General features: G+C 61.0%; 44 protein-coding genes and 5 pseudogenes (2 of these 49 cut by a window edge). 33 read left to right on the top strand and 16 right to left on the bottom strand.

The features are described from left to right. Together RW095_RS06510 and RW095_RS06505 are read left to right on the top strand one after the other, a co-directional pair. Positions 1–553 carry the 3' portion of a c-type cytochrome gene (locus RW095_RS06510; protein ID WP_317015236.1) on the top strand. It extends 191 nt beyond the left edge of the window, so 553 of the gene's 744 nt are visible here — the last part of the coding sequence; its start codon lies beyond the left edge, outside the window; it ends in the stop codon at positions 551–553. Positions 554–599: 46 nt separating this feature from the next. Next, a complete protein-coding gene (locus RW095_RS06505; RefSeq protein WP_317015234.1) occupies positions 600–830 on the top strand; it encodes a hypothetical protein in 231 nt (76 codons plus the stop codon). 219 nt (positions 831–1,049) lie between these two features. Here RW095_RS06505 and RW095_RS06500 read toward each other — a convergent pair whose 3' ends face one another. Further along, on the bottom strand, positions 1,050–1,334 hold the full coding sequence (locus tag RW095_RS06500; protein ID WP_317015233.1) for a DUF4148 domain-containing protein: 285 nt from the start codon (positions 1,332–1,334) through the stop codon (positions 1,050–1,052). A 289-nt stretch (positions 1,335–1,623) separates the two neighbouring features. Here RW095_RS06500 and RW095_RS06495 point away from each other — a divergent pair. Beyond that, positions 1,624–1,900, top strand: a pseudogene (locus tag RW095_RS06495) (efflux RND transporter permease subunit); the annotation flags it as partial. A 63-nt stretch (positions 1,901–1,963) separates the two neighbouring features. Here the strand turns inward: RW095_RS06495 and RW095_RS06490 are convergent. The 5 genes from RW095_RS06490 to RW095_RS06470 all read right to left on the bottom strand — a co-directional run bounded on the left by RW095_RS06490 (position 1,964) and on the right by RW095_RS06470 (position 9,385). Further along, positions 1,964–3,463, bottom strand: coding sequence for a heavy metal sensor histidine kinase (locus tag RW095_RS06490; protein WP_317015231.1), 1,500 nt, complete (start codon positions 3,461–3,463; stop codon positions 1,964–1,966). Then, entirely contained in the window at positions 3,463–4,140 is a 678-nt protein-coding gene (locus tag RW095_RS06485) for a heavy metal response regulator transcription factor (protein ID WP_317015230.1), read from the bottom strand. The genes RW095_RS06490 and RW095_RS06485 overlap by 1 nt, the downstream gene beginning before the upstream one ends. A 1,618-nt stretch (positions 4,141–5,758) precedes the next feature. Then, a complete protein-coding gene (locus RW095_RS06480) occupies positions 5,759–7,918 on the bottom strand; it encodes a malate synthase G (RefSeq protein ID WP_394365004.1) in 2,160 nt (719 codons plus the stop codon). 37 nt (positions 7,919–7,955) lie between these two features. Then, entirely contained in the window at positions 7,956–8,360 is a 405-nt protein-coding gene (locus RW095_RS06475) for a heme-binding protein (protein WP_317015228.1), read from the bottom strand. Positions 8,361–8,446: 86 nt separating this feature from the next. Beyond that, on the bottom strand, positions 8,447–9,385 hold the full coding sequence (locus RW095_RS06470; RefSeq protein WP_317015227.1) for an SMP-30/gluconolactonase/LRE family protein: 939 nt from the start codon (positions 9,383–9,385) through the stop codon (positions 8,447–8,449). Between the two features lie 236 nt (positions 9,386–9,621). Between RW095_RS06470 and RW095_RS06465 the strand changes: the two genes are divergently transcribed. The 4 genes from RW095_RS06465 to RW095_RS06450 all read left to right on the top strand — a co-directional run bounded on the left by RW095_RS06465 (position 9,622) and on the right by RW095_RS06450 (position 15,232). Continuing rightward, complete coding sequence (locus RW095_RS06465) at positions 9,622–11,169, top strand: UxaA family hydrolase (RefSeq protein WP_317015225.1); 1,548 nt, start codon at positions 9,622–9,624, stop codon at positions 11,167–11,169. Positions 11,170–11,269: 100 nt separating this feature from the next. After that, the gene (locus RW095_RS06460) at positions 11,270–12,577 is read left to right on the top strand and encodes an MFS transporter (RefSeq protein WP_317015224.1); all 1,308 of its coding nucleotides are present in this window, start codon (positions 11,270–11,272) and stop codon (positions 12,575–12,577) included. A gap of 73 nt (positions 12,578–12,650) precedes the next feature. Next, complete coding sequence (locus RW095_RS06455; RefSeq protein ID WP_317015222.1) at positions 12,651–13,943, top strand: MFS transporter; 1,293 nt, start codon at positions 12,651–12,653, stop codon at positions 13,941–13,943. A 122-nt stretch (positions 13,944–14,065) separates the two neighbouring features. Then, complete coding sequence (locus RW095_RS06450; protein WP_317015221.1) at positions 14,066–15,232, top strand: mandelate racemase/muconate lactonizing enzyme family protein; 1,167 nt, start codon at positions 14,066–14,068, stop codon at positions 15,230–15,232. Between the two features lie 71 nt (positions 15,233–15,303). Here the strand turns inward: RW095_RS06450 and RW095_RS06445 are convergent, their stop codons facing one another. Both RW095_RS06445 and RW095_RS06440 read right to left on the bottom strand, forming a co-directional pair. Next, complete coding sequence (locus RW095_RS06445; protein WP_317015219.1) at positions 15,304–16,233, bottom strand: dihydrodipicolinate synthase family protein; 930 nt, start codon at positions 16,231–16,233, stop codon at positions 15,304–15,306. A gap of 42 nt (positions 16,234–16,275) precedes the next feature. Then, positions 16,276–17,274, bottom strand: coding sequence for a 2-hydroxyacid dehydrogenase (locus RW095_RS06440; protein WP_317015217.1), 999 nt, complete (start codon positions 17,272–17,274; stop codon positions 16,276–16,278). Positions 17,275–17,418: 144 nt separating this feature from the next. Here RW095_RS06440 and RW095_RS06435 point away from each other — a divergent pair, with 144 nt between their 5' ends. Genes RW095_RS06435 through RW095_RS06425 form a run of 3 tightly spaced genes read left to right on the top strand, consistent with a single transcriptional unit; the run spans position 17,419 to position 20,794 of the window. After that, on the top strand, positions 17,419–19,158 hold the full coding sequence (locus RW095_RS06435) for an IlvD/Edd family dehydratase (RefSeq protein WP_317015216.1): 1,740 nt from the start codon (positions 17,419–17,421) through the stop codon (positions 19,156–19,158). Between the two features lie 52 nt (positions 19,159–19,210). Next, positions 19,211–19,954 (top strand): GntR family transcriptional regulator, encoded by a 744-nt coding sequence (locus RW095_RS06430; RefSeq protein ID WP_317015214.1) that lies wholly within the window; start codon positions 19,211–19,213, stop codon positions 19,952–19,954. A gap of 33 nt (positions 19,955–19,987) precedes the next feature. Further along, a complete protein-coding gene (locus tag RW095_RS06425; RefSeq protein WP_317015213.1) occupies positions 19,988–20,794 on the top strand; it encodes an NAD-dependent epimerase/dehydratase family protein in 807 nt (268 codons plus the stop codon). 617 nt (positions 20,795–21,411) lie between these two features. On the opposite strand, the gene RW095_RS06420 is transcribed toward RW095_RS06425, so the two are convergent. The 3 genes from RW095_RS06420 to RW095_RS06410 all read right to left on the bottom strand — a co-directional run bounded on the left by RW095_RS06420 (position 21,412) and on the right by RW095_RS06410 (position 28,493). Then, positions 21,412–21,927 carry a hypothetical protein gene (locus RW095_RS06420; RefSeq protein WP_317015211.1) on the bottom strand — a complete coding sequence of 172 codons (516 nt, stop codon included), beginning with the start codon at positions 21,925–21,927 and terminating at the stop codon, positions 21,412–21,414. A 385-nt stretch (positions 21,928–22,312) separates the two neighbouring features. Then, positions 22,313–22,675 (bottom strand): response regulator transcription factor, encoded by a 363-nt coding sequence (locus RW095_RS06415; protein WP_317015209.1) that lies wholly within the window; start codon positions 22,673–22,675, stop codon positions 22,313–22,315. A gap of 220 nt (positions 22,676–22,895) precedes the next feature. Further along, on the bottom strand, positions 22,896–28,493 hold the full coding sequence (locus RW095_RS06410) for a trifunctional serine/threonine-protein kinase/ATP-binding protein/sensor histidine kinase (RefSeq protein ID WP_317015208.1): 5,598 nt from the start codon (positions 28,491–28,493) through the stop codon (positions 22,896–22,898). Positions 28,494–28,893: 400 nt separating this feature from the next. On the opposite strand from RW095_RS06410, the gene RW095_RS06405 reads away from it, so the two are divergent. From RW095_RS06405 to RW095_RS06330, 15 genes are all read left to right on the top strand, one after another. Continuing rightward, positions 28,894–29,550, top strand: a complete 657-nt coding sequence (locus RW095_RS06405) for a response regulator transcription factor (RefSeq protein ID WP_317015206.1) — start codon at positions 28,894–28,896, stop codon at positions 29,548–29,550. A gap of 886 nt (positions 29,551–30,436) precedes the next feature. After that, positions 30,437–30,832, top strand: a complete 396-nt coding sequence (locus RW095_RS06400; RefSeq protein WP_317015205.1) for a DUF3331 domain-containing protein — start codon at positions 30,437–30,439, stop codon at positions 30,830–30,832. A 517-nt stretch (positions 30,833–31,349) separates the two neighbouring features. Continuing rightward, the gene (locus RW095_RS06395; RefSeq protein ID WP_317015203.1) at positions 31,350–31,505 is read left to right on the top strand and encodes a hypothetical protein; all 156 of its coding nucleotides are present in this window, start codon (positions 31,350–31,352) and stop codon (positions 31,503–31,505) included. Beyond that, positions 31,502–31,921, top strand: a complete 420-nt coding sequence (locus tag RW095_RS06390) for an ABC transporter permease subunit (RefSeq protein WP_317015202.1) — start codon at positions 31,502–31,504, stop codon at positions 31,919–31,921. The genes RW095_RS06395 and RW095_RS06390 overlap by 4 nt, the downstream gene beginning before the upstream one ends. Positions 31,922–32,042: 121 nt before the next feature. Beyond that, positions 32,043–32,306, top strand: a complete 264-nt coding sequence (locus RW095_RS06385) for a hypothetical protein (RefSeq protein WP_317015200.1) — start codon at positions 32,043–32,045, stop codon at positions 32,304–32,306. After that, the gene (locus tag RW095_RS06380) at positions 32,303–33,178 is read left to right on the top strand and encodes an FAD binding domain-containing protein (RefSeq protein WP_317015199.1); all 876 of its coding nucleotides are present in this window, start codon (positions 32,303–32,305) and stop codon (positions 33,176–33,178) included. Before RW095_RS06385 ends, RW095_RS06380 begins: the two co-directional genes overlap by 4 nt. Positions 33,179–33,181: 3 nt before the next feature. After that, positions 33,182–33,670 (top strand): (2Fe-2S)-binding protein, encoded by a 489-nt coding sequence (locus tag RW095_RS06375; protein WP_317015197.1) that lies wholly within the window; start codon positions 33,182–33,184, stop codon positions 33,668–33,670. Next, positions 33,663–36,017: a xanthine dehydrogenase family protein molybdopterin-binding subunit gene (locus RW095_RS06370; protein ID WP_317015196.1), complete on the top strand. Its 2,355-nt coding sequence runs from the start codon at positions 33,663–33,665 to the stop codon at positions 36,015–36,017. The genes RW095_RS06375 and RW095_RS06370 overlap by 8 nt, the downstream gene beginning before the upstream one ends. A gap of 15 nt (positions 36,018–36,032) precedes the next feature. Next, entirely contained in the window at positions 36,033–36,914 is an 882-nt protein-coding gene (locus RW095_RS06365; protein WP_317015194.1) for an NAD(P)-dependent oxidoreductase, read from the top strand. A 9-nt stretch (positions 36,915–36,923) separates the two neighbouring features. Continuing rightward, positions 36,924–37,589 carry a CoxG family protein gene (locus tag RW095_RS06360; protein ID WP_317015192.1) on the top strand — a complete coding sequence of 222 codons (666 nt, stop codon included), beginning with the start codon at positions 36,924–36,926 and terminating at the stop codon, positions 37,587–37,589. Between the two features lie 147 nt (positions 37,590–37,736). Next, complete coding sequence (locus tag RW095_RS06355; protein ID WP_317015191.1) at positions 37,737–38,048, top strand: NIPSNAP family protein; 312 nt, start codon at positions 37,737–37,739, stop codon at positions 38,046–38,048. Positions 38,049–38,128: 80 nt separating this feature from the next. Continuing rightward, positions 38,129–39,337, top strand: a complete 1,209-nt coding sequence (locus RW095_RS41700) for an amidohydrolase (RefSeq protein ID WP_449406525.1) — start codon at positions 38,129–38,131, stop codon at positions 39,335–39,337. Between the two features lie 99 nt (positions 39,338–39,436). After that, positions 39,437–40,591 carry an alcohol dehydrogenase gene (gene yqhD, locus RW095_RS06340; protein WP_317015190.1) on the top strand — a complete coding sequence of 385 codons (1,155 nt, stop codon included), beginning with the start codon at positions 39,437–39,439 and terminating at the stop codon, positions 40,589–40,591. Positions 40,592–40,632: 41 nt separating this feature from the next. Next, positions 40,633–41,535, top strand: a complete 903-nt coding sequence (locus RW095_RS06335; RefSeq protein ID WP_317015189.1) for an NAD(P)-dependent oxidoreductase — start codon at positions 40,633–40,635, stop codon at positions 41,533–41,535. Between the two features lie 82 nt (positions 41,536–41,617). Beyond that, positions 41,618–41,788 carry a hypothetical protein gene (locus RW095_RS06330; protein WP_317015188.1) on the top strand — a complete coding sequence of 57 codons (171 nt, stop codon included), beginning with the start codon at positions 41,618–41,620 and terminating at the stop codon, positions 41,786–41,788. Between the two features lie 117 nt (positions 41,789–41,905). Here the strand turns inward: RW095_RS06330 and RW095_RS06325 are convergent, their stop codons facing one another. Together RW095_RS06325 and RW095_RS06320 are read right to left on the bottom strand one after the other, a co-directional pair. Next, positions 41,906–42,328 carry a hypothetical protein gene (locus tag RW095_RS06325; protein WP_317015187.1) on the bottom strand — a complete coding sequence of 141 codons (423 nt, stop codon included), beginning with the start codon at positions 42,326–42,328 and terminating at the stop codon, positions 41,906–41,908. A 155-nt stretch (positions 42,329–42,483) separates the two neighbouring features. Beyond that, complete coding sequence (locus RW095_RS06320) at positions 42,484–43,776, bottom strand: MFS transporter (protein ID WP_317015186.1); 1,293 nt, start codon at positions 43,774–43,776, stop codon at positions 42,484–42,486. A gap of 1,112 nt (positions 43,777–44,888) precedes the next feature. Between RW095_RS06320 and RW095_RS06315 the strand changes: the two genes are divergently transcribed. The 5 genes and pseudogenes from RW095_RS06315 to RW095_RS06295 all read left to right on the top strand — a co-directional run. After that, the gene (locus RW095_RS06315) at positions 44,889–45,104 is read left to right on the top strand and encodes a hypothetical protein (RefSeq protein WP_317015185.1); all 216 of its coding nucleotides are present in this window, start codon (positions 44,889–44,891) and stop codon (positions 45,102–45,104) included. A 193-nt stretch (positions 45,105–45,297) separates the two neighbouring features. Then, positions 45,298–45,678, top strand: coding sequence for a hypothetical protein (locus RW095_RS06310; protein ID WP_317015184.1), 381 nt, complete (start codon positions 45,298–45,300; stop codon positions 45,676–45,678). Positions 45,679–45,796: 118 nt separating this feature from the next. After that, positions 45,797–46,792, top strand: a complete 996-nt coding sequence (gene fliG, locus RW095_RS06305) for a flagellar motor switch protein FliG (protein WP_317015182.1) — start codon at positions 45,797–45,799, stop codon at positions 46,790–46,792. A gap of 137 nt (positions 46,793–46,929) precedes the next feature. Continuing rightward, entirely contained in the window at positions 46,930–48,525 is a 1,596-nt protein-coding gene (locus tag RW095_RS06300; RefSeq protein WP_317015180.1) for an EAL domain-containing protein, read from the top strand. Between the two features lie 316 nt (positions 48,526–48,841). After that, positions 48,842–49,045 (top strand): annotated as a pseudogene (locus RW095_RS06295) (transposase domain-containing protein); the annotation flags it as partial. Positions 49,046–49,100: 55 nt separating this feature from the next. Here the strand turns inward: RW095_RS06295 and RW095_RS06290 are convergent. Together RW095_RS06290 and RW095_RS06285 are read right to left on the bottom strand one after the other, a co-directional pair. After that, positions 49,101–52,211, bottom strand: coding sequence for a bifunctional diguanylate cyclase/phosphodiesterase (locus RW095_RS06290; protein WP_317015179.1), 3,111 nt, complete (start codon positions 52,209–52,211; stop codon positions 49,101–49,103). Next, positions 52,208–53,002: a substrate-binding periplasmic protein gene (locus RW095_RS06285; protein WP_317016773.1), complete on the bottom strand. Its 795-nt coding sequence runs from the start codon at positions 53,000–53,002 to the stop codon at positions 52,208–52,210. Before RW095_RS06285 ends, RW095_RS06290 begins: the two co-directional genes overlap by 4 nt. A gap of 727 nt (positions 53,003–53,729) precedes the next feature. Here RW095_RS06285 and RW095_RS06280 point away from each other — a divergent pair. Further along, positions 53,730–54,472, top strand: a pseudogene (locus tag RW095_RS06280) (IS6 family transposase). A gap of 569 nt (positions 54,473–55,041) precedes the next feature. Here RW095_RS06280 and RW095_RS06275 read toward each other — a convergent pair. Next, entirely contained in the window at positions 55,042–55,518 is a 477-nt protein-coding gene (locus RW095_RS06275) for an IS110 family transposase (protein ID WP_317015177.1), read from the bottom strand. Between the two features lie 182 nt (positions 55,519–55,700). Here RW095_RS06275 and RW095_RS06270 point away from each other — a divergent pair. Beyond that, positions 55,701–56,935, top strand: a pseudogene (locus RW095_RS06270) (IS3 family transposase). Positions 56,936–57,364: 429 nt separating this feature from the next. After that, positions 57,365–57,671 (top strand): annotated as a pseudogene (locus RW095_RS06265) (IS110 family transposase); its annotated part runs 527 nt beyond the window's last position; the annotation flags it as partial.

The raw sequence follows: 57,671 nt of genomic DNA, 5'->3' as shown, positions 1-57,671 counted from the left end.
CGCGAGCGCGTCTGCAAAGGGGCCATCCATTACGACGTGCGTGGCATGTCATGGTGCGCTGGGTGCTGGGAGTGAAGCGGGTGTGCCGCGGTTGGCAGGGAACAATCCGGATTACCTTGCACACGCGCTTTCGATGTTCAAGGCCGGCACCCGGGCAAGCGCCCCCATGCAGGCCGTGGCACAGACTCTCTCGAATAGCGACATGCACGCGCTCGCAGTGTTCTTCTCGAATCAACATCCGCCGCTTGTCCAAGCTTCACCGCCGCCATTGCCGACGCTCGTCATGGCCGGCAAGCAACTCGCGGAAACCGGGGCGGGCAGGAGCGTTCAGGCATGTTTCAGTTGCCATGCCGCCGGTGGCAAAGGCAATGGCGTCCGTTTCCCGAGTATCGCGGGTGAGCCGGCTGCTTTTACCATTGCCCGCTTGCACGAATTCCAGGCGCGCGCAAAAGCCGCTCCCGTGAAGCCAGGAACGATGACCGCCGTAGCGGCTACGCTTGACGACACCCAGATCGAGCAGGTCGCCGCGTATCTGTCCGTTACCGAGCGCTGAGCTTCGTTCACCGGGTGATCTTGTGACTGAAGCTGCCGAGATGCTCATGCAAGCGCGGAAACGCATTTCGCCGTGTTCCGAGTGCGTCAATCATGGCGATCGTCCGCTCGTCCGCGATCTGCTCAATGATGTCACGAGCGAAGGCCTGCCCATCGCGGGCCGCGAGCGGGTGAGGGGAGCAGGCATGAACTACACGATCGGCTCGATAGTACTCGGCTTCGTGTACAGCAACGCAACACTTAATGATGCAATCGTATCGGCCTATGTTGCAATTTGAAAAATACCGCTAGCAGCGTGACGTTCGGCGATTTTGAAGTGAACGCGAAGGTGCCGATGCACCGTGACCGACGGCAAACCAGGTCATCGCGCGTGTCGCGATTGACATCAATTCTGACGCCGTTACGGCCACCGGGAGCCTAGCCCATATGCGGCATCCCGCGCTCGCGCACATGAAGAAAACCGTTCATGCGCGCGGGCGCCGCCGCCTTCGTATGCATCACTCGGACGTCCCGCCTGAGTCGGCCGGAGTCGCGGCGGACGCCATCGCACGGCTGGGGCTGTTCTTGTGCTGGATCGCGTAAATCTCCTGATTACGGGCGATGGTCGTAGCGGAAGGCGGATAGTCGTTCTTGTGCGTCGGCACGAGTCCATCGGCCTCCGCCTGCGCCAGTTGCGCACGTACTTCGGCGCGCGTGAGCTCGGGGGCGGTGGTTTGCGCGAAGGCGTTGGCGCCGAAAACCAGGCCAAGTGCAGTGACTGCAATAGAGGTCAGCAATTTCATGGGGTCTCTCCAGAAGATTTATATAAAGGTGGATGTGTCCACGTGCTCTATTCTGGCGATTTGACCTGTCTCGACTCTGACCAGCGAATTACGGTTCTGTTATCTCTATACGGCGGCCGTTCGGCACACGACGAGCGTCGTCTGTCGTGATAGCAGACTTGTAATGTCCGGGACTGGAACCGGCAAGCACACACTTTTTCCATGCTCCCGACAGGCCCGAACCATGCCGCGCGGCACGACCGCGCGGCTTGCATTTGGCACTTCCTTGCCTCTCTATCAGGAATTCGGTATGTGGATTGTCAGGCTCGCCGTGCGCCGCCTGTACACGTTCGTAGTGCTCGCTTTGCTGATATGCATCGTCGGCCCGCTTTTCGATTCTGCGTACACCGACCGACATCTTTCCGAACATCAACATTCCGGTAGTCAGCATCGTCTGGACATATAACGGCTTTTCCGCGCAGGATATGGCGAACCGGATCACGCGGAGCTATGAGCGCGCATTGACTTCCGCCGTCGACGACATCGAGCACATCGAGTCGCAATCGCTGAATGGTGTATCAGTGGTGGGATTTACCGAGCGCCGGGGAGACCGTGCAGATTGCGTCAGCGAAACAAGGCTCATAGCGCTGTCATCGATAGGAAGTACCGATGTTTCGAGCAATCTTCTCTTCTTCGCTTATCGCCCCCGGTGCGCTGCGCCGCTCCTGGCGCTTCGCAAACGTCAGAATGAAACGCGTGCTGGTCGTATCGCTTTCCGCATGCGCGCTGCCGCCGTGCAATTCCATGATGGTGCGCACGATAGCGAGGCCCAGCCCCGTCGTGCCGGTCGAATTCGGTTCGTTCTTGCGCGACGGGTCGACGCGATAGAAGCGATCGAAAACCCTTTCGAGCAGTGAGGGATCGATCTGCCCGCCCTCGTTCGCCACGGTCACACGCAACGTGTCGGCGGCAGCGGCCGGCGTCTGCGCGCTGAGGGTGATGGCGCCGCCTTGCGGCGTGTAGCGGATCGCGTTCGCGAGCAGGTTATTAACTGCGCGGCGGAACAGTTCGACGTCGGCGTGCAGTTCCCCGCCGCCCGCCACGCGGATCTGCACACCTGCATCGTCGGCAACGCCTTCGAAGTAGTCGGCGATGCGCTTTAGCTCTCTGGCAGCGTCGACCTCTGTCAGCGTCCTGACGAACTGCGGGTGTTCGGCGCGCGCGAGAAACAGCACGTTTTCGATCATGCGCGACATGCGGTCGCACTCTTCCAGGTTCGACGCGAGCACCGACTGATATTCGTCGGCTGAACGCGGCCGCGAGAGCGCCACCTCCGTCGATCCGCGCAAGTTACCGAGCGGCGTGCGCATATCGTGCGCGAGGTCGGCCGTATATTGCGACATTCGCTGAAAGCCACCGTCCAGGCGGTTCAACATCGCATTCAGCGAGACCACCAGCGTGATCAACTCGCTCGGCGCGTTATCCACTTCGATACGGGTGTCCAGCCTGTCGACGGTGATCGTCGCCGCGCTGTGCGCCATTACGCGCAACGGCCGCAGCGATTCGCGCAGCAACATCCAACTCAGCATGAACGCCAGCAGCATGCCGGCAAAACACGCGGCGTACAGGCGATCGCGATACCAGTCGAGCAAACGCCACCGGTCCGTCATGTTGCGGGCGACGATCACCGCGACGAGCGTTCCGTCGCGCAGCACGGCATAGGTGGCGAGCCCGCGCACCGGCGCGCCTTGCGCGGCGTGCCATTCCCCGATGTCGCTCTGGGTGATGCGATGCGACGCACCGAGGGGGTTCGTCAGTGCGGGCGACGGCGTTGCCGGGTCGGCGATGCCTGCCGCGTTGTGTTGGAACAGCACGTTGCGTTGAGCATCGCGTACTTCCATCGACAAAGCGCTGTTGCCGAGCACCTGGCCTGTCAGGCGGTCGGAATGACCGCGCAACTCCTCAAGCGTGCCGAATTCCTGCGCGAGGCGGCGCGCATGCCGTGCGATGAGCACGATGTCGAGGTCGTCCTGCTGCTTCACCTGGCGGTCGAGCGCATAGTACAGCACGCTGCTGACGACCACGAACACCAGCACAGTCGTTCCTGCGAACGCGAGTGCAAGCGTGGCAGTCAGCGAGCGCCGGGCCATCAGTCGGCCTCTTTGGCTTCGATTACGTAGCCGACGCCGCGCACGGTTTGAATCAACTTGACTGGAAAGCCGTCGTCAATTTTTGCGCGCAACCGGCGGATCGCGACTTCGACCACGTTCGTGTCGCTGTCGAAGTTCATGTCCCACACATACGACGCGATCTGCGTGCGGCTCAAGACTTCACCTTGACGGCGCGCGAGCAGCTGTAATAGCGAGAATTCGCGCGGTGTTAGATCGATGCGTGTCGCACCGCGTTTGACGCGTCGCCGGTTCACGTCAATTTCGAGGTCGCCCGCTTTGAGCAACTCGCTTTCTCGCGGCGGACCGCGCCGTGCGAGCGTACGCACGCGCGCCAGCAATTCGACGAATGCAAAAGGCTTGATGAGATAGTCGTCGCCGCCAAGTTCCAGACCGCGCACACGGTCGTTCACATCGTCGCGCGCGGTGAGAAACAGCACGGGCGTAGTACGGGTGTTGCGCAACACCTTCAGCACGGCCCAGCCGTCCATTGTCGGCAGCATCACGTCGAGCACGATCACATCGTAGTCCTGCTCCTGCGCCAGCAGCAGGCCGTCGGCGCCGTCGTTGGCGACGTCGACGGAATAGTCCGACTCTTCCAGGCCTTTTTTCAGGTAAGCACCTGTTTTCGGTTCATCTTCGATGACCAGGATACGCATGTCCTTCTCCAGCGGTATTGGATCAATGACGCGATTCTTGGGGCTCGGCGAGTGTAGCGCGGGCTTGGGGGCTGAAAAACGCCTTCACCGCGAGATGTCCACGCGAAGTGGAAGCCTCGCCGCCGGTGGCGCCCTATCCAGGCGGGCAGTTCATCGCCTTAACGTGCAGGCTCTGACAGGGGTACCACTCCGGCAGCTGCGGGCTGCGCTCTGCACTCAAATTCGAGTCGTCGCGAGGCGCAGCGCAGCCCGCAAGCATCATGACCCCGCCCAATATGACGGCGACTTTACTCCACACAATTAATCGCATATGGACTTGAAAAATGGGTGACGATACCGGGATTGGCGAAGGCCGTGGTCCTCGCGATACGCTTCGAAGAAGCGTCAGGTGAACGACGCTATGAGGCGATTTTGCTGGAATGATGCTGACCGGCGAGCGTCAAACGAATTACGGATTTGTTATCCAACGCGAACACCAATCTGTGTGCCGCCTGCGAGACGCCCACGTGTTAGTACTTGGCAATCCGCCTTGCGGTTCACGCCGCCCTCGCGCAACCGTGTCAACGCATGCTTGCCTCGCGAAGATGCGCCGGACGTGAGCCCAAGATCCGTCCGCTTTCTGAGCAATTGCTTGCCCCTGCGGTAATGCGTCGCGTACGCTTTAACCCGACAGCGCCCACACATTCGGCGCGGGCTGTGGTTACCGGGTAAAAACGGCGCGCCGCGCTCGGAGACCGTGCGCACGATCCAGTGTGCGGAGCCATCCGCTGGCTTTGTGTGCAGGGTCTTGTGAATCAGTTGAGCCAGCCGCTCATCGTCAATCGTGCGCTTGTCTTCAGTCAACGCCAGTTCGGCCTTTGGTCGTCCCATGGGCTTGAACACTAGCCGGATACTGACGAATTATCGGTCGACGAGCGGCCGAATCGTATGGCGTCTGGACAACTAATTCAAGCTGCGAGGCGCTCCGGCATGGAGCGCACGTCACGCTTTCCAGGTCTCAACGGCCTGGCGTAGCGCCCGCTTTGGCCATGCGTCGGTGTGGTAACTACAATGCATGAAGAGAGGGGGACCTGGCTGCGCACCGAAGCGAGAGGTTGCAAGTGACGCGCTGATTTCAAGCGGCGCATCACCTTCTCCCGCGCCCGCGTCAGCTGGTCTGAGCAGCCCGCCTCGTTGTCCAGCACCTTGTGCTGGCGTTCAGACGATTCGCGCCCCCGCGCGATCGGTCGCGCGCGGCACCGGCAGCGCATCGAGCATTGTCACCCGTACAAAGTCGGCACGCAGACCGGGCGTTATCACGCCGTTAGGTGAAGGTATCTGAACGTCGAGACGACTATATCTTTCAATACGTGTTTGTGCCGGAAAGCGAGGCCTTGAATGGAGTCAAAGTCCGAATCGTGAGAAATCTGCCGGCAAGATCCTGAAAATTCCATAAGGATTCCCGATCAAGCAGCGTGCGCAGATAGACGTTGCCACGCAGGCGGGCTGATATGTCTCAGCCCGCGTCCTGCCGCCGGAGCTATGCTCCTGGCGTCGTCGATCGCTTGGGTGCCCGGGACGACGGTGGCCGCCCGAGATGCATGCTGAATCAGCCCACGGTTTCGACTGCGATCTACGCCTACCGCTTCGCGCCAAGTCGGAACTTGTGCAGCAATGGCTCCGTATACCCGCCAGGCTGCGTCGACCCTTCGAAAACCAGCGCCTTCGCCGCCTTGAACGCGAGCGATGTGTCCAGGTGACCGGTCATTGGCTGGTACTGCGGGTCGTTGGCGTTCTGCGCATCCACCACCTTCGCCATACGCTTGAACGTTTCGTTCACCAGCGCTTCCGAGACCACCCCGTGATGCAGCCAGTTCGCAATGTGCTGGCTTGAAATGCGCAGCGTCGCGCGGTCTTCCATCAGACCTATATCGTTAATATCCGGCACCTTCGAGCATCCGACGCCCTGATCGATCCAGCGCACTACGTAACCCAGAATTCCTTGCGCATTGTTCTCGATTTCATTGCGGATTTCCTCATCCGACCACTGCGCCTTTTCGACGACAGGAATCGTCAGCAAGCCATCGAGCAGTTCGTCACGTACGCTGTCGTAGGAAGTCTTTTCCAACTCTTGCTGCACGGCCTGAACGTCAACTTGATGGTAGTGCAGCGCGTGCAGCGTCGCGGCAGTCGGTGACGGCACCCAAGCCGTGTTCGCGCCCGCTTTCGGATGCGCGATCTTCTGTTCGAGCATCGCGTGCATCAGGTCGGGCATCGCCCACATGCCCTTGCCGATCTGCGCGCGTCCGCGCAATCCCGCGCTCAAGCCGGCCAGCACGTTATTACGTTCGTAAGCCGCGATCCACGCCGACGATTTCATGTCCCCCTTGCGCATCATCGGACCGGCTTCCATTGCGCTGTGCATCTCGTCGCCAGTGCGATCGAGGAAGCCCGTATTGATGAACGCCACGCGCGCCGATGCGGCCGCAATGCACGCCGGCAGATTGACGCTCGTGCGGCGCTCCTCGTCCATGATGCCCATCTTGATGGTATGGCGCGGCAGCCGCAGAAGATCTTCCACGCGGCCAAACAGCTCATTGGAAAACGCGACTTCGGCCGGGCCGTGCATCTTCGGCTTGACGATGTAAATGGATCCGGTCCGCGAATTGAGCTTGTTTTGCAGGTCGTGCATCGCGCCCAGCGATGTCATCACGGCATCCAGAATGCCTTCGGGAATCTCATGGCCGTCGCGATCGACGATCGCCGGATTCGTCATCAAATGCCCGACATTGCGGATGAACAACAACGAGCGGCCATGCAGCTTCACGGTCGAGCCATCGGGCGCGGTATATTTACGATCGGCGTTCAGGCGACGCGTAAAGGTCTTGCCGTTCTTAGTGACTTGCTCGGTCAGATCGCCTTTCGCGAGGCCGGTCCAGTTGCGGTAAAGCTGCACCTTGTCGGCGGCATCGACGGCGGCAACCGAGTCTTCGCAATCGATAATCGTCGAGACGGCCGCTTCCATCAGCACGTCTTTCACGCGCGCTGCGTCAGTCTTGCCGATGGCGTCCGTTGCGTCGATCTGGATCTCGAAGTGCAGGCCGTGATGCTTCAACAGGACGGCGGAAGGAAAGTCTGCGTCGCCCTGATAGCCGATGAACTGCGCGGGAACCTTCAATGCCGACGAGCCGTTCTTGAGCGTGACGGCGAGCTTGCCGCATTCCACGCGGTACGCTATGGCGTCGACGTGCGAACCGTTGGCGAGCGGCGCCGCTTCATCGAGGAACGCGCGGGCGCGCGCGATCACGCGTGCACCGCGGACTGGGTTGAAGTAAGCGGTGCGCTCCGCGCCGACCGTTTCGGGGATAGCGTCGGTGCCGTAGAGCGCGTCGTACAGGCTGCCCCAGCGCGCATTCGCGGCGTTGAGCGCGTAGCGCTGGTTCGAGAGCGGTACAACTAGTTGCGGGCCGGCTTGCCCGGCGATTTCGGCGTCGACGTTCTGGGTCGTCGCCTGAACGGCTGCGCTCGCCGGGACGATATAGCCGATGCCTTCGAGAAAGCCGCGGTATGCCTTCAGATCGCGCACCGGCCCCGGATTTGCGCGGTGCCACCGGTCCAGCTCCGTTTGCAGACGATCGCGTTCGGCGAGCAGCGCGCGGTTCTTCGGGGCGAGGTCGTGGACGAGGGCATCGAAGCCTTTCCAGAAGGCTTCGCTGTCTATGCCGGTCCCGCTCAACGCCTCATCGTCTACAAATTTGCTCAGAACAGCCGCGACACGCAGACCGTTTCGCTCGATCATTTCACCCATCATGTGCTCCAACAGTTTCAAGTATCAATCAGCCGTTCAGGCTGTTTGCTGCGGCTCGGGCCACTTGCGAGTCCTGATCCGGCTTGACACCGGACACGCCCACTGCGCCCACAACGTGCCCGTCGGCCATGACGGGCACGCCTCCTTCCAGTGTGCCGGCCAGCGGTGCGCTCAGGAACGCGGTCCGGCCGCCGTTGATCATGTCTTCGTACTGCTTCGATTCACGTCGGCCGAGCGCTGAGGTACGCGCCTTTTCGGTCGCGATGTAAGCGCCTATCGGCGCACAGCCGTCGAGGCGCAGCAGGGCAAGCAGATGGCCTCCGTCATCCACGACCGCGATGGTTACTGCCCACTGGTTTCTCTCTGCTTCCGCGCGCGCGGCTTCGAGAATTCGCGTAGCTTCTGCAACGGTCAATACGGGTTTGCTTTGCATGTCAGGGTTATCAAGTCAGAGTTTGGAAGTGAAGTGTCGCCACCGGCGCATGCCGGTGGCTGGGACACGTTTTGCGGGGAACCGGGCTATCCGCCCAGCGCGCCCTGCGTGTTGACGTGCACCGCATAAATCGACTGCGACGACGCCATGAACAGCCGGTTACGCGCACGTCCGCCAAAACACAAATTCGCGCAGCGCTCGGGCAGGGCGATTCTGCCGATCATCTTTCCTTGTGGCGAAATGACCATGACGCCATCGAGTTCGTCATTGCCCATGCCCCAGCCGCACCACAAATTGCCGTCGATGTCCGCGCGCATTCCGTCGATCGTGCCGGCGCCCGCGTCGTAGAACATCCGGCCTTTGCCAATTCGGCGGCCGTCCGCGTCCATTTCATAAACGTGAATCATCCGGTTGGGTACACCGCGCGATTCGATGATGTAAAGCAGCTTCTCGTCGGGTGAAAAGCACAAGCCGTTCGGCCCTTTCAGGTCGCGCGTGACCACGGACGCTTCGCCCGTCACGCCATCAATCCGATATACGGAGTGCGGGAGTTCCTGCTCCGCCTTGATGCCTTCGTAGTGCCCGGAAATGCCCATCGGCGGATCGGTGAACCAGATCGAGCCGTCCGACTTCACTACCAGATCGTTGGGAGAATTGAGCGGCTTGCCTTCGAACGAATCGAGCAGGACCGTGATGCTGCCGTCGTACTCGGTGCGTGTGACGCGGCGGCCGTGCTCGCACGTCACGAGCCGCCCCTGCCTGTCGCGGGTGTTGCCGTTCGCGTAGTTGGAAGGTTTCCGGAACACGCTGACGACACCCGTTTCCTCCTCCCATTTCAGCATCTGGTTGTTTGGAATGTCGCTCCAGAGCAGGTAGCGGCCATCGCCGAACCATACTGGACCTTCGGTCCAACGGTAGCCGGTGGCCAGCCGTTCGACAGCCGAAAAGGCCACGCGGTACTTATCAAAGGAAGGGTCTAGCGAAATCACCCGGGGGTCGGGGTATCGCTCAGCTTGTTGCCACATCTCAATCTCCTGTTCGGGTGCCCGGCATTTCCGCCTATGCGGCGGCACGACGGTAGTATAAAGGCAAATGAGTAAGCGCTTTCTCTTGAACTTGCGATTGAAGTGCCATAAGATGCCTGAAATTCTCGAGTTTCGAGCAGCGGCGCATCAAACGTAGCCGGTTATGTAGAAAGCGATTACTCGCTTCCGCACCTTTTTGACCGCCCGGCGCAAAATTTTTAGAAGGGCAATGCCTGATGACAGAGACGACGAGCAAGAACGTAACCGGGCCAGTGATCCGGTTGCATCCCGCTGACAATGTGGTAATCGCGCGCATCGACGTCGCAATCGGTACGCCGGTTCAGTCGGAAGATTTTGTTTGTCGCAGCCAGGTGACCGCAGGTTACAAGATCGCGGCGACGCCCATCAAAAAAGGCGAGGCCGTTCGCAAATACAACGTGGTGATCGGTTTCGCCGCGACGGACATTGCGCCAGGCACGATGGTCCATAGCCATAACGTCGAGTTCCGCGAGTTCGACCGGGACTATGCATTCGGCGCGGACTACCGGCCCGTCGAGATGGTGCCCGAAGCCGGGCGCGCCACGTTCCAGGGCATCGTGCGAGATAACGGCGAGGTCGCTACGCGCAACTACATCGGCGTGCTGTCGACAGTCAATTGTTCGGCCACGGTCGCACACAAGATCGCCGAATGGTTCACGCCGGAACGGCTAGCGGACTACCCGAACGTAGACGGGGTGGTCGCCTTTACGCACTCGATCGGTTGCGGCATGGAAATGAGCGGCGAGCCGATGGCGCTGCTGCGCCGGACGATGGCGGGTTATGCGCGCCATCCCAATCTCGCCGCGGCGCTGATTGTCGGGCTGGGATGCGAGCGTAACCAGCTGGCCGGACTGATGGATCAGGAAGGTCTGAAGGCCGATTCGCGGCTGCACACGTTCATCATGCAGGAGAACGGCGGCACCCGCCGGACCATCGAGGCCGGCGTGGCCGCGGTCCAGGCGCTGTTATCCGAGGCTAATCGCGTGAAGCGCACGACGGTTCCCGCCAGCCACCTGAAGATCGGTCTGCAATGCGGCGGCTCGGACGGCTTTTCGTCGATCACCGCCAATCCTTCGCTTGGCGCGGCGATGGACTTGCTGGTCCGTCACGGCGGCACGGCCATCCTCTCCGAAACACCCGAAATCTACGGGGTGGAACATACGCTTACGCGGCGTGCGGTCAGCCGCGAAGTCGGCGAAAAGCTGGTTGAGCGGATCCGCTGGTGGAAAGACGAGTATTCAGTCGGCCGGGACGTTCAGATCAACGGCCAGGTCAGCCCTGGCAATCAGGTGGGCGGACTGGCGAACATCTTCGAAAAGTCGATTGGATCGGCGATGAAAGGCGGCACCGGTCCGCTGATGGAAGTGTATCGATACGCCGAGCTGGTGAAGCAGCCTGGACTCGTATTCATGGACACGCCCGGTTTCGACCCCGTCTCCGCGACGGGTCAGATTGCAGGCGGCGCAAATCTCATTGCGTTCACTACGGGGCGCGGTTCGATGTTCGGCGCCAAGCCCGTGCCATCGCTGAAGCTCGCCACCAACACGCCGATGTACAGCCGTCTGACCGAAGACATGGATTTGAACTGCGGCGGGATCCTGGATGGCGTTGCGTCGATTCAGAGCACGGGCCAGAAAATCTTCAACGCTATTCTTGCGGCCGCGTCGGGCGAGCGCACAAAGAGCGAAATGCTCGGGCTAGGTGATCACGAATTCGTGCCGTGGCAGATCGGCATCATGAGTTGAGTCAGCAGTGGCTCAGCGTGTCGCGAGGGCGAGCGGGTATTTACACCCATAAGTAAACCGCCGCCCTGTAGCCAGTCAAATCCAATAGCGGAGACAGCCCTTGAGTACCCAGACCCCGGCAATACAAATACCTGACAGCGCGGCAAGCAACTCCATCTACACGCGAGTGACCTGGCGCTTCATGCCCTTGCTGTTCGTCTGCTACGTGGTGGCGTATCTGGATCGGGTCAACGTGGGCTTCGCCAAGCTCCAGATGCTCAGCGATCTGAACTTCAGCGAGGCGATGTACGGCTTCGGCGCCGGGATCTTTTTCATCGGGTATTTCTTCTTCGAGGTGCCGAGCAACCTGCTGCTGCACCGGCTCGGCGCGCGCCGCTGGATCGCCCGGATCATGCTCACCTGGGCCGTGCTCTCGGCCGCGACCGCGTGGGTCACGACGCCCACGATGTTTTACATATTGCGTTTCTTTCTGGGCGTGGCCGAAGCGGGCTTTTTCCCGGGGCTGGTGCTGTATCTCACCTACTGGTATCCATCGCACCGGCGCGGCAAGATGATCGCTTTCCTGATGGCGGGCAATCCGGTGGCGGGCATTGTCGGCGGTCCGATATCGGGCTTCATCATGCAGCGCCTGGCGGGGAACGCGGGGCTTGCCGGGTGGCAGTGGCTGTTCATTCTGGAGGCCGTCCCCGCGCTGATCCTGGGAGCCGTCATTTTCTGGTTCCTCGACGACCGGGTGAAGGACGCAAAGTGGCTGTCGGTTGAGGAGCGCGACTTCATTGCATCGGAAATCGATGCGGAAGCACGCACCAAAAGCCACGGTTCCGTGCGCCAGGTCTTCACGTCGCTCAAAGTCTGGACCTTGTGCACGATTCTCTTCGGTATCGTGATGGGCTCTTATGCCGTTGGCTTCTGGCAGCCAACCATCATCAAGAGTTCCGGCATCACGGACGCCTTCACGATCGGCCTGCTCACTGTCGTGCCTTATCTTGCCGCGTTGATTCTGATGATTGTGGTCGGCCGCCACGCGGACCGCACGCGTGAACGCCGCTGGCACGTCGTGTTGCCGCAATGCATGGCGGCTGTGGGATTCGTGATGTGCGCCTACGCGGGCAACAATACGTATATTGCGTTGCTGGGTCTGACGCTTGCCGCTTCGGGCGTGATTACGGCCTTACCTATGTTCTGGGCGTTGCCCACGTCCTTTCTCGGCGGCACCGGTGCGGCCGCCGGCATTGCCTTGATCAACTCGACGGGCAATCTCGCAGGGTTCGTCAGCCCTGCGCTTGTGGGATGGCTAAAGACGGTCACGCATTCACTTGATTCGAGCCTGTTCCTGATTGCCGGGTGTCTGATCATCTCCGCATGTCTGATCTTGACGCAGCTTCCGGCCAGGCTTGTCAACAAGTAGTTCCTTCATGGTACTCGAAAGAAGTGCCAGATAATATGATTCGGCATCCTTAATTAAATGGAATAGAGACAACATGAAGACAGGCAAATATCGCTACGTCGTCGCCTTGCTGCTGTTTATCGCGGGCGCGATCAATTACATGGACCGCGCGGCGCTTGGCGTCGTCGCGCCTGTCCTCAACAAGGAGCTGAATCTTTCGCCGGCGCAACTCGGCGTGGTGTTCAGCAGTTTCTTCTTCGGCTATTCCATCTTTGCATTCGTCGGCGGGCAACTCGCCGACAAGTACGGACCGCGCAGGGTCTTTTCCTGGGCGATGGGGACGTGGTCCGTTCTCTGCGGGTTGACTGCGGCCGCGACCGGATTCGGCTCGCTGCTGATCTTCCGGGCGCTGTTCGGCTTCGGCGAAGGCCCGATGAATTCGACGACTAACCGGACCATCACCAACTGGTTTCCCCGCCATGAAACCGCGACCATGGTCGGCTTTACGTTTTCGGGGCAGACGGTAGGCAGCGCGATCGCTGGGCCGGTGGTCGGACTGATTGCCATTGCCTACGGCTGGCGCACGTCGTTTGTGATCATCGCGGCGTTCGGGCTGGCGTGGATCGTCGCCTGGCGTATCTTCGCGACCGACAAGCCGGCACAAAACGCGTGGGTCGGCGCGGCCGAACGCGAGATGGTCGAAGCGAGCCGCAACGCGGTACATCCGGCAGAAAGCGGTGACGAAAACACGCCGCTGCGCAGTTACCTGTTTCGTCCGAGCACGCTCGCGCTCGGCGTCGGCCTGTTCGCGGTGAACTACACGCTGTTCGTGTTCATCTCGTGGATGCCCAGCTATTTCACTAACGCGCTGCATCTGGACATGAAGCACATGAGCATCCTGAGCGCAGTGCCATGGGCATGCGGCGGGATCGGCTACTTCGGCGGGGGCCTCGTCGCCGACGCGTATTTCAAGCGCGCGAGCAACAAGCTGCAGGCGCGCAAGGTCTCGGCGATCGTGCCGCTCGCGCTGTCGGGTCTCGCCCTGGTGGGCGTCAGCATGGTCGATTCCGTGACGCCCGCAGTACTGCTTGTCGCGTTCGCCGTGCTGTTCCTGACGGCTTCGTCGCAAGCGTGCTGGGCCATCATGCACGAGCTCGTGCCGGGCAGGCATCTTGGGGGCGTCAGCGGCTTCGTTCACCTGATGAGCAACATTTCGGGCATCGTCGGTCCGACCATGATGGGTCTGGCGGTCCAGTACCTGGGCGGTTACAGCAGTGGCTTCATGCTCGGCGCGGCGGTCGATCTGGTCGGCGTGCTGGCGATGCTGCTGGTCATCGGCCGGCGCGCGGCAGGCGGGCCAGTCGAGACGCCTACCACCGCCGCATAAGCGGCCGGCCCGCCACGCAAGCCGTCAGGGCGGCGCAGGCGAAGCCAGCCGCCTGCGACCGTGCGCGCGGCCGCACGATCGGTGCCGCGAGCATCGTTATCTTTTTGAGTCGATCTACTGCTATGCAAAACGTCATCGCTGAACCCGAGCAAGCCGACTATCAGACACGTGCGCGGATCGTTTCGGTGGAGGCGCGCACCATCCGCGTGCCGCTTGACCGACACACTGCATTTTCGACCCGTCTCGTCACTGCGCGCGACTACACGGTCGTGCGCGTCAGGACAGCCGATGACCACTACGGCATCGGCTTTTGCTACAGCGGCAATCGCGCCGGCATGCTGGTCACGTATGCCGTGCGCGAATTGTTTGCGCCGCTGTTGCGCGGGCGCTCCGCGCTCGATGTCGAAGGCTCGTGGAGCGCCATGTACGACGAGTCATTGCTGCAGGGCCGCGCCGGCTCGGTCATGCGCGCGCTGTCCATCCTCGACATCGCCTTGTGGGACCGCAATGCACGCGCTACGGGCTTGCCGTTGAGCCGCTATCTCGGCGGCACCTGCAGCGCCTCCGTGCCGGCCTATGCCAGCGGCGGTTACTACCTCGAAGGCAAGACGCCTGAGCATCTCGGCGAGGAGATGGCGGGCTATGTGGCGCAGGGGTTTCGCGCCGTGAAGATGAAGGTAGGGCGGCTCGATCCCCGCAGCGAGGAAGCGCGGATCAGGGCGGCACGAGAAGCGATCGGCGACGACGTGCTGCTGATGCTCGACGCCAATAACGCCTGGTCCGACGTGCCGACCGCGCTCGAATACATGCGCCGGTACGAGCCGTTCAACCCGTACTGGATCGAAGAGCCCTTCAGTCCGGATGACATCGAAAGCCATGCGCAACTGAGCCGGCGCACGCCGGTGACCGTTGCGACCGGCGAGATAGAAGCGGGGCGCTGGCGGCATCAGGCGCTGCTCGACAAGCGCGCGGCCATGATCCTTCAGTCGGACGCGGCGGTATGCGGCGGGATCAGCGAATGGCGAAGGATTGCGGCGTCGGCCGCGGCCGTGGGTGTAACAATGTGCCCGCACTGGTTCCACGATCTGCACGTGCATCTGGTGGCGTCGACGCCCAATGCGCGCTATGTCGAATTTTTCCCTGACGATCAGGTGCTGAATTTCCGCCGGCTAGTGGATACGCAGCTGTCGTTCGCAGACGGCAAGGTGACTGTGCCGACTCGTCCTGGCCTGGGATTCGACTTCGATGAAGCGGCGCTGAACGGATACGCGCTGGACGATTGGGCGTGAAGCCGAAGCAATGAATAGCTGGAAACCCCCGCCGGTTTGCGCATGCAACCGGCGGGGGTTTCTGCACGGCATCAGGCGGTGACATCGACCCCCGGCATCGAGAAGCCGATTTCGCGGAGTGCGGTGGCGAGCGCATCGCACTGCGCCGGCGTCAGATCGACGAGAGGAGGACGTACGACGCCCCAGTCGGGGGCCTTCGAATACACGCCGATCGCTGCCTTGAGCGCAGGAATCATCGGGAACTTGGCGAACACCGCACGCGTGGCGTCCAGTGCTGCCTGACGGGCATCGGCGTCGGCCGCTTGCCAGTGACGATACAGCTGCACGATAGCCGCCGGATTGACGTTTCCGGTTGCCGTGATACAGCCGACGCCCCCCGCGCGCATGGTGGCCAGCAGGAAGTTTTCATTGCCGGCAAACACGTCGAAACCATGCGGCTGAAAGCGCTCGAGCATGGCCTGGGTGTTGCTCCAGTCGCCCGAACTGTCCTTCACGCCGGCGATCACGCCCGGGAAAGCAGCTAGCAGCCGCTCGATTAGCGCGAGGCTGACCGGCACCTGGGACACGGGCGGAATGTGATACAGATAAATGCGCAGTGCGTCGGAACCCACGCGCTCGATGATCTCCGCATAGCTGCGAAACAAGCCTTCGTCGGTGACGCCCTTGTAGTAGAACGGCGGCAGCATCAGCACATTGTTCACACCCAGCGAAAGCGCATGGCGTGTCAGCTCGACTGTGTCGGTGAGTGCCGAGCAGCCGGTGCCCGGCATCAGGCGATCGACCGGAATGCCTGCGCCGACCAAGGTTTCGAGCAGTTTCATTTTCTCGCTGACTGCGAGCGAATTCGCTTCCGAGTTGGTGCCGAACACAGCGAGTCCGACGTCCTGTTCGATAAGCCATCGGCAATGACGGACATAGCGGTCGTGGTCGGGGAGGAGGTCTCTTGTGAACGGCGTGACCACGGGCGAGTAGACGCCGCGGGGCCGGGTGACTGAGGTCATCGCGTGTTCCTTTTGATTAAAAGTGAGAGTGTTTCGCGCCGTTCAGCCGGCGCTCTGTTGCGCAGACGGGCGGAAGTGGAGCGCTTCAGGATTGACACAGGTCGACGAGAGCTGACCGTCGAATGCATCGATGAGATTGCGCACCGCGCGCATGGCCATGTTCTCGCGCGTCTGTTGCGTAGCGGAACCGATATGCGGCACCGCTACCACGTTCGGTAACTGGAGCAGCGGCGAGTCCGGCGACAGCGGTTCGCGTTCGAACACATCGAGACCGGCGCCGAGAATGCGGCCTTCACGAAGATGCGCGATGAGGGCGGCTTCGTCGACGACCTGTCCGCGAGCACAGTTGATGAGAATGGCCGACGGCTTCATGGCTCCGAGCTCGGCGCTGCCGATCAGGTGCTCGGTGGCGCGCGATAGCGGCACAAGCACGCAGACGAAATCCGCAGTCGCGAGCAGTTCGGGAAGCGGCCGCCATTGGGCGCCGTAGCGCTCCTCTGCTTCGGGGTTGCGGGAGCGATTGGAATAGATCACGTCCATGCCGAAGCCGAGGGCGGCGCGCTTGGCGACGGCGCTGCCAATGCGCCCAAGCCCGACGATTCCCAGCGTCTTGTGATGCACGTCCACACCGAACTGCGCCTCGCCGACCGTACGCGTCCACTGGCCGCGCCGCGTCCAGTCAGCGAGTTCGGAAATGCGCCGGGCGGTCGCGAGGATCAAACTGAACACGAGGTCGGCAGTGGTTTCCGTGACTTCTTCCGGCGTGGTTGTCAGAACGATGCCGCGTCGCGAGAGTTCGGGGACATCGAACGCATCGAAGCCGGCCGAAATGGTGGACGCGACCTGAAGCGAGGGCGCTGCATCCAGGATCTCAGGCGTGATCTTCAGATTGTTGCCGACCATTCCATGAGCTGCGCCCAAGGCGCGCCTGAACGGCGCGAGGTCGCCGGAGGAAACGTCGACCAGCTCGACGGAACAGTGCTTAGTAAGTAGCCCCAGCACGGCAGGAGGCAACGAACGATAGGCCACGACATGCTTCATGAAGACCTCGGCGGAATGCTGTTGGAGAGAGTTGATAGGCGGCATCGAGCGCGACAAAAAAGAATCGCTTGCGGAGAGACTATAAGTATCGGTAACATTCCCGTCAAGATTATTGATAATGTCATCGAAGATCTAGGAGCGACAATGAGCGAGAAGAAAAGCGGCTTGCGGCAGGGCCTGACGAACTACGGCGACGAGGGTTTCTCGCTTTTTCTGCGCAAGGCGTTCATCAAGGGCGCGGGCTATACCGACGACGCGCTGTCGCGTCCCATCGTGGCGATCGCGAACACGGGCAGTGCCTACAACCCGTGCCACGGCAACGCGCCGCAGCTGATCGAGGCGGTCAAGCGCGGCGTGATGCTGGCGGGCGGCCTGCCCGTCGAATTCCCAACGATTTCGATTGCCGAGAGCTTTTCGCATCCGACCAGCATGTACCTGCGCAACCTGATGTCGATGGACACGGAGGAGATGATCCGGGCCCAGCCGATGGATGCAGTGGTGCTGATCGGCGGTTGCGACAAAACCGTTCCGGCCCAGTTGATGGGTGCGGCGGCGGCTGGCGTTCCAGCCATTCAACTGGTGACGGGTGCCATGCTCACGGGCTCGCATCGCGGTGAACGGGTTGGGGCATGTACGGACTGCCGTCGCTTCTGGGCGAGCTTCCGCGGCGACCAGATCAACGAAGCCGAGATCGAAGCGGTCAACAATCAGCTCGTCGCAACGGTCGGCACCTGTTCGGTGATGGGAACGGCCAGCACGATGGCCTGTATCGCGGAAGCCTTGGGCATCATGCTGCCGGGTGGCGCGTCTGCGCCTGCCGTGACCGCCGATCGCATCCGCATTGCGGAGCGCACCGGCGCGCAGGCCGTGGCGATGATCGGTCAGGACCTCAGCCCGGCGAAGATCCTGACGCCCAAGGCGATCGAAAACGCGTTGCGGGTGCTGCTCGCAATTGGCGGCTCGACTAACGGCATCATTCACCTCACGGCAATTGCGGGCCGGCTCGGGATTCGCATCGATCTTGAGCAGCTCGACCGGATGGCGCGTGAAACGCCGGTGCTCGTCGACTTGAAGCCGTCTGGACAGCACTACATGGAAGACCTGCATCGCGCCGGAGGATTGACCACGGTCATGCGTGAGATCAAAGGGCTGCTGCATCTCGACGCGCTCACTGTGACTGGCCGTACGCTCGGCGAGGAGCTGGATGCCGCCCCGGCGAGCTTCGCGCAAGAAGTCGTGCGCCCGTTTGACCGCCCGATCTTTCCGCAAGGCGGGATTGCGGTGCTGCGTGGCAATCTCGCGCCGGGCGGCGCGATCATCAAGCAGTCGGCGGCAAGCGCCAGCCTGATGGAGCACGAAGGTCGCGCCGTCGTCTTCGAGGACGCGGAGGATCTCGCGCGCCGTATCGACGATCCGGAACTGAACGTGGAAGCGCACGACGTACTCGTGCTCAAGCGGATCGGTCCGGTCGGTGCGCCCGGGATGCCGGAAGCGGGCTACATACCGATTCCGCGCAAGCTCGGCCGCCTGGGTGTGAAGGACATGGTGCGCATTTCGGACGGCCGCATGAGCGGCACGGCGTCCGGTACGGTGGTCCTGCACGTCACGCCCGAAGCGGCCATCGGTGGTCCCCTCGCGATCGTACAAACTGGCGACAGGATTCGCCTGAGCGTGGCAGAACGGTCTATCGAACTTGCCCTCAGCGACGAGGAAATTGCAGCGCGTCTCGCCGCGTTGCCGGCGCGCCAGGTCGATCCCGAAGAGCGTGGTTATCGCAAGCTGTTCCTGACGACGATCACTCAGGCCGACGAGGGCTGCGACTTCGACTTTCTGCAAGCTGCGCGGATGACCGCGACCGTTCCCGGCAACGGAAACATGGGTTAAAGGTCATCTTTTCGTATAGGCTCGCGGCTTAGATCATTTTGCGGACCCTTCTATGAGCAACGCTGCCAAGCCCAAACGCGCCGATGCACCCGCTGCGAAGACGGTCGAACGCGACCGCAATATCGACGAGACGCTGCGCAGCGTGGCAGACGAGCTCGAGGAGCAGATCGTGCTGGGCGTTCTGCATCCGCGCGAACGGCTCGTGGAAGACGATCTGTGCGAGCGCTTCAACCTGAAGCGCCACGTCGCGCGTCTGGTGCTGGCGGAGGTGGAGCGGCGCGGCCTGGTGGAGCGCCGCAAGAATGTGGGCGCGCTGGTCAAGTCGTTTACACCGCGCGAAGTCACTGAACTGTATGCGCTACGCGAACTGCTGGAGGCAGACGCGGCGAGGCGCATCGTTTTTCCGGTCAGCAGCGAGGCGCTCGCTGCGTTGACGGCAATTCAGGCCGAACACGACGAAGCAGCTATCGCCGGCGATCTGCGGCGCGTGTTCCGCGCGAACATGGCTTTTCACCACGCGTTCTTTGCGTTGTCGGAAAGCCAGGTTCTAACCGAGGCGATTCGCGAGTATGAACGCCGCACGCATGCCATCCGTTCGGTATCGATCGTGTTTCCTCAGTATCTGCAGAAGGCTCGCGCCGAGCACCACCAGATGATCGAGGCGCTCCGAACCGGCGACCGGGAATCGTTGGTCAAGTTATGCCGGGAGCACCTGGTGCCAGCGCGCGACGCGTATCTTGACGCGCACCATCGCCGCCTGGCCGCCTACGCCGTACAGAAAGGCGAAACCGACTAACCGTATTTACCTGAACCAGAGAGAGGGGTATCAATGACTCGAGTACTGATTACCGGCGCCGCCGGTCACATTGGACGTGTGCTCCGCGCCGGTTTCCAGGGCCACTATGCACTGCGCCTCGCCGATATTGCGCCACAGACGGAGGCCCAGGCGGGCGAGGAAATCGTGACCGCGGACATCACGCGGCTTGAGGATCTTCTGCCCGCCATGGAGGGTGTCGACGTCGTCGTGCATCTGGCCGGCGTTCCTGACGAGGATCGCTGGGAGCGCATCCGCGATTTGAACATCGAGGGTTGCTACAACGTGTTCGAAGCGGCGCGGCAAGCGGGCGTCAAGCGCGTGGTGTTCGCGAGTTCAAACCATGCGGTGGGTTTTCATCGTCGCGACCGGATGATCGACAACACCGTCGCGCCGCGCCCTGATAGCCGCTACGGTATCTCGAAGGTGTTCGGCGAGGCGCTGGGCCGGATGTACGCCGACAAGCACGGCATGTCGGTCGCGTGCATCCGGATCGGCTCGTTCCGCCCGGACGACCGGCCAACCGTACCTCGCCACCTCTTCACATGGATCAGCCATCGCGACATGGTGCAGGTGGCGCGCCGCTGTATCGACTATCCGGACTTCCACTTCGCGGTCGTGTATGGCGTATCCAATAACGCGCGCAATCGCTGGGATAATGCCAACGTGCGCTATCTCGGATTCGTGCCGGAAGATGATGCCGAACTGCACGCGGCGGAGATCGCGGCAATAGGCAAGGCGGAAGATGCGCGCGAAGCGCTGTTTCATGGCGGCCCCGGCTGCCTTGTCGAATTCGACGGTGATCCGCTACGGATCGACTGAGTGCGACGGCCATCGTCGGAACGATTGCGCCACGTTAAGGCAGGCGGTCGTGAATTAGCATCCGTCATGACCTTGTGACAAGAAGCAGGCGGACATTGAACATCCGCGTCTACGCTGAATCTCCCTGCGAAAACTGCCCCTCGGTTCGCACCGGTCGCACTTGTTCGCAGGACAGATCTTGCGGCTACTCCCGCGCTTCGTTCATTCGACCAGCGGGCCGCCTCGAAACTGAAGTTCGCAACGCCATCCACTCCGCCCGCGACCGCGTCCGAGCCGTCGTGCTCCGACGCCAGCGGGTGTTCCGCTTAGGATAAGGTGAACTGTGTATCGATGTGCGTCGAAAGCGCGCCACATCCGAGCGACGTGGAAGATAAGGAACAGGTCAGGATCCAGCGCGAGCGCGTGTTAGCGAGCTCCGCGATATATGCCGAGGCCCTTTCGGCGAATCCGCCAATGTCAACGGCGTGAGATTGTTTTTTGAATCCATGCGCACCTATCGCATGCGCTTCGCGCTGGATGATTTTGGTAACGGTGTTCCACCGGATTTTCCCGGTCGTCGTGATCGGACAGAATGACTGCAACCTGAAACCTGCTGGTGAACTCGGGCCAGTTTCGCACTAGTGGTTCGGACAGAAGCACGCGCTCACAGCTTCGGCAGGCGACAGGCCAGTGTGGAAATAAGCCTGCAGTCGCTGGATGAACGCATCGTCAGGTTCCCAAGGCATGCGAATGAATCCTTCTCCGACAGCTTTTTCGCACACCGCGTTTGTCCATGCGAACAGGTCGAGTTCGAACGAAAAAGGCAGTGCTATCTGATTGGATTGGTTGACCACGACAACCTCCACAACATCGAAAATGTGCGTTATCAAATCACGCAGAAGCGGAAAACGGCAGCGGATAGATACGACATTTCCTCGTTTCAACGATTTGGATGCGCTACGGATTTGATCATCGCGACAAGCACTGTCGCCACGACGGCAAGGAAGCCGGACATGTAGATAAGCACGATGGTGATCATCGTCTTCTCCTCCCTTCAGATAAGCCGCAATTGCGGCGGCCACCACCGGCTGACAACATGGGCCACGATTGCGCAGAAGGTCCACGGCCCAAGCCGCGAGACGGATGGTGAGCATCAATCGTCAAGAAACCGGATATAGGTTCGCGTACTGATCGAACGAACTGGTGATGAACAGGACTGACCATGTCAGGCGCATCGCACTTGCACATTGGCCTTGAAAACAATGTACAGGTCCGAGGCACACGAAACCATTCTACGAACGATTCGAAAGCTGGTGCATGTAGATAGGAATCTCATACCCGCGTATAACGCGCGCAATTGCTGGAGGTGATGAAATGTGTTCTTCGCACTGCAGTTCTTTTTCAAAGGGCAATGTCCGCCGGCGTGAAGCCATGCGGGCAGGAGTCGTTCTGACGACGAGGGGAACTGAAGCTGTGGCGGCGAGGATTGCGCGGCCCGGCGTGACGGCAGTCTTCTGACGAACTGGCAGCGCGCTATGGTCAACCCAGCGTGAGATTGAGCAGTCGCTCCACAGTGGTGGCATCAACGGGCTTCTCGAGGAAAGGGGGGGCACCTCTGGCCTGGATTTTGGCCTCAAGGGCAGCAGTCGGGAATCCCGTGATAAAAATGATCGGAATAGCGTACCCGAGGGCTAGCAGGCGGTCGTGCATTTCGATTCCGGACAAGCCCGGCATTCGTATATCCGAAATCAGGCACGACGTTTCGTCGATCAACCCTGACTCCAGGAATTCTTCCGCGGATGCAAACACTCGTGTCTGCCACCCTAGCGAACGGACCAGACTTGCGGTCGCCACCCGGGCACCCTCGTCGTCATCGACGATGGAAATGATTTGAGAAGACACGAGCGGCGGGCCTCCACACACTAGAAGCGGAACGTGCCCACAGAATCGTGCGGCACGCGACTCAAATCAATCGTAGCTCGGAAACCACCGCACGGAAATGATACGAGTGTATAAAATATTCGGGAGCGTAGCGTCGATCTGGATGCGTCTCGGTCGTGCTCTCAAATTTACCGATTGCCGCCCCGATTTGTCGCCCCGTTTTCCGCACCGGCTTGCCCCTTTATGACGCGCCGCTGCCAATCCAAGGCAGGCTAAGCTGGAATATGGCTCCGTGCCCGGCATTGTTGGATGCCCACACTTGTCCTCCGTGGGCTTCGATGATCGAACGGCAGATCGACAATCCCATGCCCATTCCGTCGGCCTTCGTGGTGAAGAAAGCGTCGAACAGCCGACTTGCGTTTTCCGGATCTATGCCCGGGCCAGAGTCCTGTACAGCGACGACCACGTGCCCATCATTATCCCGATGCGACTCGATCAGGAGTTCACGCGGGTCGTTGCCGATGTCAGCCATTGCCTGGATCCCGTTGATGACCAGGTTAATGAGCACTTGCTGAAGCTGGACCCGATCGCCGAGCAGCGGAGGGAGGTCGGGGGCAAGCTCGAGGCGCAACGAAACCCGATGATTCAAGAGTTCGCGCTGAACCAGGGATACAACGTCATCGATCACATCGTTGAGTTGGAGCTGTGTCTTCCGCGGGGTAGCCTTCCTGGTGAGCGTGCGGATACGCCGGACAATTTCGCTCGCGCGCCTACCTTCGCCGATAATATGCTGCACACAGGCCCGCACCTCTTCCGGCTGCGGCTTGCTGTGGCCGAGCCATCGCAGGCAGGCTTCGCCACTGGTCACGATCGCACCGAGCGGTTGGCCTACTTCATGGGCAATGGATGCACTCAGTTCACCAAGCGTTGTTACGCGAGTTGCATGAGCCAGTTCCACCTGCAACGCTTGCAACTGCTCATCCGCTCGATTCGCCGCGGTCCGCCGCGCTGCGAGTTCCGCCTCGGCCTCCTTCTGTTCGGTCAGGTCGAGCACGAACGCTACGCCGTTTTCCTCAGAGCCCTCCATTAGCGCGCCACCCACCAGAACCGGAATGCGACCGCCGTCCTTGCGGAGATATTCCTTCTCATAGGGCTGGGAACTCCCGCGCTGCCGTAGTTCTTCAAGCGCCCGCGCGTCGGCGGCGCGATATTCCGGAGGCGTCATGGTGGCCCATTGGACTTGGCCGGACAGCAGATCTTGTCGCGAATAGCCGACGATCCGAAGAAACGCGTCGTTCGCTTCGGTGGCGATACCGGCCACGTTCCAGAAGAACACTCCGATGATGTTCGACTCGACCAGCCGCCGGATGCGTGCTTCGCGCACACGTAACTCTTCCTCTGCCAGCTTGCGCTCGCTGTTCTCCCGCTGCAGATCGGCATAGAGCAGTGCGTTCTCCAGCGAGATCGCAGCCTGGGAGGCCAGCAGTTCCAGCACGGTCACGCGTTCAGGCGTGAAAGCATGCGTGGCCAGGTTGTTCTCCAGATACAGCAGACCGATCAACGCAGAGCGCCGCATGATCGGTAGGCACAACACCGACTTCGGCCGCCGGCGGGCGAAGTAGTCATCTGCTGCAAATGGATTCGATTGCATCGCGTCCGTCAGCAATACCCGCTCCTGGCAGCGGCGCACGTAGTTGGTGATGGATGCGGGCAGCAATGATTCCCCTATGGACGATTCCGGCAACGCCCGTGCGGGCAGCGCCCGGCCCAGATGCCCCCGTACCTGGATCGTCTGCTGCTCGACGCTTGCTTCGGCAGCGAGGACCAGGCTCTCGTTGCGTGCGAGCAGCAAATGGCAAGTCTGCGCTCCGGCATTTTCAAGCAGGATGTGCATCAGCGTGTCGACGAGATCCTCCAGCACGATCTGGCCAGAGATGGCTTGCGACGCTTTCATGACCGACAGCAGATCCAGTTGCGCAACGTTGCCGAACGCGGTGGCGGCCGAGGAAGCCGAATCTTCGCGCAGCTGCGGCGCACGCGCGTCGATCTGGCTGACCTTGCCGTCGGCGCCCCAACGCGCAAAACAGTCACGCGCCTTTCGCATATATGTGTCGGCAATTGTCTCGAATCCACGCGTCCGGTAGAACGCCGATGCGCGCTCATAGGCGATCGCCTCGTTCTGGACGAAGTCGTGCTCGCGTGCCGATCGAATCGCCTGTTCGTACAGCCGCATGGCGTCCGAGTCGCGCCGCTCGAGTCGGGCAATCTCCGCAGCTATCAGCGCGGTTCGGTCCGCGAAATTCTCGGGGCAATTGTTCCGCCACGACTCGAGCTGCTTATGGTGAATGGACAGTGCCTCCAGATGCCCGGCTCTTTCGTCAGCCGGTACCGAATCGCAGTGCGCTGCGCGCGCCAGTGCGTCGTAGTAGTGATATTCCGCGACCTCGAAGCAGAATGGCGTCGTCCACAGCAACCGCTCAGCATTCGACGCCGCCGCGATGGCGCAAGCGTAGTCACCTGCGTGGAAACGCGCTTGCAACTTGCGAATCCAATACCAGCAAGTGACGAGTGCCAGCCCCGGATGTGCGCCCAAATGCTGCTCGAACTGGTCTTCGTCGAACGCAGCATCGTTGAAGGAGCCAAAATCGGGAGTCAGGCCGCGGAGTGCTTTGATCAGCCCGAGTTGCGCGGTCATGACGTCTGCGACGAATGCGAACTGCATTTTGTGTGCGAGCTCGAGGCCGCTTTCGGCTTCTCGCTGCACATCGCCGAGCGGATCTCCGGCACCTAGAAGATTGGTGATCAGGTTGTTGCCGCAATAGCCCGAAAACGTGAGGTCGCCGGTTTGGTTGGCCGTGTCAAAGGCGATCCGCAGTAAGGCACGACCCGAACGTATGTGGGTCGTCCAGGGAACGATGAAGGCGCCAAAGCCCGCGTACACCCGGGCTTTGAAGCGATCCATCCCGTACTTCTCGACGAGATCGACGCCGAGCTTGCCGAACCGGAACCCAGCCCGGTAATCACCGAATTGCGGCCCCAGGGTCATGCCGAGCATGACATAGGCGAATCCCGATCCGTCGCTGTTTCCATGCTCCAAGCTCAAATTCGCCATGCGGCCGGCGACAAGACAATACATATTCATGTCGGTGGCATGGGCGGGCGGCTGGACGGCTGTTAGCACTTCGAGGGTGGCACGGCAGACGGGATCGGTCATCGAAGGCAAATCGAGAAGCTGCTCGATGGAGCGGTTGCCCATTCGTTGCCACAATCGCTCGTACTCCTGTTGCACCTCCTCCTTGCGCGGGTGCGCCGACCACGTGACGCCAACGGCACGAAGATATTCGAGGCTCACTTCAACTGCACGTTCGGCCTGTCCCGCGTTCATATAAAGTGCCATGCGCAGGCACGCGACGGCGGCCTTATCGATGAGGTTCGCGGCGCAGTCTGAAAGCATCGACAGTCGCTGTTCCGCCGTCGTCAGGTAGCCGTTGAGGAATTCGCATTCGGCACGCTGAAAGCCGAGTGAGAAAGTGAGCGCATCGTGCGGGTTCGTACCATCCTCTGCCACCAGTGCATGGCCGGCGGTGAAGTAGGCCAGTGCCGATGCGTAAGCCGTCGCTGCCTTGGCACGCATGCCAGTGGTGAGATTAAGTTCAGCCACACGCTCGCGCTCCTCCTGTGCCGTGATCAGTGCGGCGCCCCGGTTGAACTGGTTCGCCACATCGAACAGATGCTCGGCGAGCTCATCGGCCGTCATGCTCGACAGGAGCACGCGCCCAATGTGCAGATGTACTCCACTGCGGCGTCCTTCGGGAATCAGTGAATAAGCAGCTTGCTGGATCCGGTCGTGCAGGAACTTACCGCTGCCTCGTGTGCGCAAGATCAAATTTTCGCGCACCGCAGGCGCAAGGTGTTGCTCAACCTCAGCTTGGCCGCTGACCAGCGCGAGCATCCGCAGGTCGAACTTGTTGCCGAGGCAAGCGGCCAGTTGCAGCGCTTCCTGTGCCGGGATCGGCAGTTGCCGTAACTTGCCCAACATCAGGTCGACAACGTTGTCGGCAAAGTCTTTCGCTTTGATCTGTTCGAGGTCCCAACGCCATGCCTGCATCTGTGCATCACGCCGTAGCAACCCCTCCTTGTATAGCGCACCAAGAAACTGAATAAAGAAAAACGGGTTGCTCTCGGTGCGTTCGCAAACGAGGTGGGTGAGCGGCTCGCAGGACGCGGGTGGCGCATGCAGCGTGTCGGCCACCAACTGGTTCAGATGCGCGGCGGACATTGGCGCGAGCTGGATATCGACCACGGGCGTGCCGCTGTGATGGATTGCACCGAGGCTCTTCATAAGCGGATGGGCTCCGCTCACTTCGTTGTCGCGATAGGCGCCGATCAGCAGCAGATAAAGGGTATCTGGGCGGGTGAGCAAGTGCTCGACGAGCGCCAGGCTGGCGGCGTCGATCCAGTGCAGGTCGTCCAGGAAGAGGACTAGCGGGTGTGCCTTGCTCGTGAACACTGTCACGAACTGCCGGAAGACCAGGCGGAACCGGTTTTGAGCCTCCGTTGGCGGCAGCGCTGGTACCGGGGCTTGCGTGCCGATGATCAACTCGACTTTCGGCAACACATCGAGAATGAGCTGGCCATTGACCCCGACCGCAGCCTGCAGTTGTTGCCGCCAGCCAGCGAGGCGTGCAGCACTTTCGGCCAGCAGTTGCTGCACCAACTCGCCAAACGCTTGAGTAAGGGTGGCATACGGAATGTCTCGCTGGTACTGATCGAACTTGCCTGAAATGAAGTAGCCGCGTTTTGCGACAATCGGCTTGCGCAAGGCGTCGACTAGGGCCGACTTGCCGATGCCCGAGCACCCGGATACGGTCGCAAGCGCCGCCCGGCCGGTGGACGTCATGAGTTCGAATACACCGAGGAGCGTATGTGATTCCTCATCGCGCCCGTACAGTCTGTGTGGAATCTGGAAGCGATCCGATAGATCGTCCGTGCCGAGCCGGAACGGCTCCATCCGGCCGGAGGCGCGCCATTGCGCCAGACACCGGTCAAGATCGGATTGCAGTCCACGCATGCTTTGATAGCGATCCTCCGGTAGTTTGGCGAGCAGTTTCATCACGATGTCCGACACCGGTTGCGGCACCGCGGGCGCGATGTCGCACGGCGGCGGTGGCATGCGGGCGATATGGCAATGTGTCCATTCCAGCGGATCGCTCGCCTCGAACGGCAGTCGACCGGTGAGCATCCGATAGAGCAGCACACCCATCGAATAGCAATCGGTCCGGTAATCTAGTGGCCGATTCATACGGCCGGTTTGCTCGGGCGACATGTACGCCCACTCGCCGACGGATACGACAACGTCCTCTGGCGAGACGGTGTGTTCCTGGGTCGTCGCGAGGCTGAAATCCACCAGCAGAACATTGCCCGTTTCTGGCGCGACCAGAATGTTGGCCGGCCGCAGATCTCGATGGATGACGTGGGCGGTAATGATGCCCGCAAATGCATCGGCCAGATGATGCGCGATAGCGAGGCAGCGAGGCAGGTCCAGGCGCGGGCCGTGGCACAAAACGGTCTCGAGCGATTCGCCTGAGAAGTCTTCAAGAACCAGCACCTGGCGTCCGCTGTCATCGATCAGGGTCAGCGGTTTGGCAACGCCAGCGATTTTCAACGTTTGAAGGAGCAGGCATTCGCGTTTGAAGCGCGCGGATTCGGCCATGCCGGCGTGTTCAGGAAGGAGTTTCAGAAGCACCCGCATCCCATCCTTCAAGCGGCGGGCACGGTAGAGGGCGGAGCCCGCAGTCGTGTAGATCCGATCAATGGTCTGGCAATTAGCGATAATCATCGTCCCCCCTTTTCTGCCGGCGACCTGGCCCGACACCTGCACGTTGCAGCCGCTGTGGAATTGGGCTCAGGTCCGCATTAATGTCGGCCTCGTCCGGGGTGATCACGTGGTGACCCGCAACTATTTACAAATAGTTTACTCGGTTGCCGATGAGGTGCAGGAGCACTGGCAGTTGATAAGGGCAAGACAAGACGCCATCAGGGGACAGTCAATCAGAAAGCGATCGACGGAATCTGGTTGAGTTCGGTGAATTTGCGCCTGGCAACGAATCCTGCTGCAAGCTGTCAGGGATCCAGTGACGCGCGCAATAGGGGCGGCGTAAAATGGGTGCATCCCAGCAGGGTGCAGCCGGATTCCGGCTTCGCGAGGTGTCCAGATGACTACTAGACCGACCCGCCAAATGACGGATGAACCAGAAGCAACTGACGGTTCCGTCATCTACGTTGTCGATGACGACGAGGGAATCCGGCGATCCCTTGACTTGCTTATGCGCTCCGTAGGCTTGCGCGTCGAGACGTTCGAGTCCCCGGACGAATTTCTCCGGTTTCCTCGCTCCGCGGGACCGAGTTGCCTCGTCCTGGACGTGCGACTCCGCGGAAAAAGCGGCATGGCTTTTCACCAGGAAATCGTTAATTGCGGCATGCATATTCCCGTCGTATTCATGACCGGTCATGGAGACATCGAGATGGGGGTGAAGGCAATGAAGGCTGGCGCGCTCGATTTCCTGGCGAAGCCCTTTAAAGATCAGGACATGCTCGACGCAGTTGCTCAGGCCTTGGCGCTAGACAGCGAGCGGCTCGCGGCAGAAGCAGCGTTAACTGGTCTGCGCGCTTCGTACCGGTCTCTTTCGTCGCGCGAGAAAGAGGTGATGGGCTTTGTCTTGTCCGGTCTGCTGAACAAGCAGATCGCCTCTGAGATGAACCTCAGCGAGATCACGGTCAAGGTCCACCGTGGGCAGGTGATGCGAAAAATGAATGCGCGCTCGATGCCGGACCTTGTCCGCAAGGCCGAATCGCTTGGTATCAAGCCCTGTCTGCCCGACGGCCGTCATCGCTGAGCCTCGTCGTACGCGAGCGCTCCTGCAGACTATTCGCGCGGGTTACGGTGCCGCGCTGACAAGCGGCGAGCCCGACGCCGTGATCGCTGGTCGTTGCAAATATTATAAGCCACCTCACAAGCCGAGCGCCGATCCTCCGGAAGCGTCGGCGCTGGCGAAGTCACACTGCCTGGCGGCGGTGAGCAAACGTCCGACCCCTGGCGCTGAGCGGTTATCAAGACTGTGTCTGCGTTAATTTCCAAATGGCCGCTCCGGTTGCCCGCGTTTCCCGGTCAACAGGAGATTCGCTTTACGGGGCAAACTCAGTGAATTCTCCTTGCCGCGCTTATACGTCCGTATAAGCCGGGTACGCTAATGCGGCATCGGCATATCCAACCGTAGAGTAGACTCGCCCTCCGGCTAAACCTACCCTTCTCTTATCGCGACACGCTCGCTGTTATTGCAGCGCAAAGCGCGCGGTTCGGCCCGACGACCACATGGCACTTTCGGATGGCGGCCCGACCGGTTCCCTACTTAATGTCACCGAAGGAATCATCGTGTCACATGTTCTACGTAGCTGGATCCATATTGGAAGCAACGCATATAACGAGTACACGTTCGTGCCGTGGCTTGGCAGGACCATTTATCGCCGCACGGTCGACTTCTCCGTCATATGTATCCAGTAGCCGCAAGTCAGGAGTTGTTCGACCTCTACGGTTGCTCGACTCCTGCTTCACTATTCGCTAAGAAAGCCAAAAGATATCGCACCTTGAAGCCAATACGAATTCTGACATCGGTCAGAAAGTGAATCCTGTTATGCGCCTGCTTTCCCTGCGTTGTCCCCATCCCATCATCCATGATCGAGGCGGTCGGACCGACATATGTCAGCGCCCGAGGTTCGAGACCCGTGGACGACGACGCCCACAGTCATCGTTCCTCTTTTTTCTCCGCCAGTCCCGATGCGGAATCCTCCGGACCTGTCCGCTCGCTCCCGCTTGGCGAGCCGCTCAACTCACGTCAGTCGGACGGTGGTGACATGCGCACCTACACTGTGACGGTCGTGGAGGAACTGTCCAATTCGCTCTTCGCATTGCGCTGGCACGACGCGACGCTTTGCAACTACGAGGAGCAAATCTGGGCGCCATGCCTCGCCCCCGGGGCGGGGCGTTGCGCCTTGTCTGGCGAGCACATCAGCAAGGGCGAGCGGGTCTACCGTCCCCGAATCCGCGGAGGGTTCATCCCACTTAACAGCGATGCAGTGATTCTGGCCAGCGAGCTGATCAAGGCCAGCACACGCGCCTGAGACGCACTGGAGTTGACGTATGTAGACCCAGGCTCAGCAGTAAAGCATCGTTGGCGCACTGGCCGTCTCAGGGTGCACTCGACCATTTAGCCACAAGCGGTTCAACGGATTCATCGGGCCAGCGCCCATCACTTTCTGACCGCCTCCGTCGGGTACGCGACTCACGTGCGCCCACCCTCGGCGGCCTTCCGTGCGTGCTCGATCTCCGCGGAGTTCCCGTCACATTGCCCTCGCACAGCTCGGCGGGTGTCAGAATTTGTCGGTAACTCGTCGTTCGACGATTCGAAAACACTGCCGTTGAACTGCTAAATTCATCCGGGTAAATAGCGAAAAGCCCAGTAAAGCGGTGAATATGTGCTCAGCGGGTATGCGAGTATCTGCAGGCAGATTTTTTCATCAAAAATCGATATCGTCGGTTGACGAGTTAAGTTTTTGGCGATATCTTCGCGTCTCAAGAGGTGGCCGTATCAGCGTCTACCACGTGTGAACAGCGCCGCGCAAACGGTCGGAGCGAGCCATGAGTAACGTCGTCGATAGTCAGGAGGAGTCGGGGCTGAACGCCAACCACAACAACCTCCCGTTCGCGCAGTACCGCGAGGCGGTGGTGATGAAGTTCGCCGGCCAGGCGCCGATCGACGTGCTGTGGGTGTCCGACGGCTGGCTACCTGCGTGATTCCCGATATCGCACTCGTCGTGCCGTTCTTTCTGTTCGTGCGCCAGTTGGGCCTGCTCGACAGAGTCGGGGCGTTGATCGTCACTTATGTGGCGATCATGGTGCCGTTCAGCGTTTTCATGTGGCCCGGTTATTTCGAATCCCTACCTGACGAGCTCGACAAGGCGGCTCGGGTCGACGGCTACTCGCGGATTCAGGTTTTGCTAAAGGTGTTTTTGCCGCTCGCAGTGCCATCGCTGGTCGCCGTCATCATGTTTACGGTCCTGACCAGCCGGAACGAATTCCTGTTCGCCTCGATGTGTAGCAGACCGCCGCGTCGCAGACCGTCTCGATCATCGTCGCGTCGTTCACGTCGGATTCACGTCGATTTTCGTTCCTCAACGCAGCCGGCGTGGTCGCGATCGTGCCGTCTGTGATTGTCGCCGTGGTGTTCGAGCGTTACATCGTGTCTGGGCTGACTGTCGGCGCGGCAAAGGGATAAAGCGAAAGGTCATGGGTTCAAATCGAATTTCATTCGCAGCATGCAGTGGCCGTGCAGTGTCAGCTGGGATTCCTGCCGAGGACACCAACGAGCATGGCGACTCGAACGATTGTTCGCTGACAGGCGACATCGCCTCGTTGCTGCCGGTCGGTTCCGGTCAGTTTATCGGCCGGCGATGTCTGGGGCAGACGATGTTTTTCCGTTCCGGCAAGGAGCGTTCCTGCAAGGTCGGTGAACGCGTGACCCCGCCGATCGACCGCTGCCGCCTGCACCTTTTCGATGAAGCGAGTGGCGTGAACCTGAAGGCGCAGACCACATGAAACCCGCGGTATTTTCGTATCACCGGCCTCACACGCTTGAAGACGCTCTGTCGCTGCTCGCGCTGCACGGCTTCGACGCCAAAGTCATCGCGGGAGGGCAAAGCCTCGCGCCGATGATGAACATGCGCTTTGCGCAGCCGGCCCATCTGATCGACCTCAACGCATTGCCGCGACTCAGCGGCGTGACGCTTGCGGGGGAGTCGTTATCCATTGGCGCGATGACGCGCCATCACGAGGTGGCCACCAACGGCACGGTGCGCGCCGCTTGCCCGCTGCTCGCGGAAGCGGCCGCGACCATTGGGCACTATGCGATTCGCCAGCGCGGCACGCTTGGGGGCAGCCTGGCGCATGCGGATCCTGCTGCGCAAATGCCGCTCATTGCAAGCACGCTGGGTGCGAGCATCGAGATTGCCGGACCGGACGGCAGCCGCGAGATGCCAGCCACGGAGTTCCTGATTGCGGTGATGACGACCGATCTTGCCGCTGACGAAATCATTCGAGCCGTGCATTTTCCGGTTGCACGCCCGGGCGAGCGGCACGCATTTGAAGTCTTTAGCAGGCGGCACGGAGACTTCGCGATTGCGGCTTGCGCACTCACCGCCATGCTTGACGGCAACAGATTCTCCAGCCTGCGCATTGGCCTCGGCGGCGTGGCGGACGCCCCGCTTGTGCTGGGCAAACTCGCAGCGGGCTTCGTGGGCGCTCGTGTCGATGCGCGGACACTTGCTGCAATCGCCGACGCGGTGGCTGGCGCTATCGATCCGTACGACCAACCGGATATCAGCGCCGCTTACCGGCGCGATCTCGTCAAGGCGCTCACGGCGCGAGCGTTGCAACGCGCAACGCAGTCGGCCAGCACGACCTCCAATTGAGTCATGGAAAAGAAAACAATTTATCTCAATGTGAACGGCACCCGTCACGAAGTGCATTGCGAGCCTCGCAAGCTCCTTTCCGATGTGCTTCGTGAAGACTGCCGTCTGACCGGCACGCACGTTGGCTGCGAGCATGGTGTATGTGGCGCATGCACTGTGTTGATCGACGGCCGTCCCGCGCGCTCGTGCCTTGCGTACGCCGTTCAAATGGATGAAGTGCAGATCACCACGATCGAAGCTGTCGCGCAGAATGGCCGCCTCTCTCCGCTGCAGCAGGCGATGCATGAGTGTCATGGCCTGCAGTGCGGCTTTTGCACGCCGGGCATCGTGATGACCTTCGAGGCTTATCTGCGCGAGCACCCAAGCCCCTCTGAGGCCGAGGTGCGCGAGGCGCTTTCCGGGAACCTGTGCCGCTGCACTGGCTACCAGAATATCGTGCGGGCGACCCTGCGCGCGGCAGCGCGGATGCGAGGGGAGAGCGCCGATGTCTGAGCCGACGTTTCGCTATCTCAACAAGCCTGTGCCGCGCACTGAAGACTATCGTCTGCTGACGGGCTATGGTCGGTATCTCGACGATATCGAAATCGCGGGCGCCCTGCACGTGAGCTTCGTGCGCTCGCCGCATGCACATGCGCGGATCGTTTCAGTGGATACCGCGGCGGCTGCCGGCATGCCTGGTGTCGTGACCGTCGTCACCGGTCGGGAGCTGGCGCAGTGGACCACGCCGATGCGTGTCGCTGCGCCGGTCGAGGGCTTGTTGCCGGTCGAGTTCGCGACGATGCCGACCGACATCGTGCGCTTTCAAGGCGACCTTGTCGCGTGTGTGGTTGCGACCGACCGGTATCTCGCGGAAGACGCGGCGGAGCAGATAATGGTCGAGTTCGAGCCGTTGCGTGTGGTGACCGACATGTGGCAGGCGCTTGAAGCCGATGCGGCGCAAGTCGACCCCGGGGTGCCCGGCAACCTGGTGTCGCACCAGACATACTCGAACGGCGACCCGCAGAGCGTGAGCCAGCACGCTTACCGCGTAGTCGAGGCGACCTTTCAGCAGCAGCGGCAGACCCATGTGCCCATCGAAACGCGCGGTTGCGCAGCAGTCTGGGACGCCGGACGCGACCACCTGACGTTCCACATCGGAACCCAGGTGCCGCATCCTTTGCGCACTCAGCTCGCGCAACGGCTCGGACTCAGCGAGTCGCAGGTGACGGTGATTTCGCCTGACGTCGGCGGTTCGTTCGGTCAGAAAATCGCCTTGTACCGCGAAGAGCTGACCGTTGCTGCACTCGCGCGTCATCTGAAGCGGCCGGTGCGCTGGCGCGAAGACCGTCTCGAGAATCTGACCGCATCGGCCAATTCCCGTGAAGACTTCTGCCGCACGCGCGCCGCGGTGGATGAGCACGGCACGCTGCTCGCGCTCGATCTGGAGATCCGGGAAGACTTCGGCGCGTATTGCTTCTTTCCGGCGAACTATCTCGCGCGCGTCGTCGCGATGGTGTTGAGTGGACCGTACCGGCTGCAGCACTACGCGTTCGACGTGAAGGTCGTGCTCAGTCACAAATGTGGCAATGCACCCATGCGCGCGCCGATGTCCATCGCCAGTTGGGTCATGGAAGGCACGATGGAAGCGATTGCGCGCGAGTTGAAGCTGGATACGGTCGAAGTGCGCCGCCGCAACCTGCTGACGCCGGAGGAATTGCCGTACCGCACGGCCACCGGCGAATTGCTGGCCGACATTACGCCGTCGCAGACCTTTGAGGCGGTGCTGGCGGCCTTCGATTACGACGCGTTTCGCGTGCGCCAGCAGGCGGCGCGGGCAGCCGGACGCTATCTTGGGCTTGGTTTGTGCAACGTCGTCGAGCCGACGACGTATGGTTCGCGCTTTTATAAATCGGCCGGCATTCCGGGCTCGGGACACGAGGCCAGCTGGATTCGGATCGAGCCGAGTGGTGTCGTGAACGCGTCGGTGGGTCTCGGCCCCAGCGGGCAGGGCTATGAAAGCGCAATGGCCAATGCGGTGGCCGAAGGCCTGGGTGTGGATCCGTCGAGCGTGCACATTCATCTGGGCCACACCGATATCGCGCCGTACGGGATGGGCAGCCGCGGCGCCCGGAGCGGCACGGCGGGCGGCGGCGCGCTTTATTTGTGCGCACTCGATGCGCGCCGCAAGGTGCTCGCAATTGCCGCTGGTTGTCTCGAACTGCCCGATAGCGCCTCGCTGCGCCTTGTCGAGGCGCGCGTCGAGCGCAGTACCGGCGACGCGTGGGTCGAGACGGGTTTAACGCTCGCCGACGTGGCTCGGCGTGCCTATATGGATCCTACTTCGCTGCCGCAGGGCCTGACGCCTGGCCTCGAGTTTCACCTGACCTACGATCCGCCGCCGATGACCTACTCGAATTCGACGCATGGGTGCGAGATCGAGCTGGACGTGGCCACCGGTGCGATCCATTTTGCGCGCTACGTGATCGCCGAAGACTGCGGCACGCTGCTCAATCCGACCTTGGTGACAGGGCAGCAACATGGCGCAGTGGCGATGGGCCTGTCCGGCGCGTTGTTCGAGCATACGCGCTACGACGAAACGGGACAGAACCTGACCGGCTCGCTTGCCGACTACCTGATCGCCACTTCGACCGAATTACCCAATTTCGAGACCATCCCGTTGCACACGCCTAGCCGCGCGACGGCGGCGGGCATCAAAGGGATGGCCGAAGGCGGCGTGATGGGCGCGCTCGGCGCCTTGACCAACGCCGTGAACGACGCGCTAGCGCCATTCGGTGTGGTGGCGGACCGTCACCCTTTGACTCCCATGCTGTTGCGCGACCTGCTGCGCGACAAACTCTGACCGGATCAAACAAACATGAATCAGTCTGCAAGCAAACCTGCTGTCGGCTTTATCGGCCTCGGCATCATGGGCGCCTCGATGGCGGCGCGGCTCGCCGCAGCCGGCTACCCGTTGCACGTCTATAACCGTACACGTGCGAAGGCTGAGCCGCTTATCGAAGCGGGCGCATCCTGGCACGCCACGCCAAAGACGCTCGCTGAAGCATCCGACGTGGTCATCACGATCGTCGGCATGCCGGACGACGTGCGCGCACTGTACCTCGGCGACGACGGTCTGATCGTGAACGCGCGGCGCGATGCCGTGTTGATCGACATGACGACCTCGAGCCCCCAACTGGCAGAAGAGCTCGCCGCGCACGCTGCGGCTCGCGGCGTGCACATGCTGGACGCGCCGGTTTCGGGCGGCGATGTCGGCGCGCGCGAGGGACGGCTGTCCATCATGGTGGGCGGCGCGGCCGACGTGCTCGCGCGCGTCGAGCCGATGCTACGCTGCCTCGGCACGAACATCGTGTTGCAAGGCGGACCGGGCGCGGGTCAGCACACGAAGCTGTGCAATCAGATCGTGATCGCATCGACGATGCTGGGCGTGTGTGAAGGGCTCGCCTATGCGCACAGCGCCGGACTGGACCCGCAGACCGTATTGAGCGCGATCGGCGGCGGCGCGGCTGGCGGCTTCCAGTTGAACAACCTGGGGCCGCGCATCGCGAAAGGCGATTTCGCGCCGGGCTTCTTTATCGAGCATTTCATCAAGGACATGCGGATTGCGCATGAGGAAGCCGCTCAGATGGGACGTGAGTTGCCGGGTCTCGATCTGGTGCGCAGTCTTTATCAGAAGCTCGCCGAGCAAGGCTTTACGCGTAACGGCACACAAGCGCTCTTCAAACTCTACGAACGCTGAAGAGGGGCGATGAAGCTAGCTGATCAATGCATTCTCCCCGCACGACCCGAGACCGTGTGGCGTGCGCTGAACGATCCCGCCGTGCTCGAGGCTTGTCTGCCTGGGTGTGAGTCGCTCGCGAGGGTGGACGAGCGGCATTTCGAGTCGACCGTTCAGATTCGCGTCGGTCCGGTGGCGGCGACCTTCAGAAGCAATGTGGAGCTATCGGATCTCGATCCACCCAGGGCTTACACGATTGTCGGCACGGGCAATGCAGGCGCAGTCGGCTTTGCGAAGGTCACCGCGCGCGTGCAACTCGAACCGCAAGCCGAGACGACCGTGCTCGCCTACGACGCGGATGTGGAAATCGGCGGAAAGCTAATGAGTGTGGGGTCCCGCCTGATTCAGTCCGCGGCGGGCAAGAATCTTGACGCCTTTTTCGGCGCGCTGAAGGCGCACATCGAAATGGAGGCGGCGCCCGGGCATTCTATGCGACACATCGAGCCGGCGCCGCAAACACGGCCTGACAACGCGCCACTGATCGGCGGAGTGCAACGTCAGCCGCACGGCGAGACGAAGCCGTCCACCGCCACGTCCAAACCCGGCCCGACACCCGGTCTGCGGGTCTGGCTGGTCGCTGCAGGTTCGGGTCTGCTCGGTTTGCTGGCTGGATTTCTGATAGGGCACGCGGGCTGACGGTCGCGTCGCGATGGTGGTGCCCGGTGAGCGAGGGCATCCGGCGCAGCTTCTCATTCGCGGCGGAGTAGAGGTCTGCCGGACCGCGTGACAGTGGGCCCGGTGGGCGTCGTTTTGTGAGCGTTTGAATTGCAACAGGAGGCAATCATGCTGGTGGAAATGCGTACGTACCAGATTACGCCAGGAAAGGTGGGCGAGTTTCTGCAGATTTACGAGCGCGAGGGGCTCGAGATCATTAGCCAGTATGCACGGCTCAAGGGCTGCTGGACTAAAGACTCGGGTACGTTGAATTCGGTCGTGTTCTGCTGGGGCTATGACGACTACGCGCATCGCGCCGCGCAGCGCGCAAAGCTCGCCGCCGATCCTCATTGGCAAGCTTTCACGCCTCGCATCCTGCCGTGCCTGGTGCATCAGGAATCGGTGTTCCTTGCGCCCGTGCCGTTTTGCCCTGCTGACTGAAGCAGCAGAAGCGGTGAATCTTCCGACTGCCGAATGTGCAACGTTGCTTGTCGCGCTGCAGTCTGCTTGTGAGGTAATCAATGATTGAAGCTGAATTGCTCGACAACATGGTGACGTTGCGTCGTGCACTGCATGCGCACCCCGAGACCGCGTTCGAAGAAGTCTCGACGGCGCGGCTGGTGGCATCGCTACTGCGCGAGTACGGTTTTGAAGTGACCGAGGGAGTCGGCAAAACTGGTGTGGTCGGAACGCTGCGAAGGGGAAGTGGCCCTGCGCTCGGATTGCGTGCGGACATGGACGCGTTGCCCAGGGTTGATCACAACGAATTGGAGCACCGTTCGCAATGCAGCGGAAAAATGCATGCGTACGGTCACGACGGCCATACCGCGATGCTGCTGGGCGCCGCCGCTTCGCTAAGCCGCGATACCGATTCGCACGGCACGGTGCACTTGATCTTCCAGCCGGCCGAGGAGGTGGCGGGCGGCGGGCGCGGCATGGTCGAAGACGGACTTTTCGAGCGTTTCCCGTGTAACGCGGTATTCGGTCTGCACAACTGGCCTGGCTTGCCGCTCGGCCATTTCGCGATCGACCGTGGTCCGATGATGGCCTCGTTCGATAGCTTCGAGATTCTGGTGGACGGCAAAGGCTCGCACGCCGCGATGCCGGAAGAGGGGATCGATGCGCTGGTCTGCGCGAGCCATGTTGCGATCGCGCTGCAGACCATCGTGAGCCGGCGCGTCTCCCCGAAGGAAGCATGCGTGCTGAGCGTCACGCAGATTCATGGCGGTGAGGCCTGGAACGTGTTGCCCGATCGCGCCGTGATTCGCGGCACCGTACGCTGCTTCGATGCCGACGTGCAGGAACTCGTACGGAGCTTGCTGCACGAGATCGGCACACTGACAGCGCAGGCGCATGCGGGGGAAAGCGACGCTGTCTTACCGCTGCGGCTATCCGGCAACGATCAATGCGCCCGCCGAAAGCGACGTGGCGCTCGAGGCGGCGCGCGCGACCGTCGGCGCGGCGAAGGTGACGTTGGCCTGCAAGCCGTCGATGGCCTCCGAAGACTTCACGTTCATGGCGCAGGCGAGGCCGGGTGCGTATGTCTGGATGGGCGTCGACGGGCCGAAGCCTGGCGCTCCGCTTCACAACCCCCACTACGACTTCAATGGCGACGCATTGGCTACCGGTGCATCGTATCGGGTGAACGTCGTGAAGGCGTTCGGCGCTGCGCGCGGGTGAAGCCTCGCGGGTGTCCAATGTTCGATCTGTTTTTCAAATCCCCGCGGTAACGGTCGTAGCTGGTCTGAACGGCATCTGGTTTAGATACGGGTAACCGTTTGTTCCGGTTCAAGACGACCGGTCATTTGAATGTAAGGAAGAGAGATTCAATGCAGAACTTTACGTTTCATAACCCCACACGAATCATTTTCGGCGAAGGCCAGATTGCCGCGCTCGACGCTCACGTCCCGCCCAACGCGCGGGTGCTGATTACGTGCGGCGGCGGGAGCATCAAGAGCAACGGTGTGCTCGCGCAAGTGCAGGCGGCGCTCGGTGAGCGCGCGTGGCACGTGTTCGGCGGCATCGAGCCGAATCCCACTTACGAAACGCTGATGGAAGCGGTTGCACTCGCCCGTGAGAAGAACATCGACTTTTTGCTGGCGGTGGGCGGCGGCTCGGTGATTGACGGGACGAAGTTCATCGCGGCGGCGATGAAGTTTGACGGCGAGCCATGGGACATTCTGGCCAAGCACGCCCCGGTGCGCGATGCGGTGCCCTTCGGCAGCGTGCTGACCCTCCCCGCGACCGGTTCGGAAATGAACAATGGCAGCGTCATCAGCCACCGCGCGAAGGGCGACAAGCTGTTTTTCACGAGCGACGCGACGTATCCACTCTTCTCGGTGCTCGATCCGACTACGACCTATTCGTTGCCGCCGCGGCAAATTGCCAACGGTGTCGTCGATGCGTTCGTTCATATCGTCGAGCAGTATCTGACCTATCCGGTCGGCGCCAGGGTACAGGACCGTTTCGCCGAAGGCCTCCTGATCACGCTGACTGAAGTCGGCCCGCAAGCGCTTGCCGAGCCGCACAACTATGCGGTGCGAGCCAACCTGATGTGGACGGCAACGCTGGCGCTGAACGGCCTGATCGGCGCCGGCGTGCCGCAGGACTGGGCGACCCACATGCTCGGCCACGAGATCACGGCGCTGCACGGAATCGATCACGCACAGACGCTCGCGATCGTGCTGCCCGCCATGCTGAGTGTGCGCCGCGAGTCGAAGCGCGCGAAGTTGCTGCAGTACGCCGAACGCGTCTGGAACATCACCGAGGGCAGCGAAGACGAGCGTATCAGCGCAGCGATTACGGCGACCCGCGTGTTCTTCGAACGCATGTCGGTGGGAACCCGCTTGCGCGATTACCGGATTGGCGCACAGTCAATCGGCACGCTGGTCGCGAAGCTCGAAGAGCACGGGATGACGGCGTTGGGCGAACACGGCGACGTGACGCTCGACGTGAGCCGTCAGGTCTATCAATTTGCTGTCTGAACAGCGCCGCATTCCCGCGGCGGATCATTTGGAGTGTCATTATGAAAATTGGATTTGTAGGACTTGGCGCGATGGGCGCCGCAATTGCGAAAAACCTGATCGACGCCGGGCATGACGTGCAGGTATTCAACCGGAGTCCGGCACGCGCCGAACCGTTGCGCGAAGCGGGGGCGAGCGTCGCGTCGAGTCCCGCGCAGGTGGCGCTCGGCGCCGACGCGGTGTTCACGATGGTGGCCGACGATGCCGCGCACGCTGCGGTCACGTTCGGCGAGCAGGGCATCGCCACCACGCTGAAGCCGGGTGCGCTGCACATCTCGATGAGCACCATCAGTGTCGCTACCGCACAGGATCACGCGGCGAAGTACCGTGAAGCGGGTCTTGCCTTCGTGTCCGCGCCGGTGTTCGGCCGGCCCGATGCCGCGGCGGCGCGTAAGCTGTTCATCATGGCGGCCGGCGCGCACGAGCACCTGAAGGTTGCCGTGCCGCTTCTGGAAACGCTTGGGCAGTCGGTGGGCATTGTCGGCGAGGATCCTTCGCAGGCCAACCTGGTGAAACTGATCGGCAATTTCATGCTGTCCGTGATCATCGAAACGCTGGGCGAAGCCTGTGCAGTAGCGGGCAAGGCCGGCATCGATCCGATGCGTCTGGTCGAGCTGCTGACGAGCGCGAACTTCAACGCGCCGCCCTACAAGATCTACGGTCCGCTCATTGCGTCGCAGCAGTTCCAGCCGCCTGGCTTCTCGTTGCCGCTCGGCCAGAAGGATAACCGCCTGATGCTGGCAGCCGCTGAGGCGCTTGGCGTTCCGCTGCCGCTGGCAAGTCTCGTTCACGACCGGTTCCTGACGTTGCGCTCGCAAGGGCTCGGGGCTGAGCATGACTGGTCGGCGGTGGCGCTTTGTGCGCTCTCCGATGCGGGATTGAGCAACGCGCTTCACGGCGGCTGAGCGCAAGGGCACGATGCCGCTCGCTATGAGCGGTATTCGACGTGCGAAGCCCGCGTCGACGGCCGCGGCGGCGGCCCGGTTCATGGCCATCATCCGCGCCGCTGGACGTGTCGAGACGCGCAACTGCATCGGTGTGCTGACAAGGGTCAGCACTATGTGGCGACAAGGTGAAACCTATCCCGATCCGGCAGTGGAAGTGCTCGATCCGCGCTTCCTGAAATACCGGACCACGACGAGCGCGCAGCGCAACTGATGGCGGCGGCTGCAAAGCGATGACCGTGATAGAGCGATTTTGTCTTTTCCTGATGGCATGTTATGCAAGCGCTTGGACAACGTGACAATGTCCTCTCTGGGTATCAGGATGGCTGGCTCACGCAGCGTTCGTAAGCCGCTCGGCGTTGAGGCCGAATTGGCGCGCGATCGATTGCAGCCTGTCGCCCCACTCCCAGACGCCGAAGACGTCATGTACGTTTTGCAGGCAGCTCAACAGGTAGACCGTCTGCGGGTCGTATACGTTGATCTTCGAACGCAGTAGCGCTCTTTTCAGCACGGCGACGCCCACGTCCATATAGGCGGGGATTTCGTTCTTTTGCTTACTGACATAGTGAACGGGAACCCCTTCCATTGCTGTCGAGTAGTCGCGTGGCCTGATGAAGTTGCCGATTGGACAGCCGCCGCAGTAACCGCGATATGCGCCGCCGCCGCGCGGCAAGAGCGCTGCCTTGCGCTGCTGAAAAAGATGCTGGACCGCCTGGTCGAAAATGACTTGGTGGCTTAAAAATTCGAGGGTCATTCGGTTCTCCTGCCGCGCCGGAGCTTGCGCGGTAGTCAGTTCTTGCTGAGCACACCAGCGCTCCGCGCAGGAACGTTGCGATAGCCATCAAAGTACTGGCGTCGTGCATTCATCGGATCGCTTACCGACGTCTTGGGCAAGTAGACCCGAGGCCGTCAGGCCACCGTGCCGCTCGTCTCGACTGCATTGCCGGGCTTGCGGTTGCCGATCACGAAGATCATCGCGAGCACGCCGATCAGATCGATAGCCGCGCCGAGCATGAAGCCGCTGCCATAGCCGCCGAGGTACTGCACCGCAAAGCCCATCATCGTCGGGCCGACGATGCCGGAGATGTTGCTCATCAGGTGCACGAACCCGCTCACGCCACCGAGATGCCGCCCCGGCACGAGCTCGTGCATGGTCGCCCAGCACGCCTGCGACGACGCCGTGAGAAACATCACGGCGCACGCGACCAGGATCACCGCTGGCGCGGTCGAATCCACCATGCTGACGCCGAGCATCGCCAGACCCGAGAGCGCGAGCGGAACCACCGCCGAGATCTTTCGAGCGAGCAGCTTGTCCTTCATGCGCTTGAAGAAAGCGTCGGCTAGCAGGCCGCCGCCAAAGTAGCCGATGCCGCCACACGCCCACGGCACCGCGCTCAGGGCGCTCATCTGCTTCATGTCGAGATGGAGGGCGTTGGTGAAGTAGCTCGGCATCCACGAGATGAACACGAACAGCGTGTAGTTCACCGCGAACAGTCCGACGCCGAGCGCGAGCGTGCTCGGACGCATCAGGTAGCTGCGCAGCGGCATGCTGTCGTTGCCGGCTTCTGCGGGGCGAATCGCGCTGCGGCTCGCTTCGATCATCTCGCGTTCCATTGCGCCGACGCGACGGTTCTCTGCGGGCTTGTCGGTCGCGAACAAACGCCATGCAACGATCCAGACGAGCCCGAGCGCAGCGATGATCACGAATGAGGTGCGCCATCCGTACCCAAGCGCAATCAGCCCGACAATCGGCCCGGCGATCGCGCTGCCAACGGTTTGACCGGAGAACGTGAAGCCGATCATCGTCGAGGTTTCGTGACGCGGAAACCAGTTGGTGATCGCGCGGTTCGTCGTCGAATTCATCGGACCTTCGCCGAAGCCGAACAGCGCGCGGGAGAGCAGCAGCGTGCCGAAGCCGGTCACGGCCGCGGTCAGGCCGCAAAAGATTGACCAGCTGGCCATCGCCCAGCTGAACACGCGGCGCGGTCCGTATTTGTCGGCCAGGTGGCCGCCGACGAACGCAAAAATGGAATAGCCGACGAAGAAGCTGCTGAACACGATGCCCAGTTCCGAAGGCGAGAGGCTCAGTTCCTTGTTGATGATCGGCGCGACGACGCCGAGTGCCGCGCGGTCCATGTAATTGATGGCACCCGCGACGAACAGCAGCAAGGCGACGATATAGCGATATCTACCTGTCTTCATTTGTCTCCAATCCCTTAGGAATCCATTCCATCGCTGTGAACTAGAATAGTCGCGTGGCTTGATGAAGTTGCCGACTGAACAGCCGCTGCAGTAACCGCGATATGCGCCGCCGCCCGACAAGAGCTCGGCTGATAAAGATGATGGACCGCCTGGTCTAAAATGACTTGATGGCTTAAGAATTCGAGGCCATTCGGTTCTCCTGCAGCACCCGAACTTTCTGGTAGTCGGTTCTTGCTCCGTTCCGCCGAGCGGTTCGTCGTAGCGAGAAGAGTAGGTTTTGCCGAAGCGCGAATCTACTCTACGGTGGGATATGCCAATGCCCCGTTAGCGTAGCTTGCTTATACGGGCGTATAACCGGTTCTGTCGCATTAACGCGGTGCGATATGATCAGCGGCGACAAAACGAATCGCATGCTCAATGAAACAGACGCTGCGCGACTGCCGATAGACCGACGACTTCTTTTTCCGTGAGCCTGCTCATGGATGGTTTGTTGGTTGCTGGTTTCCGACTTCGGCAATCGCCGCCATTCCTCGTCTCCCCAGCGATACTCGATCTTCCGACGGCAGGCCTACGGCTTGCCGGCCATCCCTCTGCGCGCGTGATCACGTCCTTAAGCGTTTCTTCAGATTATTCGTCTACCATTCTCGGGGCACCAAGAGGCAATCGGGGGCGACTATCCTGTACTGCGGTCAGCGCGGTAAGTAAATATTTAGTGTTTTCCCTGGCTAAAGTTATTACCGCATATTGCCGACACATGCATTGACAGCTTTACTCCGACCGTGATCCGTGCGCATGACGAAGCTAACGTTTGCGCGGAAACCGTGGCTGACGTTGTACATCAGCGTCCTCTGGCCTCGTCGCACTCAAAGGGTTCGACGCGTTGTCGCGGTGTAGCGTGGTTGCTGACCGTGTCGCACGGACGTGTAGCCCATGCTTCAGTCGGCCTGAGCGGCTGCTTGCACGGCTCGCGGTGCTCGCCGGTGTCTTGCTGTTTCCATGGCTCTCCTGGACACACTGTAAGGAGCGCAGACCCTTGACGCTCGCCCATGGTGGCGGCGTGTGGCGATGCGCCCAGGGCGCCAGTTCCGGTTCAGAACTTCAGGAGATGCAAAATGGGTATCGTGCGCAATGAGATCGGGCAGTTGGAAAATGCGGTGCGCACCTTGGTACGCCGCCCTTGGCTTATCCGCCGCGACTACTGGGTGTCGGAGGTCGAAGACGTACTAGAAAGGCCCGGCATTTCCGCAGGGGATCGACAGCGCCTGGGGGCGCTCCTGGACCTGCTGGGGACCGTTGCGGACTACCGTCATGTCCAGGGCGCGCACTGAAGCGTGGGCGAGAATGCGCCGGGCAATGCCTGGGGAACGCAGATTGCCCGACCGAGCATCGCCGGCATGCGTTCGCAGGCGGGACCGCGACCCTGACTTGCCGTCCGAGGCCTCAGATGCCTGCCGCGCCCGCGGCCGCCGGCCTGTGTTTGCCTGGCACGGTGCCGCCCGACAACCTTCCGGAGCAACGCTCATGCAGCACGACGGGCCGCAACGCGATGCCGCCTTTGGCGCCGCGCCGCAGACAATCATCAAGGCGTTCAAGGAACTCTATATCCTCTCGGGCGCGGCCGCTCAGTTCGGCTGCTACGGACTTGAAGTTGTGGATTCACAATGGCGCGCACTCATTGAATGTACGCACGACGCGCGGGCGGTGGCGCCGCGTGAGGCCGCCTGCGAAACGGAAGCGTTCACCGCGTTTGGGCAACTGCTGGCGATGTGCGAAAACATCGTTGGACTTCACATGAGCGGACACCCGTGCCCGCCTGCGATGTGGCGCGAAGTCGCCAGGATGGGACGCGACGCGTACCCTTACATCTATCAACGCATGGCCGCACAACGGGGCGGCGCATGACTTCCTGCCCATTCATTGATGACTCAATCGTTGCAGGTGAGGGACGACTTCGTGTGCTGCCCTCCGACGCGCAGGTGTGGAAGACATCTGCGTGCTCTTTCGGCGGCAGGTGGCTTCAATGAGTACCGACGGTGTCATCAGAGCAGCGCTGCTGCTGGTTGCACTGGGCGAAGAGGGCGCGGCTGAGGCATTCCGTCACCTCAGCCCGCGAGAAGTGCAGAAAGTGAGCGCCGCCATGGCCGCGTTGAAAAACATCGAGCGCAGTGCCATCGATGACGCGGTGTGCGGCTTCATCGAGCAGGCGCAAACGCAGACGAGTCTGTCACTCGAGGCGGATCAGTACATACGGTCGGTGCTCAACCGGGCCTTGGGCGAAGACAAGGCCGGCGCCATCGTTGATCGCATCCTGGTCGGTGGCGACATCAGCGGTATCGAGGGCCTGAAGTGGCTGGATGCGCCTGTGGTTGCGGAGCTCATCAAGAATGAGCATCCCCAGATTATCGCCACTGTGCTGGTGCATCTCGATCCGCAGCAGGCGTCGAGTGTGCTTGCCAGCTTCACCGAACGAACGCGCAATGATGCGCTCCTGCGCATCGCGACGCTTGACGGGATCCAGCCGGCGGCATTGCGCGAGCTTGACAAGTCGCTGATGGAACTGCTTTCCGGCGATGCCAACTTGAAACGCCGCGCGCTGGGCGGTTCGCGTGTGGCCGCCGAAATCATCACCAATCTTTCTAACCAGCATGAAGAATCAGCGATCGGCAATGTCCGCGACTATAACGACGAGCTGGCGCAAAAGATCGTTGACGAGATGTTCAACTTCGAGAAGCTCACTGCACTCGATGATCGTTCGATCCGCCTGCTGCTTAAGGAGATAGATTCCCAGACGCTCGTCGTCGCGCTGAAGGTGGCGCCGCCTGAACTGCGAGAGAAGTTCACGGCCAATATGTCGCAGCGTGCCGCCGAACTGTTTGTTGAAGACATGGAAGCGAGGGGCCCCGTGCGCCTTTCGGAGGTTGAGTTCCAACAGCGCAGGATATTGCAGATCGCCCGCGGGCTTGCCGACGGGGGTGAGATCGTACTCGGGGAGAAGGCCGGCGATGCGTACATCTGAGAGCCGCCGTGCGATTCGCCGCGTAGATCCCTACCCCCGGCGGTCTGGATCAGGTGTCGCCAATGCCCCGTATGGACCGAGAGTCGCATCCGCTTTAGGGCGGTCGCGCAGCGGCATTGCTGGGGACAGGTTGGGCAATGGCTGACGCGACCAAAGCCGTCGATATGGGATCATCGAGACCCGTGCGCACGGCGACGATTTTCCGTCGGGCGGCTCCGCGCCTGTCGCTGGCTCTCGCGGTCGGTGGTGGTGCACTCATGATGCTGGTGGCCATCGTCCTCGGCGAACAACACGCCGACCGCGCGGTGAACCACCACGGGCAACTGATTGGCAACGATCTTCTCTTATCGGTCGACCGCATTCTGGACGGCGTCGTTTCGAGACGTCGAACGGAGCTTGCCGCTCTTGCGGGCCAGCCGTGTGCGGAGGTCGCGCGTTCTCTGGCTGAACTGGAAACACACCTTCGCTATGTCCGCGCCGTGGCGCTCGTCTTCAACGGACGTCTTTATTGTTCGTCCGCGCTTGGACCGATCGACCGCCCGTTGTCAGCCTATCTGACGTCGTCTGCCCGCAGCGACAGCATAGGTCTTCTTGCGCAAACGCCGTATCAGCCCGGGGAACCCGTCATTGTCATGTATAGTCCGGCTGGCAAGGGTGCCGGCGTTCTGTACGTGGTTGAAGGCGACTATCTGGCCGATGCCCTCGCGCACGGCATCAGGTTGGGCGCAGAAACGGCAGCGCTATCAATGGCGGGGATCGGCATTTTGAATGATCATGGTCGCTTCCTGTCTGCTTCTGCATCTCAGGCAGCCTACGCCACCCGCGTGACATCGCATGCATGGCCGTTCGCTGTTCTGGTTTCCTCGTCCGAGGGCTTCACCTCGGGCACGCGCCTGAAGTACCGGCTAGCCTATGGTGCCGTCGGACTATTGCTTGCCGCCCTGATCGTGGCGGCGTACCTGGTGGCGTCCGCGCCGCGCCGAGTTCTCCTGAGCGCAGTTCGTCATGCGCTGCGACGCGGAGAGTTTCAGGTCGTATATCAGCCGATCATTGCCACCGTAACACGCAGCGTCGTCGGAGTGGAGGCGCTATTACGCTGGCATCACCCCAAGTGGGGGGCGATTAGCCCGGCCGTTTTCATGGCTGAAGTCGAATCGAGTGAACTGCTGCCCGCGGTAACGCAGTTCGTGCTGCGCACGTCAGTTGCCGAAATGACCCTCTGTCCACCGACAATTCCGCTTCGCATAGCGGTCAACGTCGCGCCCAAGGACCTTGAACGGAAGGGCTTCGTTGCGGAGGTGGAGGCTTTGAATGAGAAGCTGCCGGCCGATAGCAGCCTCGTTCTCGAATTGACCGAACGCTTTTTGTTGAGCGAAAGCGCGCGCACCGCAGCCGTTTTCCAGGCGCTGAAGGCAAAGGGCATCAAGTTCGCGATAGACGATTTCGGCACCCAGCACAGTAACCTGGACGTACTCGATCGGTTTCCGTTTGACTATGTGAAAATTGACCGGCAATTCGTGAACCAGATCGATACGGGCGGAGCCCACCTGATCAACGGTATCGTTTCAGTCGCCAGGCACTTTGGGTTGCAGGTCATCGCGGAAGGCGTCGAGACAGAGGGGCAGCATCAGGCGTTACTCTTGGCTGGCGTGCCCTTCGCCCAAGGGTATCTTTATCAGCGGCCCGTACCGGCTGGCAAGCTGGTTTCCATAGCGACTGCGGGAAACGCGTGAACTGCTGCCCGCTTTGAAGTGGTCAAGGGCAATTTTGGCAGCCTGAACTTCCGCGAAGCGTTGAGCGGTCAGGACAGGGTTATCTATGAGGTGCGCGGCGACACAATTTACGTTCAGGTCGTCACCCATACGCGCCGCGATTTACGCACGCTTCTTCAAAAGCGGCTATTGTGTGCACGCTAGCAAAAAACGGACAGCCGCACAAACGGTGCCACAATGCATTGTGGGTTTGAGCACATGTCCTGGGAACAGGCGGTGTTGGCTGCGGATCTGCTGGGCGTTCACTGAGAGTGGATGAAAAGTGGGGGAGGGGGCGTTCAGTGACACCGTTGCAGGGTTCAAGACCAGCGCCATCATCTACAGCCTGATGCTCGCGTGTCGTGCTTGCGACGTCGAGCCGTATGCGTATCTGTTGGACGTGCTAACCGAACTGCCTCAGCGCGCACCGCATGTCGATATCAGCGATCTGTTGCCGTTCAACTCGGCAAGGAAGCCGAGCAACGTATCGGCATCGGCCTGATCTAGCCACTGCGCGCCCGCTAACTCAATGCGGTGGCGTTAATTCGCGCTTACGGTCATTCAGCCGCGTACTGAGACGCCTCAAGCCTGCGCAACATCAGCTCAAAGTCCTCGACAGGCAGCGGGTGGCAGAAATAGTAGCCTTGATATGCGTAACATCCAGCCGCAGCGAGGAAGTCCCGCTGAGCCTCAGTTTCGACCCCTTCGGCGATCACACCCAAGCCGAGGCTGCGCGCAAGCGCCACGATGGTCTGGGCGATCACGGCGTCGTTTGAATCGACGAGGACATCTCGCACGAATGAGCGGTCGATTTTCAACTGGTCCAACGGCAGACGCTTCAGATAGGAGAGCGACGAATATCCGGTACCAAAATCGTCGAGTGCAAAGACGATGCCTTTCGCTTTCAGTGCTCCCATCGTCTGGATGATACCCTGCACGTTGTCGACCAGGACACTTTCCGTCAGCTCCAGTTTCAACCTGTCGGGTCTCGCACCTGTTCGACCGATGATGGTCAATACGCTGTCCACGAAATCAAGTTCGCGAAACTGCTGTGCGCTAACGTTGACCGCAATCGTGAGATGGGCCATGTCCGGGCGCGTTGCCCATTGCGCCAGTTGTGCGCAAGCGGCCTCGAGCACCCAACTGCCAAGCGCAAGAATCAGCCCCGTTTCTTCAGCCAGCGGAATGAATTCGGCAGGCGGCACGGTTCCGCGTTCGGGATGCTGCCAGCGTATCAATGCTTCCGCGCCCGTGATGCGGGTGTCATCGACCTGCGCCTGGTAGTGGAGCAGGAACTGATTCTCTTTGATTGCATTGCGCAAACCAGCCTCCAGCGCGGCTCGCTGTACAACAACGGTTTGCATGTCCGGATCGAAGAAGCGGATGGCATTGCGTCCTGTTTCCTTGGATTTGTACATTGCCAGGTCGGCCTGCTTCAGGAGTTCGTCTATCGAAGCCTGATGCCCTCTGAACACGGTGGCGCCGATGCTCGCGCTGCTTCGGTGTTCGATATCGCCAAGCTGATACGGACTGCCCAGAACGGCGAGGATTCTTTCGCCCACGGCTTCCGTCTGGTTGGCCGCGTCCTGCCGACTCTTGGGAAGGTTTCCGAGCACCACGACGAACTCGTCGCCCCCCACCCTGGCCACGGTGTCGCTCTCGAGTACGCTGTCTGCCAGACGCTGTGCCACTTGCTGCAGCAGTAGATCACCTTTGTCGTGGCCCAAGGTATCGTTTAACGTCTTGAAGTGGTCCAGGTCGATGAACAGCAGCGCGCCACACGCTTCGTTCCGGATGCTGGCCGTGATCGCCTGCTTCAAGCGATCCAGCAGCAGGGTGCGATTCGGCAACCGGGTCAGCGCATCGAAGAAGGCCAATTCCTTGATTCGTTCTTCCGCGATCTTGCGTTCGGTAATGTCGTGATGCGTGCCGACATAGTGACTGACGATTGCGTCCTCGCTCATCACTGCGGAGATCGTGAGCCATTTCGGATACACCTCGCCGTTCTTGCGGCGATCCCATATCTCCCCCTGCCATCCGCCGGTACGACGGATGGTTTCCCACATTTCCTGAAAGAATACGGCGTCGTGACGCCCCGACTGAAGCACGCGCGGTGTCTTGCCTACGATTTCCTCGGCCGTATAGCCGGTGCATTCGGTGAACGCCGAGTTCACTCGCAGAATGGTGGCGCTCGCGTCGGTGATCATCATCGGTTCCATCGAGTCGAATGCGACAGCGGCAATTCGAAGTTCGGCCTCGGCTTGTTTGCGCTCGGTAATGTCGCGACCGCTCGTACGAAAGCCGATGAATTCGCCCTTGGAATCGGTAATCGGAACCCACGACGCGGACAGCCACATGAGCGAGCCGTCCTTGCGAATGCAGCGAAACTCGAGGTCATCGCCGCGCAAACCCAGTAGCGCCTTCTGAAACTCAGGTGCAACGCGGGGGATGTCCTCCGGACAGACCACGGTGCCTCTAAAATCCGGCAAGGCCATGCACTCCTCGACGGTGTATCCGATGTACTCCTCCACCGCTGAATTGATCCACCGCGGCTTGCCGTCGGGGCCCCACCAGATTTCCCAGTTGACCGTACAGTCGGCAATCGCGCGGAATTTCTCTTCGCTCTCGCGCAATTCTTTTGTCATTGCCGAGGCGAGCCGCATTGCCCGCCCGCTACCGGTCATCATCAGCCAGGTGAGCAGCGCGAGTAGCAGACTCAGGCACGTGCCGATGCTGGCGATCGGTAGCGCAGCATTGCGGCCGAACCGCGCCTTGAAATCGTCCTGGGCGCTCATCGACAGGGTCCAGTCATGTCCGCCGACGACCAGATATTCATTGGCGGAGATGTCGGCGGCCGGATGGTGTCCCGGCACCTCAGGCGTCTTGTGCAAAAGCGCGGCGGCCGATGTTCCGACGCCGTCGTAGATAGCGATGGTGAGGCCGGGTGGTTGCTCGCCGTACAGGCTGGCGATCACATCGTGCATGCGGAACGACGTGTAAACCCACCCGACCAGGTGCGCGCGGCGTTGGGCGACGCTATCTTGAGCCTGGCCTCGTGCGTAGATTGGCAGGTACATGATGAATCCGGGGCGAGCATTGCCGCCGGCGTCCACCGAGAGGCGAACCTTCCCGGAGAGCGTCGCAATGCCGGAGTCACGCGCCCGCTCCATGGCGCGCCGCCGCACGGGATCGGCCCACGCATCGAAACCGGGCGCCGCGCGATTGCTGCCGATGTACGGCTCGCGCTGGACGATGGGCGCGTAGTTTTCGCGCGAGCCTTTGGGCTCGATCGCGTAGTCGGACAGTCCTTGCCGGCGCACGGCCGCAATGTGCTCAAGCTTTTGCGTCGCCGGCACCCACGCGATGACGCCCATGGCCTGAATACCGGAGAAGTTGGCGTCGAGATTGAGCGTGTCGACGTAGTTGCCGAACTGATCGCGATCAATCTCTCCGCTAGCGGCGAAGAGGCTCTGCACGCCGCGTAGCAAGAGTTCATACGTGGCCATGCGCTGCTCGATGCGGCTGACCGCGTCGCCCAGCGAAAAGTTGAACTGGGACAGCAGCTCATGACGGGCGGCTTGCCGCTCATGATCCCACAGCATCCATGTCACGCTGAGCGCAGCGAACAGGACCAGTAGCGGCAGCAGGACAAGGCGTGCCCAGTTCACGGCATCGCTTTGAAATTGACCATCGATCCGGCGAGGTCAGGTTTGAAATACTTCTCGAAGATGCGCCGAACGGTGCCGTCCGCGCGCATCTCGTTCACCAGGGCGCGCCACTTTTCGCGCTCGGCCGGCGACAGTGCCTTCTTCGACATGATGAGGCCGTGAGGTACGGCGGGGTCTTCGAATTCCACGATGGTGGTGACGTCGCGGATTTTCTTTTCATCGATGGCAGGGTAATCAAAAGGCTCGATAATCATGCCTTGGATGCGCCGAAGAACCAGCGCCTGATACAGCGGATCCAGACCGCCGGCCTGGCTGACGCGATTTTCGGCCGACAGCTTGTCGACCAGCCGGTTGGCCGACTCACTGTAACGGAAACTGCGAATCACGCCCAGTTGAAACTGGTCGTTGTGTTCGACATCGACCAAACGACCAATTCCAGCGTCCTTGCGCACCAGCAGGTAGTATTTGTCGCTGAAATACCAGGCGAAATCCGCATACTGGTTCCGCTCGTCGTTGGCAATGCCCGACAGGCTGAAATCCAGTGCGCCGGATTCGACCAGTTTCCAGATGCGGGCTCGCGACATCAAAGTGACCCGGACCTGGCAACCGCTGCGACGAATCAACTCGTCAGCGAAGTCCTTGTCAATCCCTGCGTCTGTCTCGACGGAATAAAGCAAACCGTGATCATGCAGCGCTAGCGTGAATGGACGCGAACATTCTGGGCCCGCAGCCATAGCGCTGCCAAGGCAGCCTAGCGCGAGCAGCAATCCCCCAAGGCCGTTTCGAATCACGATGCTCCCTCCTGCGAAGGTGACTTGAATGCCACTTTCAATTCTTTCGACGATGACGCTGACGACCAACCGTGCGATGCCGTCGCGTTTGAATGCGGCTCACGAGATGCCAATTCGCGGACTGGCGAGCATACGGCCAGTCCGCACTACCAGGGCATTCCAACGAAACCGCTCCGAACGCCTTATCGGCACCCAATCTAAATACTTGAGGGTCAACTTCATGGCGGCGCACGCTGAAGAGGCTTCCAGCCGCCTTGCGCGGAATATGACAGAAGGCCCTTCCTAACGCGCAGGCTGGCGAATGTACGTACCGAGATGAGTTTGAACGTACTAGCCTACAATCGCACGCGAGTGCTGTGAATTCCAGGCATAAGAAAACGATGAGGGCGACGCGCGGGTGGGTGCATGAGCACCTCGTAGGTCCTAAAACAACGCCCTTAAACTCGTCTATAAGGCAAGCGGTCAGCAAACCCGTCTTGAGGGCCTGGGCTAATCGACGATTACCAGCGCACGCACGTCACGCTCACATCGAGCGGATAATACAAACGCTCTCGTACTCGCGCTTTAGCCGGATGCGGAATGTTCATCAAGCAGCCGGCCGTTCGGTATTTGACGCCACATGATAGCCCAGTCTCTTATTGCGACAGTTCCGACCGGAGCGAAGGCGTCCCTCGCGACTTCGCCTAGCGAGACTCCGTCATTCGCCTTGCTGGGCCGAAGGCACCCGATGCAACTGCACGCCGACGATGCGCGGCGCACGGACTACAGCGCCCCATACCCTGCCGCCGTCGTCAGCTGCGCGGTCCGTGGTATTTCCAGTTTAGCCTGAGCCTGCGCGACGTCGAGAAGTTGTTACTCGAGCGTGGTGTCGTGGTCACGTACCAAACGATCCGTTGCTGGTCCGACAAATTCGGCGCTGGATTCGCTCGGTGCACCAAAGCGGCGCGGCCCAGGCCGGGCAGCATATGGCATCTGGACGAGATGTTTGTGACGCTGCGCGGCGAGCCGTATCTGTTGTGGCGAGCGGTCGACGAGGACGGTGCTGAGCTCGATGTGCTTGTGCAGAAGCGGCGCGATAATGCCGGGGCAAAGCGCTTCTTCCGGCGGGTGCTGCGTTCAAACCCCCGTGCCGCGCGAGATCGTGACCGACCGGTTGCGCAGCTATCCGGCGGCGAAGGCTGACACTCCTGAGCTCGCTCATGTGAAGCCCTTTTCGTCAAGGCGGCTGCACGCGTGAACAACCGCGCCGAGAACAGCCACCAGCCGACCGGCAGGCGCGGACGCCAGATGTGCGGCTTTCGCGATGCGCGTCGCACGCAAGCGTTTCTGTCATGCTTTGGCCAGATCGGGCAGCACTTTGCGCTGCCCAGACATCGGATGAACCCGGCGTGTCATCGTGCCGTACTTCAGGAACGCTTCGTCACATGGCAGGGTTGGACTGTCACTGCCGCATCTGAGAAAGCCATCTAATAAGGACAACCACGCTTTCGCAAAAAAGGTGGTCTACAGCCGTCAACCTGACACCCATTAGTCGGCCGGACTCAAGGTACAAATCTCTTCACCCTGGACTGCCATGTCGATATGTTTTTCATCGACATGGCAGTCGCAGGGACGCTTGCGGTGCGTCTCCTGTCTGCATGATCACTAATCGCATCCAGTTTCTCAAAGCTGGTTGCGAAACGGATCGCGCCAGACACCCATCTGGATCAAGCATGCCGTGAGGTAAGTCGCGTGTGCCCTGGCGGCCATCGGCGCCCCGGAGAAACGTTGGTGCCGGACGAGGTCCAAGGGGTTGGTCAAAGCCGTGGCTGTTGCGTTGGCAACGCCAGTCAAACGTGGCTCCCCGCCCAGGCGACCCGATTGCTTGCAGACAGTCGGTGAGGTGAAGCAAAGGAAAGACCCAATCAAAGCCATGGCTGTGCACCAGTCAAGTTACCGGGTTCGTTCCCCTTGCATCACCTGCTAGCCAAAACAGCGAACTGTCTCAAATGGTTTGTACTCCCGAAGCATGTGATAGCAGGCGCGGGTCAACTTGTGCGCTAGTGCCTTGATCGCAACGATGCCGTTGCGCATTCGCTACTTGCGTTCGTAAAGCGCCTGGCTTGCGGACAGGAACGGATCGCGAAGTTGGCCGCTTCGAAAAACGCCCATGCCAGGTAGCGGTTCCCGTTCTTCGTGTTGCCTTCGCCTTTCTTCCTGCTGTTGCTTTCGCGCCTGCTGTCCACGCAGCGACAGTAGGAACTGAAGTGGCCAACGGTGGCAAAGCGCGAGATGGTGCCGGTTTCCATCATGATGGTGGTCGCCAGCACCGGACCAATGCCGGGCACCGTGTTCAGCAGCGCGTAATCCGGATTGAGTTTCACCTGCTGCATGAGTCGCTTTTCGACGATCTCGATCTGCTGCTGAAGCGTTTGCAGGACCGCCAGGTTGGCCCGGATCGCGAGCGTTACGTCGGGCGCAAAACCGAATCGGCTCACCTGCGCGCCATCGAGACGCTTGACCTGCGGCCCGTGCATCTGAGAACCAGTATGCCGCGCGAACAGGTTGCCCGATCGCGAGAACCTGGGCGGTGCGGCACTGCACGAGCTGCATCCGTTTGCATGCAAGGTCGCGTACCTGCCGTCCGTCTGCGGGTGGGCCGGCCCCGGCGAAAACCGGACACGAGGTAACGCTTAAACTTTGAGGTAGTCTTACGCCTATGTTTAAGCCCAGCTCTAACGTGGAACCCATTGAAGTTCTGACCCAGCCCGAACAGCGCCGCCGGCGCTCTGTCGATGAGAAGCTCGCGATAGTGCGCGAGACCTTCGAGCCCGGAGCAACCGTTTCCGGAGTTGCCCGTCGTCATCAGGTGAATGCAAACCAGGTGTTCGCCTGGCGCAAGCTCTATCAGGACGGAAGCCTGTCGGCAGTCAGTGCCGGCGAGCAGGTGGTGCGGGCATCCGACCTGGCCGAAGCGATGAAGCAGATTCGTGAACTCCAGCGACTGCTGGGCAAGAAGACGATGGAAGTGGAAATCCTCCGCGAAGCAGTGGAGTACGGCCGGGCAAAAAAATTGATTGCGCGCTCACCATTGCTGCCGGGGGACGACCGATGAAGACGGTCTGTGAAGTCCTGGGTGTGTCGCGCTCTAATCTTGCGGTGAAATCAAAGCGCGACGCTGAATGGGTCGACAAGCGCAAGACGCCCGCCCGTGACGACATACCGCTCGTTGCGGAGCTCCAGGGGCTGGTTGCTGATTTGCCTGCTTACGGCTACCGGCGCGCCTAGGCCCTCCTACGCCGAAACCGGGACGCACAGGGGCAGCCCCGGGTTAATGCAAAACGGGCTTATCGGGTCATGCATACTCACGGCCTGCTGCTCGAGCGCCGCCCTCGACATCCCGAATCGAGGCGCCGGCACGATGGCAGGGTCGCGGTGGACCGGAGCAATGCGCGCTGGTGCTCGGACGGCTTCGAATTCCGTTGTGATGACGGCTCGCCGCTGCGCGTCATCTTTGCACTGGACTGCTGCGACCGTGAGGCCATGAGCTGGGCTGCGACCGCTGGAGGCTATACCGGAGACATGGTGCGTGATGTCATGCTTCAGGCTGTAGAAAACCGTTTCGATGGTGCGTTGAAGGCCGACAACAAAATCGAATGGCTCAGCGACAACGGTTCCTGCTACATTGCCGAGGAGACGCTGACGTTCTCGAAAAAGGTGGGCCTGAAACCCATCACGACGCCGGTCAGAAGTCCGCAGAGCAACGGGATGGCCGAGAGCTTCGTCAAAACGATGAAGAGAGACTACGTCTCGTGGATGCCCAAGCCGGACGCGAGAACGGCGTTGCACAACCTGGCCATCGCGTTTGACCACTACAACGAATCCCATCCACACAGCGCCCTGAAATACTGCTCACCACGCGAGTTTCGCAAGCGAGCAAATTCACCAACCTAGGCGTGACTGCTCTGTCCATCCGCGCCGAAATGCCTGTAATACGCTGCTTTTTCTTCATCGCGCCATCACCTAACGACGAGTGCATACGTCGTGCGTTGTACACGTCTTCCAGAAACACAGGAACGACGACTGCTCGCGCTTCCGCGCACCGATTCGGCGAAGAACTCGCCGCCCCTGTCAGTCTGAATACGCTGGATTGGAAGCGGCATCTCCTTGGGAAAGACCGGATTACTGTGATTGCTGTCCGTTGTCCGAACGATATCGGTCTGGCGTCCGGATTCGCGTATCTCGCCGCAATTATTGACACGTTATGTCCACCACCCACACCTCATTCGTTATCTGTCGCCCACGCAATTTGAGGATCGTCTCGCCCGGCAAGCGGCTTAGTTTTTGGCCAAACCCCGGTCCAGCCTCAGGGGTTCACTCCACCGATTGATCGAAATGGGACACGAGGTCAGATTGATGCCGGCGAAGTTCGTCAAGGCTTTCGTCACCGGAAACAAGAACGATGCAGCGGACGCGCGTGCAATCTGGATGGCTACGCAGATGCCCAGCAAGGTCGTCGCAGTAAAGACTGAAGCCCAGCAGGCAGTGCGCGCGCTCCATCGGATGCGGCAACAGAAGATTAAATATCGAACGGCGCAGATGAATTGCTTACGCGGATTGCTGGCCGAATACGGCGAGGTGATGGCCACGAGTCGCGCTGCGTTGGATAAAGCGATTCCCGGGGTGCTGG

This window comes from Paraburkholderia kirstenboschensis (genome assembly GCF_032806925.1).
Lineage (GTDB): Bacteria > Pseudomonadota > Gammaproteobacteria > Burkholderiales > Burkholderiaceae > Paraburkholderia > Paraburkholderia kirstenboschensis.
The sequence above is the reverse complement of the archived record's forward strand: the minus strand, read 5'-3'. Positions and strand labels throughout refer to the sequence as shown.

Excerpts from the sequence above, each read along its gene's own strand:
- RW095_RS06465 (WP_317015225.1), top strand. The coding sequence starts at position 9,622 with ATGACAGAGACGACGAGCAAGAACGTAACCGGGCCAGTGATCCGGTTG.
- RW095_RS06470 (WP_317015227.1), bottom strand. The coding sequence starts at position 9,385 with ATGTGGCAACAAGCTGAGCGATACCCCGACCCCCGGGTGATTTCGCTA.
- RW095_RS06395 (WP_317015203.1), top strand. The coding sequence starts at position 31,350 with ATGAGTAACGTCGTCGATAGTCAGGAGGAGTCGGGGCTGAACGCCAAC.
- RW095_RS06445 (WP_317015219.1), bottom strand. The coding sequence starts at position 16,233 with ATGACCTCAGTCACCCGGCCCCGCGGCGTCTACTCGCCCGTGGTCACG.
- RW095_RS06315 (WP_317015185.1), top strand. The coding sequence starts at position 44,889 with ATGGGTATCGTGCGCAATGAGATCGGGCAGTTGGAAAATGCGGTGCGC.
- RW095_RS06365 (WP_317015194.1), top strand. The coding sequence starts at position 36,033 with ATGAATCAGTCTGCAAGCAAACCTGCTGTCGGCTTTATCGGCCTCGGC.
- RW095_RS06370 (WP_317015196.1), top strand. The coding sequence starts at position 33,663 with ATGTCTGAGCCGACGTTTCGCTATCTCAACAAGCCTGTGCCGCGCACT.
- RW095_RS06485 (WP_317015230.1), bottom strand. The coding sequence starts at position 4,140 with ATGCGTATCCTGGTCATCGAAGATGAACCGAAAACAGGTGCTTACCTG.
- RW095_RS06320 (WP_317015186.1), bottom strand. The coding sequence starts at position 43,776 with ATGAAGACAGGTAGATATCGCTATATCGTCGCCTTGCTGCTGTTCGTC.
- RW095_RS06360 (WP_317015192.1), top strand. The coding sequence starts at position 36,924 with ATGAAGCTAGCTGATCAATGCATTCTCCCCGCACGACCCGAGACCGTG.
- RW095_RS06490 (WP_317015231.1), bottom strand. The coding sequence starts at position 3,463 with ATGGCCCGGCGCTCGCTGACTGCCACGCTTGCACTCGCGTTCGCAGGA.
- RW095_RS06375 (WP_317015197.1), top strand. The coding sequence starts at position 33,182 with ATGGAAAAGAAAACAATTTATCTCAATGTGAACGGCACCCGTCACGAA.
- RW095_RS06420 (WP_317015211.1), bottom strand. The coding sequence starts at position 21,927 with ATGCTCACCATCCGTCTCGCGGCTTGGGCCGTGGACCTTCTGCGCAAT.
- RW095_RS06355 (WP_317015191.1), top strand. The coding sequence starts at position 37,737 with ATGCTGGTGGAAATGCGTACGTACCAGATTACGCCAGGAAAGGTGGGC.
- RW095_RS06325 (WP_317015187.1), bottom strand. The coding sequence starts at position 42,328 with ATGACCCTCGAATTTTTAAGCCACCAAGTCATTTTCGACCAGGCGGTC.
- yqhD (WP_317015190.1), top strand. The coding sequence starts at position 39,437 with ATGCAGAACTTTACGTTTCATAACCCCACACGAATCATTTTCGGCGAA.
- RW095_RS41700 (WP_449406525.1), top strand. The coding sequence starts at position 38,129 with ATGATTGAAGCTGAATTGCTCGACAACATGGTGACGTTGCGTCGTGCA.
- RW095_RS06440 (WP_317015217.1), bottom strand. The coding sequence starts at position 17,274 with ATGAAGCATGTCGTGGCCTATCGTTCGTTGCCTCCTGCCGTGCTGGGG.
- RW095_RS06475 (WP_317015228.1), bottom strand. The coding sequence starts at position 8,360 with ATGCAAAGCAAACCCGTATTGACCGTTGCAGAAGCTACGCGAATTCTC.
- RW095_RS06425 (WP_317015213.1), top strand. The coding sequence starts at position 19,988 with ATGACTCGAGTACTGATTACCGGCGCCGCCGGTCACATTGGACGTGTG.
- RW095_RS06380 (WP_317015199.1), top strand. The coding sequence starts at position 32,303 with ATGAAACCCGCGGTATTTTCGTATCACCGGCCTCACACGCTTGAAGAC.
- RW095_RS06480 (WP_394365004.1), bottom strand. The coding sequence starts at position 7,918 with ATGATCGAGCGAAACGGTCTGCGTGTCGCGGCTGTTCTGAGCAAATTT.
- RW095_RS06500 (WP_317015233.1), bottom strand. The coding sequence starts at position 1,334 with ATGAAATTGCTGACCTCTATTGCAGTCACTGCACTTGGCCTGGTTTTC.
- RW095_RS06310 (WP_317015184.1), top strand. The coding sequence starts at position 45,298 with ATGCAGCACGACGGGCCGCAACGCGATGCCGCCTTTGGCGCCGCGCCG.
- RW095_RS06455 (WP_317015222.1), top strand. The coding sequence starts at position 12,651 with ATGAAGACAGGCAAATATCGCTACGTCGTCGCCTTGCTGCTGTTTATC.
- RW095_RS06410 (WP_317015208.1), bottom strand. The coding sequence starts at position 28,493 with ATGATTATCGCTAATTGCCAGACCATTGATCGGATCTACACGACTGCG.
- RW095_RS06430 (WP_317015214.1), top strand. The coding sequence starts at position 19,211 with ATGAGCAACGCTGCCAAGCCCAAACGCGCCGATGCACCCGCTGCGAAG.
- RW095_RS06330 (WP_317015188.1), top strand. The coding sequence starts at position 41,618 with ATGGCCATCATCCGCGCCGCTGGACGTGTCGAGACGCGCAACTGCATC.
- RW095_RS06335 (WP_317015189.1), top strand. The coding sequence starts at position 40,633 with ATGAAAATTGGATTTGTAGGACTTGGCGCGATGGGCGCCGCAATTGCG.
- RW095_RS06450 (WP_317015221.1), top strand. The coding sequence starts at position 14,066 with ATGCAAAACGTCATCGCTGAACCCGAGCAAGCCGACTATCAGACACGT.
- RW095_RS06275 (WP_317015177.1), bottom strand. The coding sequence starts at position 55,518 with ATGCACGGGCCGCAGGTCAAGCGTCTCGATGGCGCGCAGGTGAGCCGA.
- RW095_RS06405 (WP_317015206.1), top strand. The coding sequence starts at position 28,894 with ATGACGGATGAACCAGAAGCAACTGACGGTTCCGTCATCTACGTTGTC.
- RW095_RS06300 (WP_317015180.1), top strand. The coding sequence starts at position 46,930 with ATGGCTGACGCGACCAAAGCCGTCGATATGGGATCATCGAGACCCGTG.
- fliG (WP_317015182.1), top strand. The coding sequence starts at position 45,797 with ATGAGTACCGACGGTGTCATCAGAGCAGCGCTGCTGCTGGTTGCACTG.
- RW095_RS06505 (WP_317015234.1), top strand. The coding sequence starts at position 600 with ATGCAAGCGCGGAAACGCATTTCGCCGTGTTCCGAGTGCGTCAATCAT.
- RW095_RS06435 (WP_317015216.1), top strand. The coding sequence starts at position 17,419 with ATGAGCGAGAAGAAAAGCGGCTTGCGGCAGGGCCTGACGAACTACGGC.